This is a genomic window from Streptomyces sp. 3330 (genome assembly GCF_031456635.1).
Classification (GTDB): Bacteria; Actinomycetota; Actinomycetes; order Streptomycetales; family Streptomycetaceae; genus Streptomyces.
Genome location: NZ_JAVDVA010000004.1, coordinates 56314 through 113162, shown reverse-complemented (window position 1 = coordinate 113162; position 56849 = coordinate 56314). Strand labels below are relative to the sequence as shown.

Annotated in this window: 49 protein-coding genes and 1 pseudogene (2 of these 50 only partly in view); 18 read left to right on the top strand and 32 right to left on the bottom strand. The window is 73.0% G+C overall.

The features are described 5' to 3' along the window. The 3 genes in view from J2X68_RS08605 to J2X68_RS08595 are tightly spaced (at most 23 nt apart) and all read right to left on the bottom strand, a layout consistent with a single transcriptional unit that may run on beyond the window. A protein-coding gene (locus J2X68_RS08605; protein ID WP_310431860.1) for an FAD-dependent oxidoreductase crosses the window boundary here: on the bottom strand, positions 1–153 show its beginning. It extends 978 nt beyond the left edge of the window; 153 of the gene's 1131 nt are visible here — the first part of the coding sequence; the start codon lies at positions 151–153; its stop codon lies beyond the left edge, outside the window. Positions 154–176: 23 nt separating this feature from the next. Further along, the gene (locus J2X68_RS08600; RefSeq protein WP_310431859.1) at positions 177–1139 is read right to left on the bottom strand and encodes a cyclase family protein; all 963 of its coding nucleotides are present in this window, start codon (positions 1137–1139) and stop codon (positions 177–179) included. After that, entirely contained in the window at positions 1136–2140 is a 1005-nt protein-coding gene (locus J2X68_RS08595) for a fumarylacetoacetate hydrolase family protein (RefSeq protein WP_310431858.1), read from the bottom strand. Before J2X68_RS08595 ends, J2X68_RS08600 begins: the two co-directional genes overlap by 4 nt. Positions 2141–2269: 129 nt before the next feature. Between J2X68_RS08595 and J2X68_RS08590 the strand changes: the two genes are divergently transcribed. Both J2X68_RS08590 and J2X68_RS08585 read left to right on the top strand, forming a co-directional pair. Beyond that, positions 2270–3208: a LysR family transcriptional regulator gene (locus tag J2X68_RS08590; RefSeq protein WP_310431857.1), complete on the top strand. Its 939-nt coding sequence runs from the start codon at positions 2270–2272 to the stop codon at positions 3206–3208. Positions 3209–3485: 277 nt separating this feature from the next. Beyond that, the gene (locus J2X68_RS08585) at positions 3486–4778 is read left to right on the top strand and encodes an MFS transporter (RefSeq protein ID WP_310431856.1); all 1293 of its coding nucleotides are present in this window, start codon (positions 3486–3488) and stop codon (positions 4776–4778) included. Positions 4779–4821: 43 nt separating this feature from the next. Here J2X68_RS08585 and J2X68_RS08580 read toward each other — a convergent pair whose 3' ends face one another. Next, the gene (locus J2X68_RS08580; RefSeq protein ID WP_310432134.1) at positions 4822–5298 is read right to left on the bottom strand and encodes an Rrf2 family transcriptional regulator; all 477 of its coding nucleotides are present in this window, start codon (positions 5296–5298) and stop codon (positions 4822–4824) included. Positions 5299–5481: 183 nt separating this feature from the next. Between J2X68_RS08580 and J2X68_RS08575 the strand changes: the two genes are divergently transcribed. Continuing rightward, positions 5482–6213, top strand: coding sequence for an NAD(P)H-binding protein (locus J2X68_RS08575; protein WP_310431855.1), 732 nt, complete (start codon positions 5482–5484; stop codon positions 6211–6213). Between the two features lie 113 nt (positions 6214–6326). On the opposite strand, the gene J2X68_RS08570 is transcribed toward J2X68_RS08575, so the two are convergent. The 6 genes from J2X68_RS08570 to J2X68_RS08545 all read right to left on the bottom strand — a co-directional run bounded on the left by J2X68_RS08570 (position 6327) and on the right by J2X68_RS08545 (position 13601). After that, complete coding sequence (locus tag J2X68_RS08570; protein WP_310431854.1) at positions 6327–6995, bottom strand: potassium-transporting ATPase subunit C; 669 nt, start codon at positions 6993–6995, stop codon at positions 6327–6329. Positions 6996–7000: 5 nt separating this feature from the next. After that, positions 7001–9097, bottom strand: a complete 2097-nt coding sequence (gene kdpB, locus J2X68_RS08565) for a potassium-transporting ATPase subunit KdpB (RefSeq protein ID WP_310432133.1) — start codon at positions 9095–9097, stop codon at positions 7001–7003. 29 nt (positions 9098–9126) lie between these two features. After that, on the bottom strand, positions 9127–10791 hold the full coding sequence (gene kdpA / locus J2X68_RS08560) for a potassium-transporting ATPase subunit KdpA (protein ID WP_310431853.1): 1665 nt from the start codon (positions 10789–10791) through the stop codon (positions 9127–9129). A 6-nt stretch (positions 10792–10797) separates the two neighbouring features. After that, entirely contained in the window at positions 10798–10887 is a 90-nt protein-coding gene (gene kdpF / locus J2X68_RS08555; protein WP_037722934.1) for a K(+)-transporting ATPase subunit F, read from the bottom strand. Beyond that, a complete protein-coding gene (locus J2X68_RS08550) occupies positions 10884–11072 on the bottom strand; it encodes a hypothetical protein (protein ID WP_310431852.1) in 189 nt (62 codons plus the stop codon). Before J2X68_RS08550 ends, kdpF begins: the two co-directional genes overlap by 4 nt. A 63-nt stretch (positions 11073–11135) precedes the next feature. Then, positions 11136–13601 (bottom strand): SpoIIE family protein phosphatase, encoded by a 2466-nt coding sequence (locus tag J2X68_RS08545; RefSeq protein ID WP_310431851.1) that lies wholly within the window; start codon positions 13599–13601, stop codon positions 11136–11138. Positions 13602–13737: 136 nt separating this feature from the next. On the opposite strand from J2X68_RS08545, the gene J2X68_RS08540 reads away from it, so the two are divergent. Beyond that, positions 13738–15804 carry a SpoIIE family protein phosphatase gene (locus tag J2X68_RS08540; protein WP_310431850.1) on the top strand — a complete coding sequence of 689 codons (2067 nt, stop codon included), beginning with the start codon at positions 13738–13740 and terminating at the stop codon, positions 15802–15804. Here the strand turns inward: J2X68_RS08540 and J2X68_RS08535 are convergent. After that, entirely contained in the window at positions 15785–16405 is a 621-nt protein-coding gene (locus tag J2X68_RS08535) for a TetR/AcrR family transcriptional regulator (RefSeq protein ID WP_310431849.1), read from the bottom strand. The two genes, J2X68_RS08540 and J2X68_RS08535, sit on opposite strands and share 20 nt — an antisense overlap. A gap of 23 nt (positions 16406–16428) precedes the next feature. Beyond that, positions 16429–18489, bottom strand: coding sequence for a discoidin domain-containing protein (locus tag J2X68_RS08530; RefSeq protein WP_310431848.1), 2061 nt, complete (start codon positions 18487–18489; stop codon positions 16429–16431). Positions 18490–18794: 305 nt separating this feature from the next. On the opposite strand from J2X68_RS08530, the gene J2X68_RS08525 reads away from it, so the two are divergent. Next, positions 18795–20798 (top strand): FAD-dependent oxidoreductase, encoded by a 2004-nt coding sequence (locus J2X68_RS08525; RefSeq protein ID WP_310431847.1) that lies wholly within the window; start codon positions 18795–18797, stop codon positions 20796–20798. A 66-nt stretch (positions 20799–20864) separates the two neighbouring features. Beyond that, positions 20865–21806, top strand: coding sequence for a DUF1731 domain-containing protein (locus J2X68_RS08520; RefSeq protein ID WP_310431846.1), 942 nt, complete (start codon positions 20865–20867; stop codon positions 21804–21806). Positions 21807–21863: 57 nt separating this feature from the next. Here the strand turns inward: J2X68_RS08520 and J2X68_RS08515 are convergent, their stop codons facing one another. From J2X68_RS08515 to J2X68_RS08495, 5 genes are all read right to left on the bottom strand, one after another. Then, positions 21864–22577 (bottom strand): alpha/beta hydrolase, encoded by a 714-nt coding sequence (locus tag J2X68_RS08515; RefSeq protein ID WP_310431845.1) that lies wholly within the window; start codon positions 22575–22577, stop codon positions 21864–21866. Positions 22578–22596: 19 nt separating this feature from the next. Further along, on the bottom strand, positions 22597–23565 hold the full coding sequence (locus J2X68_RS08510) for an alpha/beta hydrolase (protein WP_310431844.1): 969 nt from the start codon (positions 23563–23565) through the stop codon (positions 22597–22599). Positions 23566–23776: 211 nt separating this feature from the next. Further along, positions 23777–24763, bottom strand: coding sequence for a helix-turn-helix domain-containing protein (locus J2X68_RS08505; protein WP_310431843.1), 987 nt, complete (start codon positions 24761–24763; stop codon positions 23777–23779). A 93-nt stretch (positions 24764–24856) separates the two neighbouring features. Then, positions 24857–27625: a BTAD domain-containing putative transcriptional regulator gene (locus tag J2X68_RS08500; protein ID WP_310431842.1), complete on the bottom strand. Its 2769-nt coding sequence runs from the start codon at positions 27623–27625 to the stop codon at positions 24857–24859. A 38-nt stretch (positions 27626–27663) separates the two neighbouring features. Beyond that, complete coding sequence (locus J2X68_RS08495; RefSeq protein ID WP_310431841.1) at positions 27664–30588, bottom strand: BTAD domain-containing putative transcriptional regulator; 2925 nt, start codon at positions 30586–30588, stop codon at positions 27664–27666. A gap of 231 nt (positions 30589–30819) precedes the next feature. On the opposite strand from J2X68_RS08495, the gene J2X68_RS08490 reads away from it, so the two are divergent. Next, entirely contained in the window at positions 30820–31707 is an 888-nt protein-coding gene (locus J2X68_RS08490; protein WP_310431840.1) for an alpha/beta hydrolase, read from the top strand. A gap of 94 nt (positions 31708–31801) precedes the next feature. On the opposite strand, the gene J2X68_RS08485 is transcribed toward J2X68_RS08490, so the two are convergent. Further along, positions 31802–32095: a DUF6355 family natural product biosynthesis protein gene (locus tag J2X68_RS08485; protein ID WP_310431839.1), complete on the bottom strand. Its 294-nt coding sequence runs from the start codon at positions 32093–32095 to the stop codon at positions 31802–31804. 337 nt (positions 32096–32432) lie between these two features. On the opposite strand from J2X68_RS08485, the gene J2X68_RS08480 reads away from it, so the two are divergent. From J2X68_RS08480 to J2X68_RS08465, 4 genes are all read left to right on the top strand, one after another. Next, entirely contained in the window at positions 32433–33005 is a 573-nt protein-coding gene (locus tag J2X68_RS08480; protein WP_310431838.1) for a hypothetical protein, read from the top strand. A 211-nt stretch (positions 33006–33216) separates the two neighbouring features. Continuing rightward, complete coding sequence (locus J2X68_RS08475; RefSeq protein WP_310431837.1) at positions 33217–34800, top strand: hypothetical protein; 1584 nt, start codon at positions 33217–33219, stop codon at positions 34798–34800. A gap of 145 nt (positions 34801–34945) precedes the next feature. After that, positions 34946–36319 carry a D-alanyl-D-alanine carboxypeptidase/D-alanyl-D-alanine-endopeptidase gene (gene dacB, locus J2X68_RS08470; RefSeq protein WP_310431836.1) on the top strand — a complete coding sequence of 458 codons (1374 nt, stop codon included), beginning with the start codon at positions 34946–34948 and terminating at the stop codon, positions 36317–36319. Between the two features lie 213 nt (positions 36320–36532). After that, positions 36533–37222: a response regulator transcription factor gene (locus J2X68_RS08465; protein ID WP_310431835.1), complete on the top strand. Its 690-nt coding sequence runs from the start codon at positions 36533–36535 to the stop codon at positions 37220–37222. Between the two features lie 61 nt (positions 37223–37283). On the opposite strand, the gene J2X68_RS08460 is transcribed toward J2X68_RS08465, so the two are convergent. Then, the gene (locus J2X68_RS08460; protein WP_310431834.1) at positions 37284–38264 is read right to left on the bottom strand and encodes a hypothetical protein; all 981 of its coding nucleotides are present in this window, start codon (positions 38262–38264) and stop codon (positions 37284–37286) included. A gap of 246 nt (positions 38265–38510) precedes the next feature. Between J2X68_RS08460 and J2X68_RS08455 the strand changes: the two genes are divergently transcribed. Continuing rightward, positions 38511–38798, top strand: coding sequence for a zinc-ribbon domain-containing protein (locus tag J2X68_RS08455; protein WP_310431833.1), 288 nt, complete (start codon positions 38511–38513; stop codon positions 38796–38798). A 15-nt stretch (positions 38799–38813) separates the two neighbouring features. On the opposite strand, the gene J2X68_RS08450 is transcribed toward J2X68_RS08455, so the two are convergent. Further along, the gene (locus J2X68_RS08450; protein ID WP_310431832.1) at positions 38814–39896 is read right to left on the bottom strand and encodes a substrate-binding domain-containing protein; all 1083 of its coding nucleotides are present in this window, start codon (positions 39894–39896) and stop codon (positions 38814–38816) included. Then, the gene (locus J2X68_RS08445) at positions 39893–42250 is read right to left on the bottom strand and encodes a SpoIIE family protein phosphatase (RefSeq protein WP_310431831.1); all 2358 of its coding nucleotides are present in this window, start codon (positions 42248–42250) and stop codon (positions 39893–39895) included. The genes J2X68_RS08450 and J2X68_RS08445 overlap by 4 nt, the downstream gene beginning before the upstream one ends. Positions 42251–42369: 119 nt before the next feature. Between J2X68_RS08445 and J2X68_RS08440 the strand changes: the two genes are divergently transcribed. Both J2X68_RS08440 and J2X68_RS08435 read left to right on the top strand, forming a co-directional pair. Continuing rightward, a complete protein-coding gene (locus J2X68_RS08440; RefSeq protein ID WP_310431830.1) occupies positions 42370–43458 on the top strand; it encodes a substrate-binding domain-containing protein in 1089 nt (362 codons plus the stop codon). Positions 43459–43746: 288 nt separating this feature from the next. After that, positions 43747–44892 carry an ABC transporter permease subunit gene (locus J2X68_RS08435; RefSeq protein WP_310432132.1) on the top strand — a complete coding sequence of 382 codons (1146 nt, stop codon included), beginning with the start codon at positions 43747–43749 and terminating at the stop codon, positions 44890–44892. Between the two features lie 57 nt (positions 44893–44949). On the opposite strand, the gene J2X68_RS08430 is transcribed toward J2X68_RS08435, so the two are convergent. Continuing rightward, positions 44950–46083 carry an NAD(P)/FAD-dependent oxidoreductase gene (locus J2X68_RS08430; protein WP_310431829.1) on the bottom strand — a complete coding sequence of 378 codons (1134 nt, stop codon included), beginning with the start codon at positions 46081–46083 and terminating at the stop codon, positions 44950–44952. 9 nt (positions 46084–46092) lie between these two features. On the opposite strand from J2X68_RS08430, the gene J2X68_RS08425 reads away from it, so the two are divergent. The 4 genes and pseudogenes from J2X68_RS08425 (at position 46093) to J2X68_RS08410 (ending at position 49274) form a co-directional block, all read left to right on the top strand. Further along, a complete protein-coding gene (locus J2X68_RS08425; RefSeq protein WP_310431828.1) occupies positions 46093–46353 on the top strand; it encodes a hypothetical protein in 261 nt (86 codons plus the stop codon). Positions 46354–46371: 18 nt separating this feature from the next. Beyond that, positions 46372–47028: pseudogene (locus J2X68_RS40265) on the top strand (ATPase); the annotation flags it as partial. Between the two features lie 28 nt (positions 47029–47056). Then, a complete protein-coding gene (locus J2X68_RS08415; protein WP_310431827.1) occupies positions 47057–48202 on the top strand; it encodes a right-handed parallel beta-helix repeat-containing protein in 1146 nt (381 codons plus the stop codon). A gap of 43 nt (positions 48203–48245) precedes the next feature. Then, entirely contained in the window at positions 48246–49274 is a 1029-nt protein-coding gene (locus J2X68_RS08410; protein WP_310431826.1) for a methyltransferase, read from the top strand. Between the two features lie 87 nt (positions 49275–49361). On the opposite strand, the gene J2X68_RS08405 is transcribed toward J2X68_RS08410, so the two are convergent. The 10 genes from J2X68_RS08405 to J2X68_RS08360 all read right to left on the bottom strand — a co-directional run. After that, on the bottom strand, positions 49362–49694 hold the full coding sequence (locus tag J2X68_RS08405) for a TcmI family type II polyketide cyclase (RefSeq protein WP_310431825.1): 333 nt from the start codon (positions 49692–49694) through the stop codon (positions 49362–49364). 20 nt (positions 49695–49714) lie between these two features. After that, on the bottom strand, positions 49715–50194 hold the full coding sequence (locus tag J2X68_RS08400) for an SRPBCC family protein (RefSeq protein WP_054240494.1): 480 nt from the start codon (positions 50192–50194) through the stop codon (positions 49715–49717). 1 nt (position 50195) lies between these two features. Further along, positions 50196–50450 (bottom strand): acyl carrier protein, encoded by a 255-nt coding sequence (locus J2X68_RS08395; RefSeq protein ID WP_310431824.1) that lies wholly within the window; start codon positions 50448–50450, stop codon positions 50196–50198. Positions 50451–50485: 35 nt separating this feature from the next. Continuing rightward, positions 50486–51736, bottom strand: coding sequence for a ketosynthase chain-length factor (locus J2X68_RS08390; protein ID WP_310431823.1), 1251 nt, complete (start codon positions 51734–51736; stop codon positions 50486–50488). Next, the gene (locus J2X68_RS08385) at positions 51733–53001 is read right to left on the bottom strand and encodes a beta-ketoacyl-[acyl-carrier-protein] synthase family protein (RefSeq protein WP_310431822.1); all 1269 of its coding nucleotides are present in this window, start codon (positions 52999–53001) and stop codon (positions 51733–51735) included. Before J2X68_RS08385 ends, J2X68_RS08390 begins: the two co-directional genes overlap by 4 nt. Next, the gene (locus J2X68_RS08380) at positions 52998–53417 is read right to left on the bottom strand and encodes a cupin domain-containing protein (protein ID WP_399039625.1); all 420 of its coding nucleotides are present in this window, start codon (positions 53415–53417) and stop codon (positions 52998–53000) included. Before J2X68_RS08380 ends, J2X68_RS08385 begins: the two co-directional genes overlap by 4 nt. A gap of 94 nt (positions 53418–53511) precedes the next feature. Then, complete coding sequence (locus J2X68_RS08375) at positions 53512–54666, bottom strand: SchA/CurD-like domain-containing protein (RefSeq protein WP_310431820.1); 1155 nt, start codon at positions 54664–54666, stop codon at positions 53512–53514. Between the two features lie 137 nt (positions 54667–54803). Then, entirely contained in the window at positions 54804–55544 is a 741-nt protein-coding gene (locus tag J2X68_RS08370; protein ID WP_310431819.1) for a class F sortase, read from the bottom strand. Between the two features lie 115 nt (positions 55545–55659). After that, positions 55660–56184 carry a hypothetical protein gene (locus tag J2X68_RS08365; protein WP_310431818.1) on the bottom strand — a complete coding sequence of 175 codons (525 nt, stop codon included), beginning with the start codon at positions 56182–56184 and terminating at the stop codon, positions 55660–55662. 134 nt (positions 56185–56318) lie between these two features. Beyond that, positions 56319–56849 carry the end of an FAD-dependent monooxygenase gene (locus J2X68_RS08360; protein WP_310431817.1) on the bottom strand. It continues 1188 nt past the right edge of the window, so the window shows 531 of its 1719 coding nt (coding positions 1189–1719); its start codon lies beyond the right edge, outside the window — the gene reads right to left on this strand; the stop codon is at positions 56319–56321.

Below are 56849 nucleotides of genomic sequence, written 5' to 3'. Positions count from 1 at the left end.
GCCCTGGAGGGTGATGCCGGAGCCGGTGGTGGCGTTCCAGTCGGGCTTGGCCTCGATCAGGTCCACGGCGACGCCGGCGCGGCGCAGCAGAACGGTCACGGCGTTGCCTGCGGCGCCGCCGCCGATGACGAGGACCGTGCGGGGTGGGGTCATGGGAAGCTCCCTTGTCACGCGGGCTACTTGACCGCGACCGGGTTGACGGGTGAGCCGACGGCTCCGGTGATGGGCAGGGGTGCGGCGGTGAGCCAGAACGCGTACCGGCCGTCCGCCGCGCAGTCGGCGGCGAGGGCGTCGAGGTCCCACATCTCCCCGATGAGCAGGCCCATGTTGGGGATGGCGACCTGGTGCAGGGGCTGGAAGGCCGCGTCGAACTCGTTCGGCCGCACCTCGAAGCCCCAGGTGTCGGTGGCGATCGCGGCGATCTCGGTGCGGTGCAGCCAGCCGGCCGTGGTGAAGGACAGGCCGGGCGAGTCGCCGCCCGCGTAGTCGCCCCAGCCCTCGCGCCGGGCCCGGGCCAGCCGGCCGGTCCGCACGACGACGATGTCCCCGCGGCCGACGGTCACGCCGTGCGCGTCGGCGGTCGCGGTCAGGTGCTCCTCGGTGACGGCGAACCCGTCGGGCAGCTCGCCTTCCGCACCGATGACCCGGCCCACGTCGAGGAGGACCCCGCGCCCGGCGACGTGCGGCGCCATGTGCTCGATGCCGGTGACGAGGTCGCCGTCCGAGGTGACGACCCGCTCGGCCGGGCGGCCGTTCCACGCCTTGCCGTGGTCGAAGATGTGGCCGAGCCCGTCCCACTGGGTGGAGCACTGGAGCGGCATCGCGATCACGTCGTCGGCGCCGCCGATGCCGTGCGGGAAACCCTGGTTGCCGAGGGCGGCGTCGGTGCCGGTGTCGAGCATGGTGTGCACGGGGTTGGTGCGCCGCCGCCAGCCCTTCTGCGGGCCGTTCATGTCGAAGGACTGCGCGAGCGAGAAGCTGACTCCCCGGCGGACCAGTGCGGCGCCTTCCCGGCGCTTCGCCTCGTCGAGGAAGTTCAGCGTGCCCAGGACGTCGTCCTCGCCCCAGCGGCCCCAGTTGGAACAGGACTTGGCGGCCTCGGCGATCGCGCCCTCGGGGTCGCGGCGGTCCGGGCTCACGAGGCCTCCCCCGCAATACAGCGGGTGCGCTGGGCGCCGAGCCCGGTGATCGAGCCGTCCATGACGTCGCCGTCGCGCAGCAGCCGTCCCCAGTGCATGCCGTTGCCGGCCGGGGAGCCCGTCAGCACCAGGTCGCCGGGCAGGAGCCGGGCGGTCAGCGAGGCGTACGACACCAGCCGGGCGATGCCGAAGAGCATGTCCTCGGTGGACTCGTCCTGCATGGTCTCGCCGTTCAGCTTCAGGGTGACCCGCAGATCGCCGGGGTCGGCGATCGACGCGGCCGGCACGATCCAGGGGCCGAGCGGGGTGAAGCCGGGCGCGTTCTTGCTGCGCAGCCAGTCCGTGCCGATGGCCTTCATGTCCCGGCGGAAGACGGTCGCGCGGTCGGTGAGGTCGTTGGCGATCGTGTACCCGGCGACGTGCGCCAGAGCCTCCGGCACGGACACCCGGTAGGCCGGCTTGCCGATGACGACCGCCAACTCCAGCTCCCAGTCCGGTTGTTCGGCCCAGGAGGGCAGGACGACATCGTCGTAGGGGCCGGTGATGGCGCTCGGCAGGCCGATGAACACGTACGGCAGGTCCTGCGCCGCCCGCCGGTCCATGACCTCGGCGATCTCCGCCCTGGCCGCCTCCGGTGTGCGCGGGTCGTCGGGGGCGCGGTGGGCGAGCTCCAGATCGATCACGTGCTGCCGGTAGTTGGCACCGGACTGGAAGACCTGGCGGGGCTCGACCGGGGCGTGCACCCGCAGTCCGTCGAGAGGCCGCCAGCCGTCGGCGAGACCGGCGCCGTGCGCCGCGAGGTCTTCCAGGCGGGGCAGGACCTCGTCCCAGCGCTCGAAGAGCAGGCGGGTCGTCAGGGCGGGGTCGCGGAAGGCGTCGCGCAGGTCCAGCACCCTGCCCTCGGGGACCACGAGGCCGGGGAAGGAGGCCTGGTCGGGGGCGGAGAAGGTGCCGAGGGCGAAGGGTCCGGAGAAGGACGCGGAAGGGGCTTCGGATTTCACTGAGATGTCCTCCTGATGACGATGCGACTAATCTGGCCCCACCTCCCGTAATCTGGGAAATCGATTCTTTGGATATCGATCATCCATCGCATGAATAAAGCCGCCCGGGCGGCTCGGTGTGGAGGCGTTGTGTACCTGTCCGGCCTCGATCTCAACCTCGTCCTGTCCCTGCGGGCGCTGCTGGAGGAACGCAACGTCACCCGGGCCGGGCAGCGGATCGGGCTCAGCCAGCCCGCCATGAGCGCGGCCCTGGCCCGGCTGCGCCGTCATTTCGACGACGAGCTGCTCTCCCGGGTCGGCGGCCAGTACGAGCTCACGGCTCTCGGGCGCGCCCTGCTCGACCGCACCGCCACCGCCTGCGACCTGCTGGAAAGGGTGTTCAGCAGCAGGGCCGAGTTCGTGCCGGGCAGCGAGGAGCACGAGTTCACCCTGCTCTCCTCCGACTACGCCGTCACCGTGTTCGGCGCCGCTCTCGCCCGGACCGTGCACGCCGAGGCCCCGGGGGTACGGCTGAGCTTCCAGCGGCCGCCGACCGACGTCACGGAGGAGTCGGCGACCCTGCTCAGCACGGCCGACGGGCTGCTGATGCCGCACGGCGTCATCAGCGGCTTCCCCACCGTCGAGCTGTTCACCGACGGCTGGGCCTTCCTCGTCGCCGAGTCCAACGACGAGGTCGGCGACCGGCTGACCATGGACGACCTGGCACGGCTGCCCTGGGTCACCTACCAGCGCACCTACGACGCCCCCGCCGCCCGGCAGCTGAGCATGCTCGGCATCGAACCGCGCGTGGAGGTCTCCGCCGACAGCTTCCAGGTGCTGCCGTTCCTGGTGGCCGGGACCCGCCGGATCGCCCTGGTGCAGCAGCGCCTGGCCGAGCAGCTGCGCGGGGTGGCCGCCGTGCGCGTCATGGCGGCGCCGTACGAGGTGGTCCCGCTCCAGGAGGCCCTGTGGTGGCATCCGGTCCACACCCACGACGCGGCCCACATGTGGCTGCGCGAGACGGCCGCCCGGGTGGGAGCGGAGCTGAGCGCGCCCGTATCGGGCACCCGGGCCGCATCCAGGGCGTGAATGATCCACATCCCCGATCCCGATCGTCCGGGGGGTAGGCAGGTCCCGGGCGGTACCCCCATAGTCGTCTCAACCCGGCGCCGGAGCCGTCCCGCTCACCACCGCCGGACGGCGCGGACCCCGTGAGCCGGGGCTTCGCGACGCGACGGCGATCACCGGTGCCACCGCACTCCGCTCCGCCGAGCGCTCCGGATCCGCGGCTCGCTCGGGGCGGCCGCCCCGAGACGGCCGCGCCGCACCCCCGTCCCCCTCCCGACACGCCAGGTGGAGTTCCCGCATGCCCGCACCCGTGCCCCCGCTCCCGTCCCCGCCGCTCGCCGCCGCCGCGGCCGCGCCGTCCGAGCAGCCCGTGTCCGGAGCCGGCCACCGGCTCCGCATCACCCTGCTGATGGCCGGCAGCTGTCTGCCCATCCTGGGCGCCGTGCTCATCGCCCCCGTGCTGCCGCGGATGCGGGACCACTTCGCCGGCACACCCGGCGCCGAGGCGCTGGTCCCGATGGCCCTGACGATCCCGGCACTCTCCCTGGCACTGCTGGCGCCCTTCGCCGGCGTCGCCGTCGACCGGCTCGGCCGCAAACGTCTCCTCGTGATCGCCACCGTGCTCTACGCCGTCGTCGGCACCGCCCCGCTGTGGCTCGACTCCCTGGGCGCCATCGTCGCGAGCCGCGCCCTCGTCGGCGTCGTCGAAGCCGCCATCATGACCTGCTGCACCACACTGATCGGCGACTACTACTCCGGCCGGCAGCGGGACCGCTACCTGGCCCTGCAGACGATGTGCGCCTCGATCTCCGCGACGGCCTTCTTCGTCCTCGGCGGCGCGGCGGGGTCGGCCGGCTGGCGCACGCCGTTCTGGGCCTACGCCGTCAGCCTGCTCCTCGCCCCCGCCATGGCGGCCTTCCTGCCCCGGCCCTCCGGCACCACCACCGTCCCCTCCCCCGGCGTGCCCGCCGACCCGACCGCCGCCCCCTCCCCCGGCGCCCTCCCGGAGCCCGCCGGGCGGTCGTTCCCCTGGCGGCCGCTGGCCGGGACGTGCGCGCTGAGCGTCTTCGGCGCCGTCCTGTTCTACGCGGTCCAGGTGGAGATGGCCTTCCTCCTCGACGACATGGGCGTGACCGACCCCGGCGTGATCGGGCTCGCCATCGCCGCCTCCAGCATCGCGACCGTGATCGGCGCGGTCGTCTTCACCCGGCTCGGCCGCGCCCCGGAGGCCTGGCTGCCCGCCGTCTTCGCCCTGTGCGCGCTCGGCTTCGCCGTGATCTGGCTCGCTCCCGGCCCCGTCGTGCTGACCGTCGGCGCCATGATCAACTGCTTCGGCGGCGGCATCATGCTGCCGAGCCTGCTGACCCTCGCCCTGTCCAGGCTCGACTACGCCGACCGCGGCCGCGGCACCGGACTGTGGACGGGCTCCTTCTTCATCGGCCAGTTCGTCTGCCCCCTCGTGGTCCTGGCGCTGACCTCGGCCGTCGGCAGCCTGGCGGGAGCACTGGGCGTACTCGCCCTCGCCGGAACCGCCGGGGCGATCGGACTGGGCCTGGCCGGCCGCCGGCGGGCGCCCCTCACCGCGCGGTGACGCTCCCGTACGTCCGGCAGGCGGGTCGCCGGCCGCTCCGGTCTCAGGAGTCGGCCGGGATCAGCCAGGCGCCGATACCGGCGAGGGCGCCGCTGCCGTAGTCGGACTCGACGTCGCCGGCCAGGTCGGCGATGGTGACGGACCCGAGGGACGCGCGCCACGCGGACTCGGCGGAGGCCATGGCGCGGGAGATCGCGCACGGCGCGGTGCAGGCCTCGGGCGGACTCGCCATCGGGCCGCGTCGGCGGATCTCCGTGCAGACGAACGCCGGGCCCGGCCCGTCGATCGCCTCGACGACGTCGAGCACCGTGATCAACGCGGGCGACCGGGTCAGGACGTAGCCGCCCGACTTCCCCTGGACCGCCTGCACGAGCCCCGCACGCGACAGGGCCTGGAGCTGCTTGGCGAGATAGCTGGGCGGGACGTCGTGCAGCTGCGCGAGGCGCGCCGCGGGGACCGGCTCCGCCACCGAGGTCAGCACGACGCAGCAGTGCAGAGCCCACTCCACGCCACCGGACATCTTCACGCCCTCACCCTACCTGCGCGCCATTGACGCGGACATCTGATGTCCGAGTATGATCCCGGATAGAAGGTGTCCGAGTTAATGCGCGGGCACGGCGACGCCATGACGGCGGTGGTTACATGAGCCGCATACGTCACAGGCTTCGCATAACGGCCACGGTCATCGAGGGAAGGGCAGAACATGAAGTTCGCAGTCATCGGCGGCACCGGGCTGATCGGGTCGCAGGTCGTGGAGAACCTCAACGGCGCCGGACACACGGCCGTCCCGCACTCCCCGTCCACGGGAGTGGACCTCATCACCGGCCAGGGCGTCGAGGCGGCGCTCGCGGGCGCGGACGTCGTCCTGAACCTGTCGAACTCGCCGACCTTCGACGAGGCCTCGCTCGCCTTCTTCCGGACCTCGATGGACAACCTCCTCGCCGCCAGCGAGAAGGCCGGGGTCGGCCACTTCGTCATCCTCTCCATCGTCGGCGTGGACCGGGTTCCCGCACTGGACTACTACCGGGCCAAAGTGCTCCAGGAGGACATCCTCAAGGCCGGGGCCGTCCCCTACTCCATCGTGCGCGCCACGCAGTTCATGGAGTTCATGGACGCGGTGCTGTCCTGGACCGCCGACGGCGACACCGTCCGCCTGCCCGCCACCCCCGTCCAGCCGATCGCCGCCGCGGACGTGGCCCGGTTCGTCGCCGAGACGGCCGCGGGCACACCGCTGAACGGCGTCCTCGACATCGCGGGCCCCGACCGCTACCCCCTCGACGAACTCGGCCGGCTCACCCTCGCCGCCAAGGGTGACCCGCGGACCGTGGTCACCGACGGAAGCGCCGGCATGTTCGCCGCGGTCGACGGCGACGTCCTCACCGCCCCGGCCGGCGCCCGCATCGCCCCTACCCGCTACACCGACTGGCTCTCCTGACCCGCCCGCGAGGCGACGGCGCCTCGCGGCGGGCCGCCCCTCGCGACGGCCGGAGCCGGCGGACCCGGTCCACACCTGGATCCGCCGGCTCCCCCGCGCCGCGCGCGGCGCCGTCAGCCTTCGGCCACGAGGTCCTTCAGCGCGATGTTCAGCTCCAGGACGTTGACCCGGGGCTCGCCGATGAAGCCGAGGGTGCGGCCGTCGGTGTGCTCGTCGACCAGCCTCCGGACCCGGTCGACGGACAGGCCGTTGCGCTCGGCGACGCGGTGCGCCTGGAGGTCCGCGTACTGCGGGGAGATGTCCGGGTCGAGGCCGGATCCGGAGGAGGTGACCGCGTCGGCGGGCACGTCCGAGGGGCTGACCTTGTAGCCGGCCGTCGAGTTGTCCTTGACGACGGCCGCCTTCGCGGCGGTCACCCAGGCGATCAGTTCCCTGTCGTCCGCGGACCGGTTGGTGGCGCCGGACAGCAGGAGCCTGTACCGGGTGTTGACGCTGTTGGCGCCGAGACCGTTCCGCGGGCGGCCCTGGAACCACTTCAGGTCCGGCTCCGGGGTCTCCTGGCCCTTCTTCAGCGGCAGGTCGTAGGCCTGGCCGATGAGCGAGGAGCCGACGACCCTGCTGTCCGCCTCGATCTCGGAGCCGTTCGCCTTGTCGCCGAACAGCCCCTGGGCGACGCCGGTGACGGCCAGCGGATAGAGGACACCGGTCACCAGGGTCAGCACGAGCAGGGCGCGCAGGCCCGCGCCGAGCAGCCGGGCGGTGTTGGTGAGGGAGTTGTTCATGGCGTTCAGCCGATCCCGGGGATGAGGGAGATGAGCAGGTCGATGAGCTTGATGCCGACGAAGGGCGCGACCAGGCCGCCGAGGCCGTAGACCGTCAGGTTGCGGCGGAGCAGCTTGTCCGCGCTCACCGGCCGGTACCGCACGCCCCGCAGGGACAGCGGCACCAGCGCGATGATGATCAGCGCGTTGAAGACGACGGCGGACAGGATCGCGGAGTCCGGGGAGCTCAGACCCATGATGTTGAGCCGGTCCAGACCCGGGTAGACCGCCGCGAACAGCGCCGGGATGATCGCGAAGTACTTCGCGACGTCGTTGGCGATCGAGAACGTCGTCAACGCACCCCGGGTGATGAGGAGTTGCTTGCCGATCTCGACGATCTCGATGAGCTTGGTCGGGTTCGAGTCGAGGTCGACCATGTTGCCGGCCTCCTTCGCGGCCGACGTGCCGGTGTTCATCGCCACCCCGACATCCGCCTGGGCCAGCGCGGGTGCGTCGTTGGTGCCGTCACCGGTCATCGCGACGAGCTTGCCGCCCGCCTGCTCCCGCTTGATGAGCGCCATCTTGTCCTCGGGAGTGGCCTCGGCGAGGAAGTCGTCGACACCGGCCTCCTCGGCGATCGCCTTCGCCGTCAGCGGGTTGTCACCCGTGATCATGACGGTCCTGATGCCCATCCGGCGCAGCTCGTCGAACCGCTCACGCATCCCGTCCTTGACGACGTCCTTGAGATGGACGACGCCCAGCACCCGTGCTCCGTGGGCGTCCTCGGCAGCCACCAGCAGCGGGGTCCCGCCCTCCGCGGAGATCCGGTCGGTGAGCGCGCCCACGTCCTCCGGCACCTCGCCGCCCCGCTCCCGGACCCAGGCGGCGATAGAACCGGCCGCGCCCTTGCGGATCCTGCGCCCGCGGACGTCCACGCCCGACATCCGGGTCCGGGCGGTGAAGGCGATCCACTCGGCGCCGGCCACCTCGCCCTGGTGGCGCTCCCTCAGCCCGTACCGCTCCTTCGCCAGGACGACCACGGAGCGGCCCTCCGGCGTCTCGTCGGCCAGGGACGACAGCTGGGCCGCGTCGGCGAGTTCGGCCGCGGTGGCGCCGCGCACCGGCACGAACTCCGACGCCTGACGGTTGCCGAGCGTGATGGTGCCGGTCTTGTCGAGCAGCAGGGTGGAGACGTCTCCCGCGGCCTCGACCGCACGCCCCGACATGGCCAGCACATTGCGCTGCACCAGCCGGTCCATGCCCGCGATACCGATCGCCGACAGCAGCGCGCCGATCGTGGTGGGGATGAGGCAGACCAGCAGCGCCACCAGCACGACCATCGTCAGACGGGTGCCCGCGTAGTCCGCGAAGGGCGGCAGCGTGGCCACCGCCAGCAGGAAGGCGATCGTGAGCGAGGCCAGCAGGATGTTCAGCGCGATCTCGTTCGGCGTCTTCTGCCGCGCCGCGCCCTCGACCAGGCCGATCATGCGGTCGATGAAGGTCTCGCCCGGCTTCGTCGTGATCCTGACGACGATCCGGTCGGACAGGACCTTCGTGCCGCCGGTGACGGCGCTGCGGTCCCCGCCCGACTCGCGGATGACGGGCGCCGACTCGCCGGTGATCGCCGACTCGTCGACGCTCGCGACGCCCTCGACGACGTCACCGTCACCCGGGACGACGTCACCGGTCTCGCACACGACGAGGTCGCCGATCCGCAACGCGGCGCCCGGGACCCGTTCCTCGGTGTCCCCGGCGAGCCGTCGGGCCACGGTGCCGGTCTTGGCCCTGCGCAGGGTGTCGGCCTGCGCCTTGCCGCGGCCCTCGGCCACCGCTTCCGCCAGGTTGGCGAAGAGCACGGTCAGCCACAGCCAGGCGCTGACGGTCCAGCCGAACCAGTCGCCCGGGTCCTTGACGGAGAAGACGGTGGTGAGCAGCGAGCCGATCCACACGACGAACATCACGGGCGACTTGACCATCACCCGCGGGTCGAGCTTGCGGAAGGCGTCCGGCAGCGACCTGATCAGCTGCCCGGGGTCGAACAGGCCCGCGCCGACCCGGCCCCGGCCCTGGTGACCGGTCGGCACGTCCTGGTGCGGCGCCCTCGTCGGGGCTGCTGTGGACATCGCGTCCTCTTGCTTCGTCGCGTGGATCGTCATGACGCCAGCCCTTCGGCGAGCGGTCCCAGCGCGAGCGCCGGGAAGTAGGTCAGGCCGGTGATGATCAGGATCGCTCCCACCAACAGGCCGGTGAACAAAGGCTTTTCGGTGCGCAGGGTGCCCGCCGTCCGCGGGACCGGCCGCTGCTCGGCGAGCGAGCCGGCGAGCGCCAGCACGAACACCATCGGCAGGAAGCGGCCGAGGAGCATCGCCAGGCCCAGGGTGCTGTTGAACCACTGGGTGTCCGCGTTCAGACCGGCGAAGGCCGAGCCGTTGTTGTTGGACGCCGAGGTGTAGGCGTAGAGGATCTCGGAGAAGCCGTGCGCGCCGGAGTTGGTCATGGAGTGGCCCGGGGTGGGCAGGGCCATCGCCGCGGCGGTCAGGACGAGCACCAGCGCCGGGGTGACGAGGAGGTAGCAGGCCGCCAGCTTGATCTCGCGGGTGCCGATCTTCTTGCCCAGGTACTCGGGGGTCCGGCCGACCATGAGGCCGGCGATGAACACCGCGATGACCGCCATGATCAGCATCCCGTAGAGGCCGGAGCCGGTGCCGCCGGGCGCGATCTCGCCCAGCATCATGCCGAGCAGGGTGATGCCGCCGCCGAGGCCGGTGAAGGAGGAGTGGAAGGAGTCCACAGCGCCGGTCGAGGTCAGCGTCGTCGACACCGCGAAGACGGACGAGGAGCCGACCCCGAAGCGGACCTCCTTGCCCTCCAGAGCGCCCCCGGCGATCTGGAGCGCCGGACCGTGATGGGCGAACTCGGTCCACATCATCAGGGCGACGAAGCCGACCCAGATGACGCCCATGGTCGCGAGGATCGCGTAGCCCTGCCTGACGGAGCCGACCATGATGCCGAAGGTGCGGGTCAGCGCGAGCGGGATCACCAGCAGCAGGAAGATCTCGAAGAGGTTCGTGAACGGGGTCGGGTTCTCGAAGGGGTGGGCGGAGTTGGCGTTGAAGTAGCCGCCGCCGTTGGTGCCCAGCTCCTTGATGGCCTCCTGGGAGGCGACCGCACCGCCGTTCCACTGCTGCGAGCCGCCGAAGAACTGGCCGACCTCGTGGATGCCGGAGAAGTTCTGGATGGCGCCGCACGCGACCAGGACGACCGCGGCGACGGCGGCGAGCGGCAGCAGGATCCGGACGGTCCCGCGCACGAGGTCGGACCAGAAGTTGCCCAGCTCACCGGTGCGGGAGCGGGCGAACCCCTGTACGAGAGCCATGGCGACGGCGATGCCGACCGCCGCGGAGACGAAGTTCTGCACCGCGAGACCGGCCGTCTGCACGACGTGGCCCATGGCCTGCTCGCCGTAGTAGGACTGCCAGTTGGTGTTCGTGACGAAGGACGCGGCGGTGTTGAACGCCTGGTCCGGGTCGATCGACCGGAAGCCCAGCGAGCCGGGCAGACGGCCCTGGAGCCGCTGGAGCAGATACAGGAAGAGGACGCCGACGGCCGAGAAGGCCAGCACGCCCCGCAGATAGGCGGGCCAGCGCATCCCGGTGTCCGGGTCGGCGCCGATGCCCTTGTAGATCCACTTCTCGACGCGCCAGTGCCGGTCGCAGGAGTAGACCCTGGCCATGTGGTTGCCGAGGGGGACGTAGGCGAGCGCCAGCGCCGCTATGAGGGCCAGCAGTTGGAGTACGCCGGCGAGGACGGGACCCATGGCCGCTCAGAACCTCTCCGGGAAGATCAGGGCGAGGACCAGATAGCCCAGCAGGGAGACGGCCACGACGAGGCCGACGATGTTCTCGGCGGTCACAGCTCGCTCACCCCCTTGGCGACGAGGGCCACCAGCGCGAAGACCGCGAGCGTGATGACGACGAAGGCCAGATCGGCCATCGCGAACTCCTTGGAGAGGTTCGGAAGAGGTACGGACAGATCGAGGGAACACCGTCCGTGGCCGGAAACGACCGTCGTTGACGCGTCCCTAACGAGGGCGCCCACGCCTTTGACGCGGCTCTTACGGCCGTCGGCCGGAGCGCGGGGTCCGCAGGGGGGCGGACCGGGTCAGGGGAGTTCCTGCTCGGCCCAGATGATCTTGCCGTCGGCCGTGTACCGGGCGCCCCACCGGTGGGCGAGCTGCGCCACCAGGAAGAGGCCGCGGCCTCCCTCGTCCGTGATCCGGGCATGCCGCAGCCGTGGGGCCGTGCTGCTGGCGTCGGAGACCTCGCAGGTCAGGCGCGCGTCGAGAAGCAGCCTCAGCCGTATGGGCGGTGTGGCGTAGCGCACGGCGTTGGTGACCAGCTCGCTCACGATGAGCTCGGACGTCATGGCCAGGTCGCCCAGCCCCCAGGCCTCCACCTGCCGGGTGGCCCGGGCCCGGATGTCGGCGACGGCGGCCGGGTCCACGGGCACGTCCCAGGAGACGACGTGGTCGGCCCTGAGGGCGTGCGTGCGCGCCAGGAGCAGGGCGATGTCGTCGGGCTGGGGCACCGGCACGAGCTGTCGCACCGCCGAGGTGCACAGGGACGCCAGGTCGGCGTCGGACCGGGCCAGCAACTCGCCGAGCCGGAACATGCCCTGCTCGATGTCCCGGTCGGCCCCCTCCACGAGGCCGTTGGTGTAGAGGCCGATCAGGCTGTTCTCGGCGAGCTCGATCTCGGTGGCTTCGAACGCCATCCCGCCGAGCCCCAGCGGAGGCCCGGGCGGCGGCTCGGGGAACGACACCCGCCCGTCGGGGGCGACCACGACGGGCGGCGGGTGCCCGGCCCGGGCCATGGTGCACCGTCGGGTGACCGGGTCGTAGACGGCGTACAGGCAGGTCGCCCCCAGGAAGGCGGTGGCGCTCTGCTGGGCGGCGGCCGTGTCGTCGGCCCGCTCCACGCTGAGCCGGAGCACGAGGTCGTCGAGGTGGGCCAGCAGCTCGTCGGGGGGCATGTCCATGTCGGCGAGGGTCTGCACGGCGGTGCGCAGCCGTCCCATGGTCGCGGCGGCGGCGATGCCGTGCCCCACGACGTCGCCGACGACGAGACCCACCCGGGCCCCGGACAGGGGGATCACGTCGAACCAGTCGCCGCCCACCCCGTCCGTCGGGTCCGCGGGCAGGTAGGAGGAGGCCAGTTCGAGGGCCGTTCCGCCCGCCAGGGCGTGCGGCAGCAGACTGCGTTGCAGGGTGACCGCCGCCGTGTGTTCCCGGGTGTAGCGGCGGGCGTTGTCGACGCAGAGCGCCGCCCGCGCCACCAGTTCCCGGGCCACCAGGACGTCGTCGGACCGGAACGGGACGGGGTTGAGGGACCGGACGAAGGTGGTGAGGCCCAGGGCGGTGTTCCGGGCCCGCATCGGCACGGAGATGAGCGAGTGCAGGCCGAACTCGCGGATGCTCGCCGCCCGCTCGGGCTGTTCGGTGGTCCACAGATCGTCGGAGGGGTCGAGCACGGGGATGAGGATCGGCTCGCCGTCGATGAGCAGTCCGGCGTCGTGCGGCGGGGGCAGGAAGTCCACCCGGTCCCCGATGCGTGCCACGGCCTCCGGGCAGCCCTCGCGCACCGAGCACATCCCGGCGCGGCGCATGACCGGCCGTACGGGCGCCGGTCCCGCGTCGGTCAGCCAGGTGCCGTGTCCCTCGGTGCTGAGCACCGGTTCCAGCAGATCGACGATGACGAAGTCCGCGAAGCCGGGCACGGCGAAGTCGGCGAGCTCCTGGGCCGTGCGCATGACGTCCAGGGTGGTGCCGACGCGGGTCCCGGCCTCGTTGACCAGCGACAGCAGCCGGCGGGCGTTCCACCGCTCGGTGACGTCCTGGACCATGTAGCAGACGCCGGTGGCGGAGCCGTCGTCGCCCACCAGCGGAAAGAACGACGTGGAGTAGGCGTGCCGGCGGTGCGGGTCGGCCCAGCTCCAGCCCAGGTACTCGTAGTCGGTGACCGGGACCCCGGTCTCCAGCACCTTGCTCATCAGCCCTTCGAGGGCGACCGCCTGGAGTCCGGGCAGCAGGTCGCTCAGCCGGCGTCCCAGGCGCTGTTCGCGGGGCACCCCGCCGAAGCGTTCCAGCGTGTCGTTCAGCCACACATAGCGCAGCTGGAGGTCCATCACGGCCATTCCGACCGGGGACCGGGTCAGGAAGCCGTCGAGGACGGACTGGCCCACCGTCCACTGCTGGGTCCGCTTGCGCGCCGAGAGCAGGAAGCACTCGTCGTCGCCGATCCGAAAGGAGGCGGACACCCGCAGGTCGACGTCGAGGAGACGGCCGTCGCGGTGCCGTACGGAGATGACACCGCTCCATCCCATCCCGGCCCGGCAGCGCGCCGCGACGCCGGCGACCCGCGCCGGGTCCCGGTCCATCGCCACCAGCTCGGCGGCCGAGCGGCCGACGACCTCCGCCGCGGGCCGGCCGAGCAGCGCCTCCGCACCGCGCGTCCAGCCGGCCACGGCGCCGTCCGCGGACACGATCGCCGCCGCGTCGGTGGACGCGTCGAGGAGGTCGCGCGGTCCCGCGGGCGTCGGGGCGTCGAAAGCTTCTCGCGCAGAATCCATGGGTTCCGTCCTTTACACGACCATGGTCCTGCTTGTCCGCCCGATGCGCACGGCGCCGCCGGCCGGCTCCGCGGTCCCCCGGTTTTCGGACTCGCCGAACCGGGGGCAGCATGGAGGTACAGGAGGAGGCTCCGCGATGACAGCCGAACCCATGCGGTCGGGCGGTGACGGGTACGGCCCCGACACGTCCGCGCCCACCGGTCTGCTGGACGTGCTGAGCGTGTCCGCGATGGTCGTCGACATCGACGGCCGCATCGTGTTCTGGACCCCCCAGGCGGAGGATCTCTTCGGCTACACCGCGCAGGAGGCCCTCGGCAAGTACGCCGCGCGGCTGCTGATCCACCCCGAGCACCTCCAGTCCGTGGTGCGGCTGTTCGCGGACGTGCTGGAGACCGGCCGGAGCTGGGCCGGCGCCTTCCCCGTCCGGCACAAGGACGGCAGCAGCCGCCTGATGGAGTTCCGCAACATGCGGCTGCAGGACGACCTCGGGGACGTCTACGCGCTGGGCATCGCCGCCGACCACAATCTGCTCCAGCGCGTCGAGACCGATCTGGCGCTGTGCGAGCGGCTGATCAACCAGTCGCCGATCGGTCTGGCCCTGCTGGACCCGGATCTGTGCTACCTGCTGGTCAACCCGGCGCTCGAACGCATCGACGGCATCCCCGCCGAGGACCATGTCGGCCGCCGGCTCAGGGAGGCGATGCTCCTTCCCGACATCGACACCATCGAGTCCGCCCTGCGGCAGGTGCTCACGACCGGCACACCGCTGCTCGACCAGTACCACGTGGGCCGCCCGCCGACCGACCCCGACCACGAACACGCCTGGTCCCTGTCCTTCTACCGCCTGGAGGACCCGGGCGGGCGGGTGCTGGGCGCGGCCGCATCGGTCGTCGACGTCACCGAACGGCACCGCGCCGCCGCGGAGGCCGACCGGGCCCGGCGGCGCCTCGCGCTCATCGCCGAGGCCTCCACCCGGGTCGGCACCTCGCTGGAGGTGGACCGGACCGCACGCGAGCTGGCCGACATCGCCGTCCCCCAGCTCGCCGACGTGGTCGCCGTGGACATCCTGGACGCCGCCCTGGCCTGCCGCCGCTCACGGCGGCCGGACAACGGTCCGGAGCTCTTCCGCGCCCTCGCGCTGAAGGCGGCCCACCCCACGGTGGCGCTGCGCGCCGCCGACTCGCCGGGCGACGTCGCGGCCTACGAGGGCGACCGCCTGGTCACCCTGTGCGTGCACACCGGCCGACCGGTGCTGGTGCGGCACGTCGGCGAGCAGGACATCCCCCGGATCGCCCGGGACGCCGAGGCCGGCGCGCTGCTGGCCCGGGCCGGGGTCCACTCGTATCTCGCGGTGCCCCTGATCGCCCACGGCGAGGTGCTCGGCGCCCTCGACCTCAAACGCACCCGCAACCCGCTGCCGTTCGACGAGGACGACGTCATCCTGGCCGGTGAACTGGCCGGCCGCGCCGCCGTGGCCATCGACAACGCGCGCTGGTTCCAGAGCGTGCGCAACACCGCCCTCACCCTCCAGCGCAGTCTGCTGCCCGACCACCCGCCGCATCACACCGGTCTGGAACTGGCCTCCCGCTACCAGCCCGCCCAGGCGACCAGCGAGGTCGGCGGCGACTGGTACGACGTCATCCCGCTGACCGACGACAAGACCGCGCTCGTCGTCGGGGACGTGATGGGCAACGGCATCGACGCCGCCGCCACCATGGGCCGGCTGCGCACCGCGACCTGCGCCTACGCGGACCTCGACCTGGAGCCCGGTGACGTGCTGAGGCACCTGGACAAGATCACCTGCGATCTGGAGCACTACATCGTGACCTGCCTGTACGCGGTGTACGACCCGCGCACCGGGCAGTGCCGCATCGCCAACGCGGGCCACATGCCGCCCGCGCTGGCCGGTCCGGGACACGATCCGAAGCTGCTGGAGCTGCCCGCCGGAGCCCCGCTCGGCGTCGGCGGCGTCCCGTTCGAGACCACCACGGTCGAACTCCCCCCGGGCGATCTGCTCGTCCTGTACACGGACGGCCTCGTGGAGACCCGCCTGCACTCCATCGACGACCGGCTGGCCGTCCTGCTCGGCTTCCTGGACGAGCCCGGCCGTCCCCTCGAGGAGATCTGCGACCTGCTGCTCTACGGCCTGCGCCACCCCGACGACCACGACGACGTCGCCCTGCTCATCGCCCGGACCCTGTAGCGGGCGCGTCGGCCATGACCAGGCCCGCGATGTGGGCGGTGACCGTGTCGAGGATGTCGGTCCACGCCGTGTCGTCCCCGAGCACGAGGTAGTTGAGGGTCAGGCCGTCGGTCATGGCGGCCAGATAGCGGGCCAGGACGGGGACCGGGACGCGCAGCCGGAGATCCCTGCCGCCGCGGAGCTGCTCGATGAGCTCGGTGTAGGCGGCGCCGTACAACTCGTACTGCCGACGGGCCAGTTGTCCCAGTCCCGGCTCGCGCAGGGCGTACTGGGTGAGCTCGTAGGTCAGCATGTGCTCGTCGGGGTGGGCGCGGACGTGGTCCCAGTACGCCTGGAAGCCGGCCCGGACGGTCTCCTCGAGGGTGGCCCGCGGCCGCAGCGCGTCCTTCACGACGCTCACCGAGTGGTCGGTGAGCGTCGTGATGACGGACTCGACGAGGGCCTGCTTGGAGTCGAAGCAGTAGTGGAAGACGCTCAGGGACACCCCGGCCTCGGCGGCGATGGACCGGGTGGTCGTCCTGGGGACGCCGTCCCGGGCCATCGCTCTGATCGCCGCCTCGGTCAGCTGCCGACGCCGTTGCGCCGACGGCATACGTGCCATGTGCATCCCCCCGTGACAGCCCGCTAGGCGCTGTGGACGCCCACCTCGTACAGCGAGTATCCCCAATCGGTGCCCCGGTCCAGGCCGTGCACCCGGACGTAGCGTGCGGGGGCGCCGGTGAACCCGGCCGTGTCCAGACCGCCGTCGCCCGAGGTGGTCGACCAGACGGTCTTCCAGGTGGCGCCGTCGGTGGAGAGTTCGACGCGGTACGACTTCCCGTACGCGCGCTCCCAGTCGAGGGTGACGCGGGAGACCAGGTGGGTGGAGCCCAGGTCGACCTGCCACCACTGGTCGTCGCTCCAGTCGCTGGCCCAGCGGGTGGCGCCGTCGCCGTCCACGGCCCGGCCGGGCCGGTAGCTGGTGAACGGGTTGTACTCGGACGAACTCGCGGTGGAGGCAAGGCCCTTGGCGAGATTCACCGAGGCCTGGTGGCGCTCGGTGGAGCCCCAGGTGCCGAGGTAGGACTCGGCGCCCCGGAAGAGGTCGTCCACCACGTCCTGTCCGGCGACGAGCCGGATGTCCTCGATCCAGTCGGGGACCAGGCCCACGTCGGCGCCGCCGTCGGTGTTGTAGTCGAAAGTGCGGGTGCCGACCGTCTGCCGGTCGATGACGGAGCCGCCGTCGACGCTCCTGAAGGGGTAGGTGACCTTGTGCGCGGCATCGGCCCCGCGCGGGGCGGGGTGGTCGCCGACGCCGTTGAAGTCGGTGCCGAAGCCGTAGCCGACGCCGTACTCGTCCCGCAGCGCGTCGGTGCGCTCGGCCTCCGCGCCGAACGCCTCGGAGCCGTGCATGTACTGGGCCACGAAGCCGCCGAGAGCGTAGACCCGCTCGGTCCAGTCGATGTCCATCCAGCTGTGCGAGGACAGCACACCGGGGTAGCTCGCGGCCTCGAAGATGTCGAGCGCCCGGCCGACCGCCTTGACGCTCATGTGGTCGATCTCGAGCATCATCTTGCGCTTCATCATGCCGCGCACCGCGTACTCGCCCAGTGCGGTGAGCCCGCGGGTGTTGCACCGGGCGTCCGCGTCGTAGGAGGGGACCTCCGTGCCCGCCGGCAGGTCGGCCTCCGCCGCGGAGGCCGCGGTGCCGATGGGGTTGTCGTGCTGCGGTCCCGTGCACTTCTCGGTCTGCCAGAAGGTGCCGGTGGACAGGAACTGGCCGACGTTGATGGCCGTGCCGAGGCCGCCCTCGTCGAAGCGGACGCCGCACAGCGCGTTGTCGAACTTGTGGCACAGGAACATGCTGCGCACGCCCAGCGCGTACAGCTCGTCCAGCCCCTTGTCGACGTCGGCCTGGCTGCACTGCGCGATGTCGAGGATCTGCTTGCAGCCGAACGGCTCGGAGGTCTCGACGCCGAGGACCACCGCCAGCTTGCCCTGTGCGACGACCTCGCGCGCCTGCGCGCTGTCCAGGACGATCCGGAACCAGCCCTTGCCGGCGCCGCCGTACATCTTGTCGATGTAGGCCTGGAGGTCGTACGTCAGCTTCGCCTGGAGGCGGATCGACGTCATCTCGTCGCAGCCGCGGTCCTTGAACGGGTAGACGGAGCAGATGACGCCGTTGGTGACCAGGTCGTTGACCAGCACCCGCTGCCCGCCGCGCCAGGCCCGCTCCACCCAGGCGTAGTAGTTCGCCTGATGGGTCATCGAGTCGTAGGCCGGCCAGTCGGCGAAGGTCGGCCAGCCGGCCGGGTCGTGCTTTCCGTCGCCGCCGTGGGTGATGTAGTCGAAGAGCGCGAGCGTGCCGTCGGGGTAGTGCTCGGGACAGTCCTTGAGAGCGTCGGCGACCCCGGCCTCGGAGAACACCTTGCCGCAGATGAGGCGGCCGCCGAAGGCCTCGTCGGAGAACAGGTGGTTGTGCGCGTCGACGAATCCGCGCACCTCGCCGGCCGCGTCGGTGCCGGTGAACGGCTCGCCGGTCACGTTGACCTGCGAGTCCGGGGCAGGCCTGGCCGTCGGCGTCCACCAGTCCGCGCCGGCCGCCGAGCTCGGCGTGGGGCCGAGGACCGTGGCGAGCACGAGGAGGAGCAGCGAGACGACGGTGACATCCCGGCGTCTGCGGTACGGGCGTCCTGTCAGGGTCACAGCCCACGTCCCTCGGTCGGGGGGAAGGCGCGGTCGGCAAGGGCTTCGGAGACGGCCCCTGAGATTGTCATGACCTGCGCAAGATAGTGGGACGAGGATCGCGACAGATACCTACCGAGTCAAGGGTCCGGGACGCTTGACCTGATAGCCGACGCCACGGCGCGCGGCGCAAACTTCCCCCGCCCGCCTTTCCGTTGCGCCCGGAAGCATCGCGGGAGCACTCCTCCGCCGGTGCGCTCACACGTTCAGGTGGCGATCCGTCCGAGCGCGCCTCCGCAGCCGCGTCCAGCCCCTATCCAGGGCACATGGACAATTCTTCCGCTTCTGTAGACCCCGTCCGGGTCTCCCGCCGACGGTTCACCGCCGCCGCGGCCGCCGCGACGACCGCCGCCGCGCTGCCGGGCGCCGCACCGGCCGCGGCCCTCGCGCGGCAGCCCGCCTGCCCGCCCCGGTCCACCGCCGACTGGGCGACCTGTCTCACGGTCGCCCGGGCGCTGCTGGTGGTGGACGAGCACGACCGGCCGCTGGTGCCCGGGTACGAGAAGGTCCTCACCGGCGGGCTGCCCCGCGCCAGGACCGGGACGGGCAAGAAGGTCCTCGTGATCGGCGCCGGGCCCGCCGGGCTGGTGGCCGCCTGGCTGCTGAAGCGGGCCGGGCACCGGGTCACGCTCGTGGAGGCCAACGGCAACCGGGTCGGCGGCCGCGTCAAGACGTTCCGCACGGGGGGACACGAGCACGCGGCACAGGCCTTCGCGGACGCCCGGCAGTACGCGGAGGCGGGCGCCATGCGCATCCCGGGCAGCCATCCGCTGGTGATGAGCCTGATCCGTCAACTGGGCGTCGAGAAGCGCCGGTTCCACCTCGTGGACGTCGACGCCGACGGCAAGCCCGTCAACAACGCCTGGCTGCACGTCAACGGCGTCCGGATGCGCCGCTCCGCGTACGCGCGGTCGCCGCGCAAGATCAACCGGTCCTTCGGGGTGCCCCGGAAGTACTGGGACACCCCGTCCGCGACCATCCTGCGCGAGGCCCTGGACCCGGTGCGCGACGAGTTCAGCACCCGGGGCGCCGACGGCAGGCGGGTGGACAAGCCGCTGCCCGAGCGGGTGCGGGGCTGGGCACGGGTCGTGCAGCGGTTCGGGGACTGGTCGATGTACCGGTTCCTGACCGAGGAGGCGGGCCTCGACGAGCGCACCGTCGACCTGGTCGGCACGCTGGAGAACCTCACCTCCCGGCTGCCGCTGTCCTTCATCCACAGTTTCATCAGCGCCTCGCTGATCAGCCCGGACACCGAGTTCTGGGAGCTGGTCGGCGGCACCGCGACGCTCCCGGACGCCCTGCTGAAGGAGGTCTCCGACGTCGTCCGGCTGGACCGGCGCGCAACGCACATCGAGTACTGGGCGCCGGACCGGCAGGGCGCCGACGACACCTCGCACGTGCGGGCCGACGGGCCGCACGTGTGGATCGACACCGTCTCCGAGGGGCGCGGCGGCCAGGTGGTGCGCGAGCAGTTCACCGCGGACCTCGCGATCGTCACGGTGCCGTTCTCCGGGCTGCGCCAGGTGCAGATCAGCCCGCTGATGTCGTACCGCAAGCGGCGTTCCGTCGCGGAGCTGCACTACGACAGCGCGACCAAGGTGCTGCTGGAGTTCAGCCGCCGGTGGTGGGAGTTCACCGAGGCGGACTGGAAGCGCGAGCTCGACGCCTTACGGCCGGGGCTGTACGAGGACTACCGCTCGGGCAGGGCGCCGACCGACGGGAGTCTGCTCGGCGGGCATCCGTCGGTGCCGCCGGGGCACATCACGGCGGGCCAGCGGGTGCACTACGCCGCCGACCGGTGGGCGGGCCGCGAGGAGCCCGAGGCGGCGCACATCGTCGGCGGCGGCTCGGTCTCCGACAACTCCAACCGGTTCATGATCAACCCGTCCCACCCGGTCGACGGGAGCCCGGGCGGGGTGGTCCTGGCCTCCTACAGCTGGGCCGACGACGCGTCCCGCTGGGACTCCCTCGACGACGACGCGCGCTACCCGCACGCCCTGCGCGGGCTCCAGCAGGTCTACGGCCGGCGCGTCGAGGTCTTCTACACGGGCGTCGGCCGCACCCAGAGCTGGCTGCGCGATCCGTACGCCTACGGGGAGGCCTCCGTCCTGCTCCCCGGTCAGCACACGGAACTGCTGAGCGCCATCCGCTCCGCCGAGGGCCCGTTGCTCTTCGCGGGCGACCACACCTCGGTCAAGCCGTCGTGGATCGAGGGTGCGCTGGAGTCGGGGGTCCGGGCCGCGCTGGAGGCGCACGGGGCGCAGGGATGACCCGGAGGGTTTTGAACGCGTTCAAATAGGGAGTAGGGTCCCCTTCGAGACAAGGGGGCCTTACGCGTGAAGATCGTGCTACCCGGCGGGACCGGGCAGGTGGGGACCGTGCTGCGCCGCGCGCTCACCGCGGCCGGACACGAGGTCGTGGTGCTGAGCAGAAGGCCTTCGGGCCCGGGGGAGATCCTGTGGGACGGCCGCACCCCCGGCCCCTGGGCCGAGGTGATCGACGGCAGCGACGTGGTGGTCAACCTGGCCGGACGCAGCGTCAGTTGCCGCTACACACCGGACAACCTGCGGGCGATGATGGACTCGCGGGTGGAATCGGCCCGGGTGGTGGGCCGGGCGATCGGCGCCGCCGCGCGGCCTCCGCGGGTCTGGCTCCAGATGAGCACCGCCACCGTCTACGCCCACCGCTTCGACGCCCCTCACGACGAGGCCACCGGCGTGATCGGCGGGGCCGAGCCTGACGTTCCCGGATACTGGGGCTACAGCGTGGACATCGCGACCGCATGGGAGCGGGAGCAGGAGAGGGCCGACACGCCGCACACCCGCAAGGTCGCCCTGCGGGCCGCGATGGTGATGAGCCCGGACCGGGGCGGGGTGTTCGACGTCCTGTCGCGGCTCGCCCGGCTCGGCCTCGGCGGCCCGGTCGCGGGCGGACGCCAGTACGTGTCGTGGATCCACGACCACGACTTCGTCCGGGCGGTCGAGTTCCTCGTCGGACGCGACGACCTCGCCGGACCGGTGAACCTGGCCGCCCCGGTCCCCCTCCCCCACCGCGCGTTCATGCGTGCGCTGCGCGGCGCGTGGCGGGTCCCGGTGGGGCTGCCCGCCACGAAGTGGATGGCGGAACTCGGCGCCTTCGCGCTGCGCTCGGACACCGAACTGCTGCTCAAGAGCCGGCGCGTGGTCCCCGGCCGGCTGCTCGACGCGGGCTTCGCCTTCGGTCACCCCGAGTGGCCGGGCGCCGCCGACGACCTCGTACGACGGGCACGAGGCCGCTGACGGGCCGCGCGGACGCGCACAGGGGTTTCACGTCCGCGCGGCTGTCTCCGGGGAGCGTCAGCCGGTCGCGCGGACCGCGTCGAGGATCAGGTCCGCGACCGCCTTGGGCTGGGACACCGCGACGGCGTGCGAGGCGCCGTCGAGCTCGACGACCGTCGCCCCGGCCCGCTCGGCGCCGAAACGCTCGACCTCGGGGTTGATGGCCTCGTCCGCACCGGCGACCAGCGCCCAGGACGGCTTGGTCTGCCAGGCGGCCGCGGTGGCGGTCTCCTCGAACGCGGCGGCGGCCAGCGGGCGCTGGGACGCGGCCAGGATCTTGGTGACGTCCGCGGGCAGGTCGGCGGCGAACACCGAGGGGAAGGCGTCCTCGGCGATGGTGACCTCGACGGCCGGGTCGCCGCCCGGCACCGGGTACGTCCACTGCTTGAGGTTGCTGACCAGCGTGGAGAGCGGGAAGCGGCCCTGGAGCTCGCCGAGGCTCTCGCCCTCCGCCAGCGCGTAGGCGGCGACGTAGACGAGGCCGACGACGTTCTCCGCGGTGCCGGCCACGGTGATGAGGGCGCCGCCGTAGGAGTGACCCACGAGGATCACGGGGCCGTCGATCTGAGCGGCGAAGGAGGCGATGTACGCGGCGTCGGAGGCGAGGCCGCGCAGCGGGTTCGGCGGGGCGATCACGGGGACGCCGTGGCCCTGCAGTTCGGCGATGACGCCGGACCAGCTGGCCGCGTCCGCGAACGCTCCGTGGACCAGGACGACAGTGGGGGTGGTCATGTGAGAGGTCTCCTGAAGGTCAGACGTGCAGTGCGTCGCGCAGGGTGCCGACAGCGAGCGTGATGGCGGCCTCGGCCGCGTACGTCGGGCGCAGCGCGTTCAGCATCACGAAGTCGTGGATGATGCCCTGGAAGCGCACCGCGGTGACCGGGACGCCGGCCGCGCGCAGCTTGTTCGCGTAGGCCTCGCCCTCGTCGCGCAGCACGTCGGCCTCGCCGGTGATGACCAGGGCCGGGGGCAGGTCCTGGAGCTGCTCGGTGGTGGCGCGCAGCGGGGACGCGGTGATCTGGGCGCGCTCGGTCTCGTCGGTCGTGTACTGGTCCCAGAACCACTGCATGCCGTCGCGGCGCAGGAAGTAGCCCTCCGCGAACTGGTGGTAGGAGCCGGTGTCGAAGCTCGCGTCGGTGACCGGGTAGAAGAGCACCTGGTGGACCAGCGGGACGCCGCCGCGCTCCTTGGCCATCAGGGTGAGGGCGGCGGTCATGTTGCCGCCGACGGAGTCACCGGCGACGGCCAGCCGTCCGCCGTCCAGGCCCTTGGTCGCGCCCTCCTCGACGATCCACCGGGCGACCGCGAAGTTCTGCTCGATGGCGACCGGGTAGCGGGCCTCGGGCGAGAGGTCGTACTCGGGGAAGACGACCGCGGCCTCGGCGCCGACGGCGAGCTCGCGCACCAGCCGGTCGTGGGTGTGGGCGTTGCCGAAGACCCAGCCCGCGCCGTGGATGTAGAGGACGACCGGCAGGGTGCCCTCGGCGCCGGCCGGCTTCACGATCCGGGCGCGGACGCTGCCCGTGGGACCGCCGGAGACCGTGATCCACTCCTCGTCGACCGCGGGCTTGTGGATCTCACCGGACTGGACCTCGTCGACGGCCTTGCGTCCCTCGGCCGGCGGCAGGTCGAAGAGGTACGGCGGGTTGGCGGTCGCCTCGGCGAACGCCGCGGCCTCGGGTTCGAGTACCGGCGTGACCGGCTCGACGACGTCGGACATGGCATCTCCTGCTGTATTCGATGTGCGTTGTCTTGCTCCGCCACGCTAAATCGGCCGAGCGGGCGGAATTTGTCCGCCCGTGCACCGGCGCTGTGCTCTCAGCGCACAGAATCCACTCGGACGGCGGACACCGAATTCCCCCGGCCGTGAAAGGGAATTCGGGAAGACGATTCCGCTCCGCCGGGTGAACAGCAGGCGGTGCCGGCCGCGTTCAGCGGTGAGCGCCGAGCACGCCGCGCCCCGCGGTGTCCCGCCATTCGCGCGGGGACATGCCGTAGGCCGACCGGAAGACCCGGCTGAAGTGCGTGGCGCTCAGGAATCCCCACCGGGCGGCCACGGCCGCGATGGTCCGGCCGCCGCGGCCGTGCCGCATCAGGTCGCGGCGGCACTCCTCGAGACGGCGGCGCAGGATCCACCGGCCCACGCTGGTGCCCTCGTCCTTGAAAAGCTTGTGCAGATAGCGCACGGAGATGTGATGGGCGCGCGCGATGACCTCCGGGGACAGGTCCGGGTCGGTCAGGTGCAGTTCGACGTACTCCAGGACGCGGCCCAGCACCGGGGAGGGCGCGCCGGACGCCCCGGGGGCGGGCGTTCCGCGGGTGCCGGGCGCGTCCGGCGCCGAGGGTGTTCCGGGTACGGCCGCGCCCAACTGCTCGGCGGCGAGGGTCGCCAGCAGGTTCACCGCGTTCCAGGCGAGCATCTCGCCGACCGGAGGGCGGGCCTCGGCCGTGGCACGGGCCAGGTCGGACAGCAGCGGCGAGAGCAGGGCGCCGAGCCGGGAGGCGCGGGCGACCGGGGTCCGCGCGATCCGCCGTACGTCGGAGTCCCCCAGACCGAGCAGACCGGCCGGGACGAGGAACGTCGTCGCCCGGAACGGCTCGCGGAAGTCCAGCGCGGGCGCGCGGTGGACGTCGTAGAAACAGACGTCCCCGGGCGCCAGCCGCAGACCCCGGGCATCGAGGGGCTCGGCCGCGTCGAGGGCGGGGGCGGAGCCGGGCCGGGCTCCGCCGCTGAGGCCGACGAAGAGGTACTCGCCGCCGTCACGGGCGCACAGCCGGTGCGCGGGGTGCGCGGACGCCTCGCCCGGCAGCCGGTCGGGAGTCTCCTGCCCGGCCGTGATCTCGACACCCGGGGTCCGGCCCGCGGGCGGGGCGAGGGTAGGGGTGCTGTCGCAGGTACTGGTGCTGGTAGTGGGCATCTTCCGCCGTAGCCTCCGGGGACCGTCCATCACGTCGTCCGGACGGTAATGCGGCGGATGTGCAAAAAGAGTGACAACGAAGTGACAGCGCTTTCACGAGCCGCGCGGCCTGCCCTCTCCGGCACGGTCCGAGGCGCCGGCGTCGGTGGCGGCGCGTTCCGCGGCGAAGGCCCGCAGCAGGTCGTGGAGGGCGTAGCGGCCCGGCGCGGGTTCGGTGAGGAGGTGGGCGTCTGCGAGTGCGCCGAGCAGCGTCCGGGCGCGGCGGACGGGCAGCCCGGCGAGCGCGGCGGCCCCGGCCGCGGTGATGTCGGGTTCCTCGTGCCGGGGCAGGAGCCGGAACAGCCGCGCGGTGTCCGGCGCCAGGAGCCGGTAGGACCCGAGGAAGGCCTCGCGGGTGGCGGCGAGGGCGTCGAGGCTGCCGTGGGCCTCGCGCAGTCCGGCGGCCAGCGCGGCGAGCGGGAAGCCCCGTCGGCTGACGGCACGGGCGGCGACGGCGGCCAGCGCCAGGGGCAACCGGCCGCACCGGGCGACGATCTCCTCGGCGGCCCGGGGCTCGGCGGCCGTCCGTTCGGCGCCGATCCGCGCGGCCAGCAACGCGTACGCGTCCTCGGCGGACGGCGGTGCGAGGCGCAGCGCGCTTGCTCCCGAGGCGACCAGTCCGGGCAGGGCGTGGCGGCTGGTGACCAGCGCCAGACAGCCCGGCCCGGTGGGCAGCAGCGGGCTCAGCTGTCCGGTGCCGACGGCGTCGTCGAGCACCACGAGGACGCGTCGGCCCGCGAGGAGGGTGCGGTACATGCCGGTCAGGGCGTCCAGCCCGTCCGGCAGGCGGGGCCCCGCCACGCCGAGCGCGCCGAGCATCCCGCGCAGCGCGTCGGCCGGCTCCACGGCGGGCCGGGCGGGATCGGAGCCGCGCAGGGCCACGTACAACTGCCCGTCCGGGAAGCGGTCGGCGGCCCGGTGCGCCCAGTGCAGCGCGAGGGTGCTCTTGCCGATCCCGGGCATCCCGCCGACCAGCACGATGCCCGTCGTCGACTCGGCCACCCGCTCCAGCCATCGCGACTCGACGACCCGCCCCACGAAGGAGGGCAGCGCCGACGGCAATTGAGCGGGCCGTACGAACCCCACGACGTCCCGGCCGGCGGGGGCGCCGCCCGTACGGCCGGGACCCCCCACCATGGCGGCGCTGCCGGGCCCGGCGGCGGCCCGGTGGCCGGTGGTGTCAGGGCCGGCGTCCACGGGAACGGGGACAGCGACGGAAGACGGGGATGGAGCCGGAGCCGAGCCGTCGGTGAGGCGGGGCACGGGGAACCCCGGGGCAGCGGCACCGGACTCGTCGGTCTCGGCGGAGGCGGGCCCCGGGGCGAAGGCGTCTGCCGGCGCGAGCCGGAGAACGGCGCCTTGCGCGGCGACGGCCTCCGCCGGGGTCCGCACGGGAACGGCGTCCCCGGAAGGGACGGCACCGACCGGCGGCGCCCCGCGAGCGGCGCGTCCCGAAGCCGCAGTCCCGACGCCCGAGCCGTCCGGGCCGGGGATCCCCGTCCCGGGAATCTCGATACCGGGGGCCTCGGCGCCGGGAGTTGCGGTGCGGAGGATCGCGGCACCCGGCGCGCCGGATGCGGGCGCTGCACTGCCGGGCCCTCCCGTGCCGGGCGCTCCCGTGCGGGGCGCTCCGCTGCCGGGCCCTCCGCCGCCGGACTCTCCCCTGCCGGGCCCTCCGCCGCCGGGCCCTCCCGTGCCGGGCCCTCCGCCGCCGGACTCTCCCCTACCGGACTCTCCCCTGCCGGACTCTCCCCTGCCGGACTCTCCGCCGCCGGACGCTCCCCTGCCGGACTCTCCCGTGCGGGGCGCACCGCTGCCGGGCTTTCTGACGGCAGGCCCTCCGAAGGCCAGGCTGCCGGGAACGTCGGAGCCAGGAGCGACGAGCGGTGCCGGACCGGGGGGATCGGCCGGAGCCGGCGCGGGTGCCGGGTCCCGGGCCGGAACCGGGGCCCCGGCCGGGAGCGTGGGGGCCGGGGCGGCAGCTGCTGACGTGGTGGTCCTCGTGGTGTCCACCGGTCGGTCGAGGTGGACGACCGGACCGCTTCTGAGCCGACGTCCCACGTCCTGGCGCAGTACCCGCGTGTGGGCCGCCGCCAGTTCGGGGCCCGGCGTGAGGCCCAGCTCGCGGGCGAGGCGTCGGCGCACCTCCTCGTACGCGCCGAGCGCCTCCGCCTGGAGTCCGCACGCGGCCAGCACCAGCACCAGCCTGGCGTGCAGCGACTCGTCCAGGGGATCGTGCGCGGTGGCCTTGCGCAGGGCGGGCAGCGCCTGCTCGGCGTGGCCGCTCAGCAGCGCCGCGTCGGCGGCGAGCCGGGCGGTCTCCAGGAGTTCCCGTTGCACGGCCGTGAACTGGACGTGTTCGCGCGCGGACGCCGGGATCCCCATGACCAGCGGGCCGCGCCACTCCCCCAGCGCCAGGAGGAGATGCCGGGCCGCCGTCTCGGGTCGTCCGGTGGCCGCCGCCCGCTTGCCCTGCCGGGTCAGCTCACGGAAGCGCAGCAGGTCGACCTCCTCGGTCGCCGCCTCCAGGAGGTAGCCGCCGGTGCGGCGCAGCAGACGCCGGCCCGTGGCGCGGGGCGGCAGCCCGGGTTCGAGCAGCCGCCGCAACGCGCCGACGTAGCGCCGCACCACGTTCAGCGCGCTGGCGGGCGGCCGCTCGGCCCACAGCACGTCGACGATCCCGCTCGTGGGCACGGGCCGGCCGGCATGCGCCAGGAGCAGGGCGAGCAGGGCGCGTTGCTGGGGGAAGCCGGGGTCGAGCTCGCGCTCCTCCCGCCACACGCGTACCGGCCCCAGCACCTCGAAGCGCATCACGTCATGCATGGCCGTCGTCCGGCCGCGTGGTCGAGGGGGCGCGGGGGTCAGACGGCACCGGCGTGTCCGTCCCGTGCGTTCAGCAGGGCCTCGACGCGGTCGGCGTCGGGGTGGTTCAGGCCCCGCAGGAGGACCAGGGCCTGCCGCCACGCGGTACGGGCGCCGTCGTGGTCGCCGGTGGCGAGGTGGGTGTCGCCGACCCGGACGAGGATGTCGGCCTCGACGTAGGGCACGCCCAGGTCGCGCAGCAGCGCGAGGGCGTTGCGGTAGCCGAGGAGGGCGTGCGGGTGGCGGCCGAGGTGGTGGTGGGCGTAGGCGATGCTGTCCCAGGTGGCGGCCTGCCCGTAGCGGTCCCCGAGGTGCTGGAGCATGGTGAGGGCCTCGAAGCAGTGCGTCAGGGCCTGCCGGTACTCGCCGAGCTGAGCGTGGTACCAGCCGACCGAGTTCAGCACGCTGGCCTGCGCGGCGCGGTCGCCGAGCGCCCGGAAGAGGTCGAGGGCGAACTGGTTGTGACGCAGGGCGCCGGGCAGGTCGCCCCGCTGGTCGCACTCCCAGCCGAGACTGCGGTGGGTGTGGGCGCGGCCCGTGTCGTCGCCCAGCGCCGTGAAGAGCTCCAGGGCCCGCTCCAGCCGGGGTACGGAACGGGAGTGCAGCCCGAGCCTGCCCTCCACCCGGGCCAGCCCGCGCAGGCCCCGGGCCTCCAGCGCGGGATCGGCGAGCCGCCGGGCGGCGTCGAGCGCGGTGCGCTGCGCGGCGAGAGCGTCGTGCCAGTGGCCGCGCCGGTCGAAGAACGGCTCCAGGGACCAGGCCAGGTGGCAGGCGTGACGTTCCTGCACGGGCTGTCCGGACGCGGCGGCCGTCTCGACCACCGCGAGCAGGACCGCGTGTTCGGCGGTGAGCCAGGCCAGGGCGCGGTCGTCGTCGGCGAGGGGTTCGGGACGGACGCCCGCGGGCACGGGCGGCGGGGGCAGCGGGTCGGCGTTGGGGGCCAGCAGCCGGTCCGCGGCGTGGGCGGTGTGCAGGTAGTGGTGGTGCAGCCGGTCCAGGGCCGTCGCGCGGTCGGCCTCGGTGTCCCGCTCGTGGACGAGTTCGCCGGCGTGGGCGCGGAGCAGGTCGTGGAAGGCGTAGCGGCCGGGGCTGTGTTCGGTGACGAGGTGCAGACCGGTCAGCTCGGCCAGCAGCGGCCGGGCCCGGCGCACGGTCAGGCCGGCCAGGGCGGCCGCGGCCGGCAGGGAGAGATCGGGGCCGGGGTGCAGAGCGAGCAACCGGAACAGCCGGGCGGCCTCCGCCGACACCGCGCGCGAGGACCAGGAGAAGACCGTGCCGACGTCCACGGAGGCGTCGGAGCGGGCGAAGGCGTCGAGGCTGCCGTGGGCCTCGCGCAGTTCGGCGGCGACGGCGGCGAGCGGGAAGTCGGGGTGCCCCGCGGCGCGGGCGGCGACGCAGGCGAGGGCGAGGGGCAGTCCGGCGCACAGCTCGCTGATGTCGTCGGCCGCCCTGGGCTCGGCCGCGACCCGCTGCGCGCCCAGTCGGCGGACCAGGAAGGCACGCGCCTGGACGGCGTCGAACGGACGCAGGACCAGGGAGTGGGCGCCGTGGGCGGCGACGAGCCCGGGCAGTTCGTCGCGGCTGGTGACGATGGCGAGACAGCCGGGCGAGCCGGGCAGCAGCGGCCGCACCTGCTCGGTGTCCCGCGCGTTGTCCAGCACCACGAGGACCCGCCGGCCGGCCAGCACACTGCGGTAGAGGGCGGACTGCGCGTCCACCCCGTGCGGAACGCGTTCCGGCGGCACACCGAGCGCGCCGAGGAATCCCCGGACCGCCTCCCCCGGGTCCAGGACGGCGCCGGACGGGTCGAAGCCGCGCAGATTGACGTAGAGCTGCCCGTCGGGGAACCGGTCGGCGACCCGGTGGGCCCAGTGCACGGCCAGCGTGGTCTTGCCGACGCCGGCCATACCGCCGATGGCACTGATCACCACGGTCCCGGGCCCCGCGCCGTCCACCCCGGACAGCGCGAACGCCTCCTCCAGCTCGACATTCCGTCCGGTGAACGCCGCGATGTCGTGCGGCAGTTGGGCGGGCGGCGGGAGAGCGGGCGACGGCGGGTCCGGCACCGGTGCGTGCGGGTGGGCGGGCGCCGCAGCAGCGTCCGCGCCCGCACCGGCGGATGCCCGGCCCGGCTCAGCGGACCCTCCCGGCACCGGCTCCGGCACTCCGTGCAGGACCGTGTCGCGCGCGTCGCGCAGTTCCGCTCCGGGGTCGATGCCCAGTTCCTCGGCCAGCCGCGCCCGCACGGCCTCGTACGCGGCCAGCGCCTCCGAGCGGTGTCCGGCCGCGGCCAGCGCGAGGAGCAGTCCGGCCTGGAGGGGTTCGTCCAGCGGGTACCGCGCGGCGGCCCGGCGCAGCTCGGACAGCACCGCGTCCGGCCTCCCGGCGCGCAGCGCGGCGTCCGCCGCCTGCCGGACGGCGGCCGGCAGCTCACGGTCCACCGCATCGAACGCCGGATGCGCACGGGCCCGTTCCGGAAGACCGGCGGCGACCGGTCCGCGCCACAGCGACAGCGCCTCGGTGAGGAGTTCGAGCGCCTCTGCGGGCGAGCGGTCCGCGACCCGGCGGCCTTCCTCGCGCAGCGCGCGGAATCTCAGCAGGTCCGAGGAGTCACCGTCGGTCACCAGCCGGTATCCACCGGCGTCCCGCACCAGCCGGCGTCCTTCCGCGCGGGCGGCGAGACCGGGTTCCAACAGGCGGCGCAGCGAACCCACATGACGCCGGACGACATTGACCGCGCTGCGCGGCGGAGCCGCTCCCCACAGGACGTCGACGATCTCGCCCACGGCGACCGGCCGCCCCGCCGCCACCAGGAGCAGAGCCAGGAAGGCACGCTCCTGCGGCCCGCCGAGCTCCAGTTCCGCGTCCCCCCGGAACACCCGGACGGCGCCCAGGACGGCGAACCGCAGCGGCTCCAGCGGCACGCCATCCCCCCTCCGGTCTTCCTCCCCGGCTTCGACTGTACGACAGGAGAGGAGTTACCCAGAGTTACGCGTGGCGCGTTCCGGCTGTTCAGAGGCGGCGACCCCCGAAAACCTAGTTGAGCTAGCGCAGAACCTAGGGATACTAGGCATCGGGATCGAGGCGTCACAGCCCTCCCCCGCACGAACGACCGACCACCGATACCGACGACCGACGACCGACTGGAGCAAGCCATGAACCAGCCCCGGACCGGCACCCTGGCAGTGCCCGGCGCCACCCTCCACTACGAGACGCGCGGCAGCGGACCGGTCCTGCTGCTCATCCCCGGCGGCGCCGGGGACGCCGGGCTGTACGCGGGCATGGCGCCGGAGCTGGCCGCCCACCACACGGTCGTCTCGTACGACCCGCGCGGCCTGTCCCGCAGCCCTCTCGACGGCCCCGCGGACATCCCACGCGCCGACGAACAGGTGTCGGTCTGGAGCGACGACGCCCGCCGCTTGCTCGATCTGCTCTCCCCGGACGAGGAGGCGTCCGTCCTGGGCTGCAGCTCCGGGGCCGTCGTCGCGGTGGACCTGCTCGCCCGGCACCCGGGGCGGCTGCGCCGGGTGGTCGCGCACGAACCGCCGCTGCTGGAGCTGCTGGAGGACCCCGCCCCGCATCGAGCGCTCTTCGCCGAGGTGCGCGAGACCTTCCGCGCCGAGGGCGCCGAAGCCGCCATGGCCCGGCTCGGCGAGGGACTGGCCGACGGATCGGACCGTCCGGCGCCCGCGCGGCCCACGGAACTGCCGTCCGAGATCAGGGAGATGGCCGTCCGGATGCACACCAACCTGCCCGTCTTCCTGGGCCGCGTCCTCGGCCCGTTCTCCTCGGCCGTGCCCGACCTCGCCGCGCTGCGGCCCGTGGCGCACCGACTGGTGCCGGCCGCCGGGCGCGACTCCCGCCGCCAACTCCCGCTGTACGGACCGGCCGCGCGCCTCGCGGAGCTTCTGGGATCCGAGCTCGTCGAATTCCCGGGCGGCCACCTGGGAGCCGTCGAGTCCCCGAAGGAGTTCGCCGGCCGGCTGCTGGCCGTCCTCGACCGCCCGGACCGTGTGACGGGCCCGGGCGACCGGAGCGGGTGACCCGGACGGGCCCGCACCGAGCCTGCGGACAGACGCCCGGGGTCCGGGACGACTGCGCCCCGGACCCCGGGAGAATCGAGTGAGTGACCGCCCGTCAGCAGGTGCGGCCCGTGTAGTGCGCGCCCTGGATCTTGGCGGCGGAGCCCAGCCACGAGGTGCCGGGGCCGACGCACCGCTCGTAGTCGGCCGCCCAGGCCACTTCCACCTTGATGACCACGCGTGAGCCGTCCGACGTGCAGTGCTGGTAGAAGGCGTCGGAACCGGTCTCGTAGAAGCCGCACGGGTTCGCGGCCGCGGGGCCTGCGGTGGCGGCCGTCAGCGCGCCCAGAGAGGTGAGGACGAGAGCGACGGAACCGAGGGTGCTGAGCACCGAACGACGAACACGCACAGCGTGACTCCTTGCCGGAAATGAGGATGAGCAGAGGGAAAAGCCCAGGTCCGGCGAGGGACCGAAGGCCTGCACCAGGATCGTGGCGGGCTCTCCGGGATGATCGGACGACGGGGCCCGTTCACCCCGCGAATCGTTTCGCCGCTACGCCGTCGGAGTGATCACCGCCGGAAGGTGGAGTAGGCGGGGCGGGGTCCCCGGGATGGCGGACGGTTTCACCCGGGTGAGCGCCTTGAGTGGTGGAGCGGCGCCGGCTGACTGACGGTGGATCACGTCAGGCCGGGTCGTGTCAGCTGACGAAGTGTCGGCTGCCCGGCCGAGACGGAAGGACCATCAGATGCGTTCTGCTCGCATGATCCTGGCCACCGCGGCGGCCTCGGCCGCCCTCGCCATCGGCGCCCCCGGCGCCTACGCCGGTGACACGGACCACGACGACTCCTCGTACAGCAAGGAGGACAGCTCCTCGTACGGCAAGGAGCACGGCAAGGAGGACGACTCCTCGTACAGCAAGGAAGAAGAGGACTCCTCGTACGGCAAGGAGCACGGCAAGGACGAGCACGGCAAGGAGGAGCACGGCAAGCCCAGCGGCGGCATGCACACCGGCGGCGGCGCCCTCGCCTCGGTGAACGAAGGCGGCGACCGCGCGAAGGACCCGAAGTACGACCCCGAGACGTACAAGGACAAGGACGAGAACGGCGGCGAGCACGGCAAGGACTCCTGGAACGGCGGGAAGGAAGAGGAGTCCGGCGGCTGGAGCAAGGAGCACGACAAGCCCAGCGGCGGCATGCACACCGGCGGCGGCGGCCTCGCCACCCCCTCGACGACCGCGGCCGGACTCGGCGTCCTGGCCGTCGCCGGCACCGGCATCTACGCCCTGCGCCGCAAGAAGACGGTGGGAGGTGTGGCCTGACCCATGCCTGACGCGATAGCGAAGCCGCGGCCGCCACACATGCCCCCCTGTGGCGGCCCGGCCCGCTTTCCGCCACCCCTGCCGTCGTCGGCCGATCCGCACCGGGCCGGGAACGTACGCGGGGACGTCTACGCCCCTGTCGGCTCGTCCGCTTCGCCCGTACACTGACAAATCGTAGACGTGCGGACGCAGTTGACCGGGGGGAGCCGCCATGTCGGGGGACCAGTACGGCAGATACAACGACACCGACCACAACACCTTCTTCTACGTTCCGCCCATGCCGTCGGCCCCGCCGCCGGCCCCGGCGGACGGTGTCCGGGCCGTCGCGGTCGCCGTGCTCAACCTCAGCGGACTGGGCCTGGGTTACGCGCTGGTGCGCCGCTGGGCCCTGACGGCGCTGTGCTGGATCGCCACCGCCGTCCTGCTGTTCGTGGCACTGCCGGCCGACCCGGACGGCGTCCCGGGCTTCGCCCTCGTGCTGTACGTCCTGTTCCTCGTCGCGGTGGCGGCGGACGGCGCCCGCATAGGCCTGCGCAACCGGCTGTCGGGGCTCCGCCAGGCGCCGCTCGCGCTCGTCCTCGGTCTGGTCCTGCTGGCGGTGCCGGCCGGGGGTGTCGTGCTGTACGACAGCGCACGGGACGAAGCGACCCAGCAGATGCTGCTCGACCGGCTCGACGAGGCCGACGAGCTGGTGCAGGCCGCCGCCGACAAGCCGTTCGACTCGGCCCGGGCCGACTACCGCGAGGCGCTCGGCGTCTACGCGGACCTCAGGTCCGACCACCCCGGTTCGCGGGCCGCCGAGCGGGTGCCCGCGCGGATGAAGACGTACTACACGACGGTCGGAGCCGCGTACGCGCAGGGCGACTACTGCGAGGCGGTGGAGCCGCTGAAGTACCTGCGCACGGTCCCGAAGAGCCTGCCCGGGACGGACCTCGGGGCACTGAAGACCTGGCCCGACGACCGGCTGGCCACCTCGCTGTACGAGTGCGCGTCGGCGGCGCTCACCGCGGGCGAGGCCAACTGGTCGACGCAGTACGGGGACCTGCTGGCCACCTTCCCCGAGTCGGAGCAGGCCGCGAAGGTCGAACCCGCCGTGGCCGCCGCCGTCGTCCGCACGGAGAAGGACCTGCACGGGGCCGAGCCCTGCTCCGCGGTCCAGCGGCTGCGCACGCTCGGCACGCAGATCGACGGCCTGCAGTCCGGGCAGGCGGACATCGGCGCCGCCCTCGACAAGGACAGCCGACGCGCCACGACCAGCGCCGACACCGGCACGTACACCTGTGGCGTGGACCAGTACCGGGACGGCGACTTCGAGTCGGCGCAGACGACCATGACGGAGTACGCCTCCGCCCACAAGACCGCGAAGAACGCGGGGCTGGCGAAGAAGATCGCCATAGCGGCGGAGATCGCCCAGACCCTGCCGGCCGCGGGCAAGAAGCTGCCGACGACCCGGACCGGGGGCAGCATCTCGGTCACCGTGCAGAACGACAGCCCCGACGCCGTCACGGTGCTCTTCACGGGCCCGGTCACCGGCAGCTTCACCCTCAAGGCCTGCGGGAGCTGCAAGGCGTACTCCTTCGGGAGCACCATCAACCCGTCGTTCGAACCGTGCAGCGACAGCGGCAAGAACTACCCGCAGCGCACCATCAGCCTGCCGGTCGGCACCACGTATTTCCTGCACAAGCCGAACGGCGACAGCCTCGCCACGCCCGCCTCGGACACGGCCAAGCTCGAGTCGGGCTATGTCTACACGGAGTGCGCCTACACGACGCAGAGCCTGGGGTCCGGCCTCTGAATTCGACGTGAAAAGACGGAGTATTTCGACCCGCTGAAGGAATGTCAGTCGGGCACCGTGTTTTCTGTGGGGCGTATGTGACGGGTGGTAAGGTGCGCCGGAATTCTCTCGCGCAGGGGCCCACACGAAAGCCTTGAGATACTCCATGAACGACGTAACGGCGGGAACACCCGTGCATTCCTTTGTGCCGGGCGGCCGACGCCGGCACCGCAAGGCCAAGCAGAGCGGTACCGGCGTCCGGCGGGCGATCGTGCTCGCACTGGCCCTGCCCGTCACCTCGGCGGCCCTGGCCGGGCCGCCGGCGTTCGCCGCCGAGAAGGGCGCCGGCACGACGGCGAAGGGCACCGCGGCGGGCCGGACACTCGACGCGGACGACCGGCAGATGGTCGCCAACCTGGAGAGCCGGGTCCTCGACCAGCGCCTGGGGTCCGAGGTCAGCGGGGTGGTGCTCGACTCGGCGTCGGACAGCACCCTGTGGGACCACAACGGGGCGACGGCGCTGATGCCGGCGTCCAACACCAAGCTCGCCACGGCGACCGCCGCGCTGACCGTGCTCGGCCCGAACCACACGTTCACCACGCAGGTCGTCCACCGCGACGGCACCCTCACCCTGGTCGGCGGCGGCGACCGTACGCTGACCGGCGCCGACCTGGCCGAGCTGGCGAAATCCGCGGTCGCGGGTCTCAAGGCGGCGGGGCTGACGTCGGTGAAGGTCGCCGTGGACGACAGCCTGTTCGGCGAACCGACCATGGCCGAAGGCTGGAACACCGGCTACTACCCCGACTCCGTCGCGCCGGTGCGCGCCCTGGTCGTCGACGGGCACGCGGTCCAGGACACCTCGATCGACGCCGGGCAGGCCTTCGCCCGGCAGCTCACGGCGGCCGGGGTCACCGTCGACGGCGCCGTCACCCGCGCCGAGGCGAGCCGAGACGACGTTCCGGTGGCACGGCACCGGTCGGCGCCGCTGTCGGAGATCGTCCACAAGATGATCAAGGTCAGCGACAACGACATCGCCGAGACCCTGCTGCGGATGACCGCACTCGGGGCGGGCCGCCCGGCCACTTTCGAGGGCGGCACGGAAGTCGTGCGCCAGGTACTGGACGTCCGGTACGGCGTTTCCCTCGGCCACTTCGAGATCCACGACGGAAGCGGCCTTTCCCGGGCCAACCGCATTCCGGCCGCCACGCTCGCGGAAATCCTCGAACTGCTGACGGAATCCCGTCACTCCCCCACCCTGGGTTCCCTTCTCGCAGGACTGCCCGTGTCCGGCGAGGCCGGCAGCACGCTCGGTCCGGAATGGGGCCGCTTCGACGACGTGAACTCCCGGTGCGCGGTCGGCAAGGTGCGCGCGAAGACCGGCACTCTCACCGGAGCCATCGCCCTGAGCGGTCTGACCCGGGCCAAGGACGGCGGGTGGAAGGTCTTCTCCTTCATCGAGAACGACTCCACGGCCGACCCGAGCGCCGTCAAGGACGCCATGGACGGCCTGGCGGCCACCGTGAACGGCTGCTGGGCGTAGCCGACGGCGTCCCGTCACCCACGGAGAGGGCCGGCTCCTCGGGGCCGGGCCTCTCCGCGCCATGAACTGAGCCGCCTCCGCGCGTGAGTGTGACCCACACCACAAGGAAACGCTGTCGTTTCGATGGGCCCGCGGGCTAGTCTGGATGCCAAGTGAACGAAACAGTTTCGTTCATGAGAGGCGTACGCCCCCACTCGCATGGAGAACACAGCCATGGCCTCCGTACTCGTCGTCGACGACCAGTCCCTCCGACGTGCCGGCCTGCGCATGCTGCTGGCAGCCGAACCCGACCTGACCGTCGTGGGCGACACGGCGAGCGGGACCGAGGCGGTGCGGATGAGCGCCGCGCTCCGTCCCGACGTCGTCCTGCTCGGCGGTCACCGCCCCGGGACGAACGGCATCGACACCATCCGCCGCATCGCGCACCCGCCGCGCCTCGCCGCGATCCCCGGACCGGGCGGACCGCCGCCGCGGATCCTGGTGCTGACCTCGACCGGTCAGGAGGGGGACGCCTACGCCGCCCTGCGCGCGGGCGCCGGGGGCTTCCTCCCGAAGGACGCCACACTCCGCGAACTGACCGCGGCGATCCGGGTGGTGGCCGCCGGGGACTCCGTCATCACCCCCGGGCTGACCCGGGCGCTCATCGACACCGTCCGCCACGAGGGCGCCCCGCGCCCGGGCGGGCGGCCGGTCGGGCCCGGCACCCTCACCGAGCGGGAACGCGACGTCCTCGTCGCCGTCGCCTCCGGCTGGTCCAACGCGGAGATCGCCGCCCGGCTGTCCATCGCCCCGACCACCGTGAAGTCCCACGTCAGCCACATCCTCGCCAAGATCGGAGCCCGTGCCCGGGTCCAGGCGGTCGCCTTCGCCTACGAGTACGGCCTGGTGCACCCGGCGGCCTGACGGGCACCGCCCCTCCCCCCGCGGCCCTGCACCGGCCTTCCGGTGCGGGGCCGCGGAACGGCTAGCCGCGGTCGCGCTGGTTCACGCGGGCCAGGAGCAGGTTCGGGTCGGCCCGGGTGAAGTAGGCCGCGCTGGGGACGTAGACGGTCCGGCCGCGCACGGCCACCGCGGTCGGGTTGGACAGCCCGTCCTTCCGGGCGAGGACGACCCGGTGGGTGCCGTCCGGGCGCACCTGGACCAGTTCGCTGCCGCCGGTCATGGCGGCGAGAGCCGTGTCGCGGTGCCGGTCCACGAACGCGAAGTCGTCGATCGCGAACAGGCCGGTCGCCCGGGTCTGGATCGCGCCGGCGCAGCCGCTCTCGCGCACCGGGATGCGCAGCAGCGTTCCGGCGTTGGTGTTGGACACCCACACGGCGTCGCGGTGGATCCGCAGGCCGTTGACGCCGACGCGGGCGGCGGGCGGCGCGCTGCGCGGTTCCAGCGCGGCTCCCGTGGCCCAGGCCGTGGGCTCGCCGCCCGAGCGCGGCACGCGCCAGACGGTGCCCAGTACCGAGTCCGCGACATAGAACACGCCCCGGCGCTCGTCGAGGGCCAGGCCGTTGGGGAAACCTTTCGGCGGCAACTGCGCGATCTGCCGGGGCTTGCCGCCGCCGGACGGGATGCGCCAGATGCCGGTCGCGCGGGTGCTGGTGGCGTAGGTGACGTACAGGGTGCCGTCCTGCGCGCGGGCGATGCCGAGGACGACGGCCCTGCCGACGACGGGTGTCTGCGGGTTCGCCACGGCGGGCAGGGTCGCGAGGAGCCGTGTGCGGCCCTGCCGGGTGACGTTGGCGACCCGCCGGGCGGTGGAGAACGTCAGGTCGGCGGAACCGTCGGGTTCGAGCGCGATGTTCTCCGGCGACTGGCCCTCGGCGAGGTCGAAGTGGGCGACGACGCGCGGAGCGGAGACAGCCGGCTCGTCTCCGGTCGCGGGAGCCGCGGCGATCAGGCCGAGGGCGAGGGCGGCGGCGGTGACGCCCGCCGAACGGGGGACTCGGGGCATGGAACCTACCTTGCGGGGAAGCCGGAAGCGCCGCCGTGCGGCGGACCAGACGACCATGGCGGCGGGCCGGCGGCGGGAGCCGCAGTCACGGCCGGGGGATCGCCCGCCCGGCCCAGGGCATCGACCCGCCTGCCGCTCACCCGGGTGATCCGGCGATGCAGCAGACTGTGCGGTGCGGACAGCGGTCCCGACGGCCGTCCCGGCGGCGGCCCACCCGGCGGACACTCACCCAGAAGGAAGCACAGCGTGATCATCTTCGGCACCAAGGGATACCTCTACCAGCTGGCGATACTGACGCTCGTGTGCGGCCGTTGCGGCAACCCCGCCGCGCACACGCTGCGCAAGCAGGTCACGAAGTTCACGCTGTTCTTCGTGCCGCTGTTCCCGATCTCGACGAAGTACGCGACGCAGTGCACCTTCTGCGGCGCCGAGCAGAAGCTGGCCAAGGAGCAGGCGGAGCAGCTGACGGCGCAGGCCGCGGGCGGCCACGGCCAGCCGTACGGGCAGCCGCACCAGCAGCCGTACCAGCACTGACGGCCGTCCGGCGGCTCACCGGGTGAGTCCCGCCTTCGCGCAGGCCGCCAGGAGTTCACGGGTGCAGATCTGGCCCGTGGTGTAGAGGCCGCCCTCGACCAGGGTCCGTTCGATGTCGCGGGCCCGCACCGGGCGCGGCTGGAGCAGCACCGCAGGGATACGCGGGGTGGTGGGGCTGTCGACGGTCGTGGTGGCGCTGTCCCGGGGATCCTCGCCCCGGCCGACGGCGACCGCCATGGCGGCGACCGCGGCGGCCTCCTTCTTGAACGGCTTGTACACCGTCATGTACTGCTCGCCCTTGACGACGCGGCGCACGGCGTCGAGGTCGGCGTCCTGGCCGGTGACCGGCGGCAGTTCGCCGACGCCGGCCCGCTTGAGCGCGGCGACGACGCCCGCGGCGATGCTGTCGTTGGCCGCGAGGACTCCGTCGATCCGGTCCGGGCCGAGGGCCGCGATGGCGGCGGACATGTTGGCGTGGGCGTTCTGGGTGCTCCAGCCCTCCGTGTTGTAGGACCGGGCGATCCGCACGCGGCCGGTGAGGACGTCCAGCGCGCCCTTCCGGTAGGCCTCGGCGTTCGGGCTGGTCGGGTCGCCGTTCATCAGGACGACGACGTCGTCCCCGGCGCTCCGCCCCAGGGCCTCGAGGAGCGCCTCGCCCTGGAGTCTGCCGACCTGGAGGCCGTCGAAACCGACGTAACCGGTGATCGGTCCCTCGGCGAGGCGGTCGTAGGCGACCACCGGGACGCCCGCCCGGTCCGCCTCCTGGATGGAGGAGCGCATCGCCCGGGTGTCGGCGGCGTCCAGGATCAGGACCCTGGCCCCCTTGGTGATCATGGAGAGCATCTGCTGGCGCTGCCGGGTGACGTCGTTCTCGGCGTTGGCGTACTCCGTCCGGCAGCCGGGGCAGAGTTTCCTCACCTGCGCCTCGATCAGCGGCCGGTCCGCGTGCTCCCAGCGCGGGACCATGCGGCTCGGCAGCAGCAGGCCGACGGTGAAGCCCTCGCCGGCCGCCTTCTCGTCTCCCCCGCAGGCGGCCAGGGGCATCGCCAGGAGCGCCGCGGCGAGCACCGCGACGACGGCCTTGCGGCGCGTCCTCACGGCGCTCGCCCCGGCACGGCGATCTCGCTCCACACCTGCTTGCCGCCGGCCACCGGGACCGACCCGAAGGCGTCCGACATCGCCTCGACCAGCAGCAGGCCCCGGCCGCCGGTCGCCTCCCAGTCGACGATGACCGGTTTGGCGGGGGCGCGCGGGGAGGAGTCGCTCACGGACACGCGCACCCGGTCCCCGCGCAGGACCAGGTCGAGACGGACCGGCCCCTGGGTGTGCACCAGGGCGTTGGTGACGAGTTCGGAGACGACCAGCAGCACCGCGTCGGCCGCCTCCGGGACCTTCCAGCGGCGCAGGGTGCGCGCGGTGAAGCGGCGGGCGTGCATGACCGCGTCGGGCAGCCGCCACACCATCCACCCGGCCCGGATCGGCCGGGTCTCCATGCCGTCGTAGCGCAGCAGCAGCAGCGCCACGTCGTCCTCGCGGCGGCCGCCGTCGCCGAGGAGTTCGTCGGCCATCTTCCCCGGGTGGGCGGGGTCGGCCGCGGCGAGCGCGACGCGCGTGCGGCGCATGCCCTCGTCCAGGGGCAGGTCGGCGGCCTCGACCAGACCGTCGGTGACCAGGGCGAGGATCGTGCCGGGGGCCAGTTCGACGGCCGTCATGGGGAAGTCCGCCTCCGCCAGGACGCCGAGCGGGGGCCCGCCCGCCACCTCGACCTCTTCGGTGGCGCCGTCGGGAAGGCGCAGCAAGGGGGCGAGGTGCCCGGCCCGGACGAAGAGGACGTTGCCCTCCTCCAGGTCGAGTTCGGCGTAGCAGCAGGTGGCGAACAGGTCGGTCTCCATGCCGACGAGCAGCCGGTTGGCGTGCGAGACGACCACGTCGGGCGGGTGTCCCTCGATGGCGTAGGCCCGGACGGCCGTGCGCATCTGGCCCATGATCGTCGCGGCTCCCGCGCTGTGCCCCTGGACGTCTCCGATGACCAGGGCCACCCGGTCCTCGGAGAGGGCGATGACGTCGTACCAGTCGCCGCCCACCTGCAGCCCGCGCCGGGCGGGCAGATAGCGGGCGACGGCGGTCGCGCCGGGCAGTTCGGGCAGCCGCCGGGGCAGCAGGCTGCGCTGGAGCATCGTCGCGAGCTCCTGCTCGGCGTCGTGCGCGTGGGCCCGCTTGAGGGCCTGGCCGACCAGGGAGGCGGTGGCGGTGAGCAGGGACCGTTCCTCGGGCACGAACTCGTGCGGCCGGTCCCAGCCGACCAGGCACACCCCGGCGACCTGGCCCTTGGCCGGCAGCGGCAGGACGGCCAGTCCGCCGGCGCCGATCCCGGCCAGCCCGGCTTCGAGCGCGGTGCCGGCGGGCCAGAGGTCCATCCGCCCGTCGCGCAGGGCCGCCTGGAGGGTGGGCAGGGCGCGCAGCGGCGCGTCGGGCCACTCCGTGCGCCACTCGGTGCGCCACACGTCCGGCCAGGCGGACGGCTGGGGCGGGTCGAGGGCGGTGACCATGACCCGGTCGTCCTGGAGCGCGGCGAGGGCCACGTGGTCGGCGCCCAGCGGCTCGCGCAGGGCGGCGACGACCACCCGGCCGACGTCACGGACCGTCGCCGCGTCGTCGAGGGCGGCCGTCAGCCACTGGATGCGGGAGACGTCGTCGCTGCCGCGGCGCAGCACCGGGGTCGCCGTCACCACGCCCAGGACCTGTTGCGGCCCGTCGCCGGCGCCCGGTTCCGCCCGGCAGCTCAGGCTCAGCCAGCGCATCTCGCCGGTGGGGCCGCGGACCCGGAACTCCAGGTCCCGGCGGCCGAAGGCGTCGGTGGTCGGCTCGAGGACCGACATCAGGGCGTGCATGTCCTCCGGGAGGGCGTGCGCGAGCAGGGTGTCGACCTTGCCGTCGAAGTCGTCCGGTGTGATGCCGACCAGGTCGAGCAGGGTGTCGTCGGCCTCGATCAGGCCGGTGTCCGGGGAGAGGACGAAGGAGCCGACGCGCAGGCTCCGCAGCGCGGGCGCCAGCAGCGGCGTCGGGGTGGGCGGGTCCGCGCCCGGCCGCAGGAGCGCGGCGACGGCGTCGGCGTACCGCTCCAGGAAGCGGCGCTGCTCGGCCTCGAAGCCGTCCGCGGCCCCCAGGACGAGGAGGCAGCCCAGCCGGCTGCCCCGTACCCCGAGGGGCAGCGCGCCGAGCGGGGTCTCGGCGGTCAGCCACAGGGGGTGGTCGGTGCGGAAGGCGCGGGCCGCGGGCGAGTCACCGGACAGGGGCAGGCGCTCCGGCGGCGCCGGTCCGGACGAGACGCTTCCGGACGTGTCCACCAGCCGAAGCTCGCGTGTGCCGGCCCCCGGCGCGTAGACCGCTGCCAGTGTCGCTCCGGCGAAGGTCAGGGCCCGGTCGAGGCATGTCCGCAACGTACCTCCCATCCTGCCGCAGGTGCCGACAGGTTGAGATCAGGGCACCCACCCACCAGAATCGCATATACGGATCAACCGAACATATCCGCAGCTGTCCACCCTATTGTCGTCTACGGCGGGTATCACTCATGAAGGCCTGCATCAGGGACACGGCCGCCGCGGTGACCGCCGTCTGCGCCGCCGTCGTCCTCGCGGCCTGCGGGGCGAGCACCGGCGACGAGCCCACCGCGGGGGACGGGCCGCGCATCGGCCTGCTGCTGCCGGACGTCACCACACCCCGCTGGGAGACGCAGGACCGGCCGCTGCTGGAGAAGAGGATCCGGGAACTGTGCTCCACCTGCGCCGTCGAGCACGCCAACGCCAAGGGCGATGTGGCCCTCCAGCAGGAACAGATGGACTCGATGATCACCAAGGGGGTCGACGCCATCGTGCTCGTGGCCGTGGACGCCCGGTCGCTCGGTCCCGTGGTCACCAAGGCCCAGAAGGCGGACGTCCCCGTCGTCGCCTACGACCGGCTCTCCGAGGGCCCCATCTCGGGTTACGTCTCCTTCGACGGGAAGGAGGTCGGCAGGCTGCAGGGCCGGGCCCTGCTGGAGGCGATGGGCGACAAGGTGCCCGGCGCCCAGATCGTCATGATGAACGGCGATCCCAGTGACCCGAACACGAAGTCGTTCGAGGAGGGCGCCCGGTCCGTGCTGGCCGGGAAGGTCAAGATCGGCAAGGCGTACGACACCCTCCAATGGCGCAGGGAGGCCGCGCACATGAACATGTCCGGGGCCATCGCGGCCCTCGGCGTCGAGTCCATCGACGGGGTCTACGCGGCCAACGACGGGCTCGCCGCCGGGAGCATCTCCGCCCTCAAGGCGAACAAGGTCGACCCGCTGCCCCCGGTCACCGGGCAGGACGCGGAGCTCTCGGCCCTGCGGCGCATCGTCGGTGGCGACCAGTACATGACCGTCTTCAAACCGTTCGGACCCGAGGCCGCCGCCGGTGGCGCGATGGCGGTCGCCGCGGCCCGCGGGCAGAGTCTGGGGCAGGTCGCCACGCAGCAGGTGCCGACGCGGGGCGGCGAAGCGGTCGCCGCCGTGCTGCTCACCCCGGTGTCGGTGACCGCCGACAACATCGAGGACACGGTGGTCAAGGACGGCCTGCACACCGTCGGGCAGATCTGCACGCCCCGGCTCCGGGCCGCCTGCGACCGGGCCGGCCTGACCTGACCGACCCGACCGACCCGACCGACCCGACCGACCTGACCGCATCGAGCGGACACCGCACGCGTCGACCCGACGCCGCCGGACCCGACGCCCTGGGAAGGAGATGGTTTCCGTGCCGGAGATCCGCTCCGGGCGGGCCGCCGCCCTTCTCGGGGGCGACCCGTCCGAGCCTGCCGCGCGCGCCGGGAGAGACCTGCCCGGCCGCCCGGGCGTGCGGGAGGCGAGGTGGTGACCCGGGCCCGGGCCGTCGCCCGTGCCGTGCGCAGCGGGCCGGCGGTCGTCCGGCGCAGGATGAGCGCCGGCGAGCTGGGTTCGCTGCCCGTCGTCCTCGTCCTCGCCGTCGTCTGGATCACCTTCCAGTCCCTCAACGAGAACTTCCTCTCGCCCCGCAACCTGTCCAACCTCAGCGTGGACATCGTGGGCACCGGGATGATCGCGGTCGGCATCGTCTTCGTGCTGCTGCTCGGCGAGCTCGATCTGTCCGTCGGCTCGATCAGCGGGCTGGCGGCGGCCGTCTTCGCCGTGCTGAACGTGAACAACGGGGTGCCGGAGTGGCTCGCGCTCGTCGTCGCGGTGCTGGCGGGCACCGCGGCGGGAACCGTCCAGGGCTACTCCATCGCCAGAACCCGGGTGCCGGCCTTCGTGATCACACTCGCCGGACTGCTCACCTGGAACGGCCTGATGCTGTCCGTCCTCGGGGACAGCGGAACCGTCAACCTCGACGAGAACGGACTGGTCGCCAAGCTGACCAGCTACTACTTCACCGACGACGCCGTCGCCTACGGCCTGGCGGCGGTCGCCGCGGCCGCGGTCTTCCTCGTCTCCGACCGCGACCGGCGCCGCCGCCGGGCCAACGGCATGCCGCACCGCTCGCTGCGCGCCATCGTGCTGCGCACCGCAGCGGTCGCGGTGGTCGCCTTCGGCGTCGCGTACCTGCTCAACCGCTTCCAGGGGCTGCCGCTCGCGCTGCTGATCTTCCTCGTGGTGGTGGCCGGTCTCGACGTGCTGCTCCGCCGCACCCGCTACGGACGGCAGGTCTACGCGCTCGGCGGCAGCGTCGAGGCGGCCCGCCGCGCCAGCCTCCACGTGACGTGGGTGCAGACCGCGGTGCTCGCCGCCTCGGGCACCATGGCCGCCGTCGGGGGCCTGTTCCTGGCCTCACGCATCACCTCGGTGAGCCAGAGCTCGGGGTCGGGTGTGCTGCTGGTCAACGCCATCGCGGCGGCCGTCATCGGCGGCACCAGCCTGTTCGGCGGGCGGGGCACGACCTGGTCGGCCGTGCTCGGCATGCTGGTCATCCAGTCGATCGCCTCCGGCATGGCGATCACGGACACTCCCCCGGCCGTGCAGTTCGTCATCACGGGCGGGGTGCTCTTCGCCGCGGTGGTCATCGACTCGTTGTCGCGGCACTCCCAGGTGACACGCGGACAGGCGTGAGGGGACGTCCGCGGAACGGCCCCGGTGAGTCCCGGTGGCCGTTCCACGGACCACGGGTCACGGGGTCCGGTCGTCCCCGCCGAACGCGGTGAGCAGACCATGGGGCGCGTCCGCGCCGAACATCAGCTCGTGCAGCCGGGTGCCGTCGGCGGCGGCTCGGGCGCCGCGGGGGAACATGTCCCGCTCGTACGCGGTGAGCGCGGCCTCCATGTCCCCGGGGTACGCGGCGAGGACCCTGCCGAGTTCGGCGCCGTCGTACATGGCCAGGTTGGCGCCCTCGCCGTTCGGGACCGAGAGGTGGGCGGCGTCGCCGAGCAGGGTCACCCCCGGGACCCGGTCCCACCGGTGCCCGACCGGCAGCGTGAAGAGGGGGCGCAGGACGGGTCCGGTGTCGGCGTCGGTGATCAGCGCGGTGAGCTCCGGCGCCCAGCCGTCGAACTCCTCCGCGATCCGCGCGCGGGCCCCGGCGGCGTCGGTGAGGTCGACGGCGGCGAACCGGTCCTGCGGCACGGTGAGCGCCACATAGGTGTGCAGGGTGTCGCCCTCCTCCCGGTGCGCCTGGATCGCCTTGCCCGGGGCGAGCGCGAGCAGCGACCCGCCGCCGACCGCCTTCGCGGCGGCGGGGTGCCGGGTGCCGCCGTCGAACAGGTAGGTCTCGACGTACGTCGTACCGGTGTACTCGGGCACGGCGGCGGAGAGCAGCGGCCGGACGCGTGACCACGCGCCGTCCGCGCCGACCAGCAGGTTCGTGGTGACGGTGGCGCCGTCGGCGAAGGACACCTCATGGCGGCCGTCGCCGAGGCCCCGGGCGCCGACGGCCTTGCGGCCCCACCGCACGGTGCCCGCCGGGAGCGAGTCGAGCAGCAGCCGCCGCAGCTCGCCGCGCTGCACCTCCGGGCGTCCGCCCGTGCCGTCGTCGGCTTCCTCGAACAGGACCGTCCCGTCCCGGTCGAGGATCCGCAGCGCCTGGCGGCCCTCCAGCACGAGAGCGCGGAACTCGTCGTACAGGCCCGCCGCCCGGAGAGCGGGCTGGCCGTCGTGGTCGTGGATGTCGAGCATCCCGCCCTGGGCGCGGGCCGTCGGCGAGGCCTCCGCCTCGTAGACCGCGGCCGTGATGCCGTGGACGTGCAGGACACGGGCCAGGACGAGTCCGCCGAGGCCGGCGCCGATGATCGTGACGTCAGTGGTCATGGTGATTCCTTGCGTCGCCCGCCTGCCGGATGGGCACCCGGCAGGTCCTCTCGAAAGGTCCCGGACCGGGCCGACAAGCCGCCGACATCCGGCCGACGGCCCCGACAGGCCACCGACACCACCGCCGCGCCCCGGTGGCGTGCGGGGGCCGTCGAGGAGTTGCCCGGCGGCGACCGTGCGGCCCTGGACCGGGCGCTGCCCGTCCTGGACCGGCTGGTCGCCGCACCGGAGACCGCGGACGGCGCCGGGGGCGACCCGACCGCGCCGTGAGCCGGTGCGGTTCCGGCGCCCGCGGGCCGGATCACGGTCGAGATCCACGACGAGGGCATCGGCCTGGCGGCGGACGACTTCGCGGTGATCAACCGCAATCTGGCCGACCCGCCGACCGTCGACATCTCCCAGCACATGGGGCTGTTCGTGGTCGGCCGGCTCGCCGAACGGCACGGCATCCGCGTGCAGTTGCGCCCCGCCGGGGAGAAACCGGGCACGACGTCCCTCGTCATGCTGCCCGGCACGGTCACCCTGCCCCTGCCGGGCGCCCTGCCCGACTCCGACACCCTGACGCCGGCCCTGCTCAAGAACGTCCCGCGGCCCGCGTACGCGGGCGCCACGGTCTCTCCCGGCGGCCAGGACCCGGGTGACGCCTTCACGGACTACGAGACGCGGCAGGACGAGCCGACCGGGACGCGGTCCCCCGAGGAGCCGCCCGCGGACAGGCCCTCCGCCGACGAGCCCTCCGCGGACGGGCGGTCCGGCGACGGGAAGTCCGCCGACGGGCCGCAACCGACGGCCGGCGCCCGATCGCGGCGGCCGTCCCGGCGGGCGCCCCGGAGCAGCCACCCGCCCGCGCCGCGACTGACGGCGCCCTCCCCCGGCGCCTGGCCGCGTGCGGGCGGCGGGCGCCCGGCGGGGACACGCCGCCGGATGGCCGATCCCGCCGGTTAAGGGGTCATAAGGTCATACCGTGCGCAATATGAAGAAATGCCATATCGCGTACTTGGCGTGCACCGCGGCGCTGATCGGGACGGGGCTCGGCGCCGCTCCGCCCGTCGCCGCCCACCGGATCCATGTGGTCCACCCGGGGGAATCCATCCAGAAGGCGGTGGACGCGGCCCGGCCGGGCGACACCGTTCTGCTGACCTACGGCACCTACCGCGAGAGCGTCGACGTGAGCACGCCCGGGCTCACCCTCCGCGGTGTGGGCCGCGGCACGGTGCTCGAACCGGAAGCGGGCGCGAGCGCCGTCGGCACCGCCTCCGGCACCGGTTCGGACGCCGCGAAGACCGGCGGGACCGGGAAGGCGGGCAAGACCGGCACGGCCGGGAAGGCCGCGACCAGCTGTGCCGCGTCCGGCAACGGCATCTGCGTCGTGGGCACGAAGGACCACCACGTGGACGGGGTCACCGTCGCCTCCCTCACGGTGAGCGGCTTCGCCAAGACCGGCCTCTACGCCACGCAGGCCGACGGGCTGACCGTGCGGCGCGTCACCGCGGTGAAGAACGGCGTGTGGGGCATCGCCACGGAGCACTCGGTCCACGGCGTGTTCCGCAACAACACCGCGCGCGACAACGGCGACGCGGGCCTGTTCCTGGCCAACACGGTCAAGGAGGAGCTCGGGGCCACGGACACCGAGGGGACCGTGGTCGAGCACAACCGGCTGGAGGGCAACCGGATCGGCGTCACCGTCCGGCGACTGCGCAACCTCACCCTCGCGGGCAACCACCTCACGGGCAACTGCGCGGGCGTGTTCGTCGTCGGCGACGAGAACAAGCCGAAGGCCGGCTTCGTGACGGTGCGCGACAACCGCATCGAGCGCAACAACAAGTCCTGCCCGAAGACGGCGCGGCTGGACGCCCTCCAGGGCTCCGGCATCGTCCTGACGGGCGCCGAGGACAGCCTGGTCACCCACAACGTGATCAAGGACAACGTCGGCAAGTCGCCGCTGTCCGGCGGCATCGTGCTGTTCAAGAGTTTCGTGGGCACGACCAGCGAGCGGAACCGGATCAGCGACAACCTGCTGCGGGGCAACTCCCCGGACCTCGTCAACACGGACACCGGCAAGGGCAACACCTTCGAAGGCAACTCCTGCCGCACGTCGAAGCCCGCCGGCCTGTGCTGAACCCCATGACCCCCCCGACTCCAAGAAGGAAGGAAGGCGGCACATGACGACCGCTCAGTCTGCCCCTCCGCCATCGATGCGGCTGCGGGAACTCGCGTTCGGGGCGGCCTGCGCCGCCGCCCTCCGCGCGGCCGCCCGGCTCGGCGTCGCGGACGCCCTCGGCGACAGCCCCATGGCCGTGGACGACCTCGCGGCCGCGGTGAAGACCGAGGCCCGCCCGCTGCGACGGCTCCTGCGGGCCCTGTCCTGCTACGGCGTGTTCGCCGAGGGGCCGGACGGGACGTTCGCGCACACCGACGTCTCCCGGCTGCTGCGCGAGGACGATCCCAACAGCCTGCGCGCCATCACGCTGTGGTGCACCGAACCGTGGACCTGGGACGCCTGGCCGATGCTGGACGAGGCGGTGCGCACCGGCCACAACGTGGTGGAGGACCTGTACGGCAAGGAGTTCTTCCCCTACCTGAACGAGGACGCCCCGGAGTCGGCCGACGTCTTCAACCGCGCCATGACGACCTCCAGCGTGCAGTCGGCACGGGACGTCGCCGAGTTCCTCGACCTGACGGGGAGCTCGTCGGTGGCCGACATCGGCGGCGGCCAGGGGCACGTGGTGGCGAGCCTGCTGGACAAGTACCCCTCGATGCAGGGGGCGCTGCTCGACCTCCCCCGGGTGGTGGAGAACGCGGTCCCGCGCCTGCTCGCGGGCGGCGACCTCGCCGGCCGTGCCCGCGTGGTGCCGGGAGACGTCCGCACGGCCGTCCCGGTGAAGGCCGACGTCTACGTCATCAAGAACATCCTGGAGTGGGACGACGAGAGCACGGCCCGCACGCTGCGCAACGTCCGTGAGGCGGGCGGCCCGGGGACCCGGGTCGTGGTCATCGAGAACCTCGTCGACGACTCGCCCTCGATGCGGTTCAGCACCGCGATGGACCTGCTGCTGCTCCTCAACGTCGGCGGGGCGAAGCACACCACCCGGAGCATGGTGGACCGGCTGACCGAGGCGGGGCTCGTCATCGACGACATCAGCCCGGTCAACCCCTACCTGCACGCGTTCGACTGCCACGTCCCCGGCTGAGCCGACCGCGTCCTTGTACCCCCGCAGACCACCGGTCGCCGGGCCCGCAGCGTCGCGGGCCCGGCGACCGGTGATGGTCGGCGGGGGTCAGCCGGCCTGCTCGCGCTCCCAGAGGTAGAAGCGCTGCGCCATGGCGTCCTTCGGGGAACGCCAGGTCTCGGGGTCGTACGCGGTGACGTACGCGGCCAGCCGCTCGCTGACGCCCTGGAACTCGGGATGCCCGGTGATCCTGGCGATGGCGGGGCCGGGGTCGCGCTCCGCCTCGATCAGGTGCATGTACACGTCGCCGAACTGGAACAGGCTGCGCCGGGTCACGCCGACGAGCCGCGGCAGCTCGCCCCGGTCGGACTCCTCGAACACCTTGGCGATGTCGGGGGCCGACCCCGGCGCCATCCGGGCGACGATCAGAGCTTGGTGCATGGTGCTGTTCTCCGTCCGGCTCAGTCGGTCAGACCGGGGGTGGCACCGCGCTCGGCGGCGGTCTTCTCGATGCGGTCCCGGATCAGGCCCAGCTGGACCTTGGAGTTCCGGTTGATGTTGTCGGTCATCCACTCGTCGTCGACCGGCGCTTCCGGCTTCATCGCGAAGTCCTGCGTCCAGACCATCCGCGTACCCGCCGGCACCTCCTCGTAGCGCCAGTGGATGTCCATGTGGGCGAACGGCCCGGTCTCGACCCGGCGGGCCTTGACGGTGAGCGTGTCGCGGTCCGGCTCGCGCTCCGAGACCCAGCTCCACACGGTGCCGTTCTCGTCCGGGTGCATCGTCAGCCGGAAGGTCGTTCTGCGGCCCTCCCGGGAGAGGATCTCCACGGAGGCGTACTCGCTGAACAGCCGCGGCCAGTTCTCCAGGTCGTTGGTCACCTCCCAGACCAGGTCCAGAGGCGCCGCGATGGTGATCTCGTTCTGCGTGTGTCCGGTCATCTCACGCTCCTGTCATGAGGGCACTGTTGACGAGGTCGAGGAACTGCCGAGGCGTCTTGGAGCGCTCGGCGTCGGGAGGCATCGGCGTGCCGTACCGGTTCTCCAGCTCGCCCACGATCCCCAGCAGGCCGAGCGAGTCGACGCCCAGGCTGTCGAAGCCGGCTTCGTCGCGGCGGAGTTGCTCCGGGGCGACGGTCACGCCGGCGGACTTCTTCATGAGTTCGGCCAGCTCTTCCACAGTGATGCGGTCAGTCATGCCATTCCCTTCCTCTGCTGCTCCGCGGCGCCTCGCTACGAGGCGTCGGTGGCGCCGTGCCGCAGCACCAGCGCCGAGTTCGACCCCATGAGTCCCCGGCTCAGGACCAGCGCCGTGCGTACCTCGGCGGTACGGGCCCGGCCGGTCACGAGGTCGAGGTCATGGCAGATGTCGAAGACGTTGGGGGTGGGCGGGATGACGCCGTGCTCCATCGCGAGCACCGCCGCCGCGGCGTCCATGAGCGGCGCCGCGCAGTAGCCCCGGCCGATCCCTGTCTTCGGCGCCGTGACGGGCACGCGGGTGCCGTGCGCCCCGAGGGCGTCGGCGATCGCCAGGGCCTCGGCGCGGTCCGCCTCCGGCACGCCGAGGGCGTCGGCGAAGACCACGTCGATCTCCTCGGGTGCGCAGTCGGCCTCCCGCAGGGCTTGCCGCACGGCCTCGGCGAGCCCCTCCCGGGACTCCTCCCAGCGGGAGGCCCCGGTGAAGGTCGCCGCGTGTCCGGCCAGGTAGGCCCGCACCCGCGCGCCCCGTGCCACGGCCGTCTCCGCCGCCTCCACGACGAGCATGGCGCCGCCCTCGGCGGGCACGAACCCGCAGGCCGCGGAGGTGAAGGGGCGGTAGGCGCGGGCCGGGTCGTCGACCGTGCTGAGTTCGTCGTAGCCGAGTTGGCAGACCACCGAGTAGGGCGCGATCGGCGCCTCGGTGGCCCCGGCCACGATCACGTCGGTGCCGCGGCGCACCGCCCGCGCCGCGTGGGCGAGGGCGTCCAGGCCACCGGCCTCGTCGGCGGCGACCACCGAGCAGGGGCCCTTGAAGCCGCGGCGGATGGAGATCTGGCCGGTGCTCGCGGCGTAGAACCAGGCGATGGACTGGTACGGGCCGACGTATCGGCTGCCCTTGCCCCACAGCTGCTGGAGCTCGCGCTGTCCGAACTCGCCGCCGCCGGAACCGGCCGCGGTGACGACGCCCACGGAGAAGGGCGCGGCGTCGGTCTCCGGCCGGCCGAACCGGGCGTCCTCCAGCGCGAAGTCGGCCGCGGCCATCGCGAAGTGCGTGAACCGGTCGGTCTGGACCAGGAAGCGCTCCTCGACCACGGCCGCCGGGTCGAAGTCGCGGACCTGGCCCGCGACCCTGAGGGGCAGGTCCTCGCAGCCCTCGCGGGTGACCTGGTCCAGGACGCTGATGCCCTCCCGGGTGGACTTCCAGAACGTCTCGGTACTGGCTCCGTTGGGCGCGACCACACCGATTCCCGTGACGGCCGCGCGCCGTTGCAGGGGTTCGCTCATCGTGTCTTCTCCCTCGGCCGGTTCATGACCACCGCGGACTGGAAGCCGCCGAACCCGCTGCCCACCGACAGGACGCTGGCGAGCTTGCGCTCACGGGCCACGCGCGGGACGTAGTCCAGGTCGCACTCGGGGTCGGGCGTCTCGTAGTTCGCGGTCGGCGGTACGACCTGGTTCGCCAGGGCCAGCACACAGGCGACGAGTTCGATCGCCCCGATCGCGCCGAGCGAGTGGCCCACCATCGACTTGATGGAGCTCATGGGCGTGTCGTAGGCGTGCGTGCCCAGGACGCGCTTCACCGCGGCGGTCTCGTGCCGGTCGTTCTGCTTGGTTCCCGAGCCGTGCGCGTTGACGTAGTCGATCGCGGTGGCGTCGAGCCGGGCGTGGTCGAGGGCGTCCTCGATGGCCCGGGCCATCTCCAGGCCCTCGCTGGTCAGGCCGGTCATGTGGTAGGCGTTGCCGAACGTGGCGTACCCGCCGAGCTCGCAGTAGACGTGCGCGCCGCGGGCCCGGGCGTGTTCGAGCTCCTCCAGGACGAGCACGGCGCCGCCCTCGCCCATGACGAACCCGTCGCGGTCGGCGTCGAAGGGGCGCGAGGCGTGGGCCGGGTCGTCGTTGTTCGAGGAGGTGGCCTTGATCGCGTCGAAGCACGCCATGGTGATCGGCGAGATCGGCGAGTCCGAGGCGCCGGCTATGCAGATGTCGGCCCGGCCCTCCTCCACCGTGTGGAAGGCGTACCCGACGGCGTCGAGTCCGGAGGTGCAGCCCGTGGAGACGGTCTGCACCGGACCGCGCGCCCCGAACCGCTCCGCGACCGTCGAGGCGAGCGTGCTGGGCGTGAACGCGCGGTGCAGGTGCGGGGCCGCCTCCCGGTGGTCCACGTCCCAGCGCCGGCCGCCGTGGCTGACCGCCACGTAGTCGTTCTCCAGCCGGGTGGTGCCGCCGACCGCGGTGCCCAGGGAGACGCCGACCCGCCAGGGGTTCTCCGCGGCGAGGTCGAGTCCCGCGTCGCGCACCGCCTCGTCCCCGGCGACCAGGGCGAACTGGATGTAGCGGTCGCACCGCTCGACGTCCCGCGCGTCCAGACCGTGGGCCGCCGGGTCGAAGTCGCACTCGGCGGCGATCCGGGACCGCAGACCCGCCGGGTCGAAGAACGTGATGGCCCGCGTCGCCGTGCGCCCGTCCGCCAGGAGCTTCCAGAAGGCCGGTACGCCTATGCCGCCGGGGGCGACGATGCCTATGCCGGTGACCGCCACTCGTCTCGTCATGAGCGCACCTGGCGTCGCTCGGCCGACTCCGCCCCGACCACCGCGGGCTCGGCTTCGGTTCCCTCGGTGTCGACGTGGCCGAGCGGCGGGCTCGGGGCCAGCGGACCGAGGTGGAAGACCATACGGGCCTCGACCTTGCCGACGTTGCGGAAGCGGTGACGCACGTTGAGGGGGATCAGGAGCCCCTGCTCGGGCTGGAGCGGGTGCGGCTCACCGTCCAGGTCCACTTCCAGCTGTCCGCACACCACGTACACGAACTCCTCGGAGTACGGGTGGTAGTGCTCACCGATGCGGTCGCCGGGCTGGATGAGGGCCACCCCCATGAAACCGCTGGTGGAGTTCACCGTGGCCGGGGTGAGCATGGCGCGCAGGTCGCCGCCTCGCCGGGTGTTGGGCTCGACCTCGCTGAGGTCCACGATTCTGTGACGAGAAGTGATCACGACGTTCCTCCGATGGGGTACTGCACCGCGTGGCGGGGGCGGGGCACCGCCCCCGCCACGTGATGACGAATCAGGCGTCGGGCGACCGGCGGTCGGTGACGAGATCCATGCGCGCCAGTTCGAGGAAGCGCGCGAGTCGGCCGTCCTTCGACGCGGACGCGCCGGCGGCGGCGTCCTCGAGCGTCGTCAGCTCGGCCACCTGTCCGGCGTCGGACAGACCGAGGGCCTGTACGGGGTCGGCGGCCTCGATGCCGCCACGCACGTCGATCAGCCGTACGACGACGTCGTCGCGCTGGAAGATCGTGCTGCGCAGGACCGGGCTGCGCGGGTCGTCCGCCGCCGCCTCGTCCTGCCGGGCGAGCAGCTCGGCCAGCTTCATGCCGCGGTCCGGCCGGGCCGGGTAGTACAGCGCGTACCGCTCGGCCTGCGGGTTCTGCCGCTCCTCCGCCGTCACGTGGTGGACGGCGGGCAGCGCGGCCCGGGTGAAGAAGACCCGGGCGGACTCGGGGTCGTTGAGGTCCCGGTCATGCTCCAGATAGGGGTTGATGGCCTCCTCGACGGCCCGCACCTCGGGCTGCCGGGAGACGTGGCGCAGCGCGGAGAGCAGGTCGCCCCGCACCTCGATGGCCCGCACCACCCGGTTGCCGTGCATGAACAGCGAGGTGCGGCACAGCCGGGTGGTGTCGTCGACGTGCGGCTCGGGTGAGGCGTAGTCGGCGAGGATCTTGGCGACGATCTCCTCGCTGCCCGGCTTCACGGTGAAGGTGAGCGCGTGGCGGATGACGCCGTCGCCGATCCTGGGCGCCGTCTGGAGCCGGCGCGCGGCCTGGTCGGCGGCCGCCGCCGGGCCGCCGGTCTCGCGGACGACGTGGAAGCGCAGCGAGCGGGTGTCGCGCACGCAGCTGTGCAGCGGCTCCACCATCTCCACGTGCTCCTCGCTGTTGACCCAGGCGAGGAACGGCGGGGCGCTCTCCCACTCGCTGGTGATCAGCCACTGGGAGGGGTTCTCGATGGACTGGCACAGCTGGTCGCTGACGTGCCCGGGGACGGACGCGACCTGGTTGCAGAGCTGCTCGTACGCCTCGAGGAACTGCTGCTGGGCCCCGTCGTAGACGTCGACCAGAAGGACGACGCGGAGCCGGGAACCGTCGAACACGGACTGCGAGACACGTTGTGACGCCTGGCGCGCCCGCGAACCTGCAACACGTTCGGACGTGGTGGTCATCCTGCGCACATCTCCTTCGCGGAGGGGGTGAGTGAACGTCGGCCGCGGTGATGCGACGTCAGCGTTCCTCGATCCTGTGCCCGTCCCCGCAAGCGCGCGACTCGGATGAACTACGTGGGTGACTGGGCGGTCGGCCGTCAGACGAGATGGGCGAAGACGACCAGGTTGTCGGTGTAGTCCTTCGCCCGGCGGTCGTAGGCCCCCGCGCAGGTGATGAGCCGCACCTGCGCGTCGGAGGTGTCGCTGTACACCCGTTCGCTGGGAAAGTCGGCCTTGTCGAAGGTCTCCACGCTGTCGACCCGGAACGACGCCTTGCTGCCGTCGGCCCGCAGGACCTGGAATCCGTCGCCCTTGGCCAGCGCGCTGAGCCCCGCGAAGACGGCCGGGGAGGTCTTGGTGTCGACGTGTCCGGCGATGATCGAGGTGCCCGTCTCCCCCGGTGAGGCGCCGTCGGCGTGCCAGCCGACGAGATTGACGTCGTCGGCGGGGGGCGGCTCCAGCTGACCGGTGGCGCCGATGGCCAGGTCGACGAAGGGGGCGTCGACCCCGATCTTGGGGATGAACAGCCGCACGGGCCGCGAGCGCGGCAGGTGCTTGCCCGTCGCGTCGCCGTCCGCCGCTCCGGCGGGCGGGGTCGGCCCGGCCGGCGCACTGGCCGCGGGGACCGATCCGGCGGCGGGCGGGGCGTGCGGCGGGCTGCCGGCGCCGGTGGACGCGTCGTTGCCGCCGCCGAACAGGTTCAGCGCCAGGAGCACCGCGACCGCGGCGCAGACCATCATCACGCCGGCGCGGGACGTTCCCTCCTCGGTGGGCGCCTGCTCGTCGCCGGCGGGTTCGGCGGGGTCGGAGGGAGAAGGGGAGGAAGGGGGGACTGCCATCGGGGACCACCTCATTCGGGCGCGGCAGCGGGGCGGACAGAGCACGGGGGCGAGCCGGGCCGCCACGCGGGGCTACCGGTGGCGGCCGCGGCTTCGCTATCGCGTCCGGCATGGGTCAGACCGCGCTTCCGGCGGCCCTCCTGCGGCGCAGGGCGTAGAGGCCGGTGCCGGCCACGGCGAGGACGCCGAGTCCGGCCGCGGTCGCCGGCGGGGTGGCGAGGGCGCCGCCGCCGGTGTGCATGCCGCCGCTGGGCTTGCCGTGCTCCTTGCTCCAGCCGCCGGACTCCTCTTCCTTCCCGCCGTTCCAGGAGTCCTTGCCGTGCTCGTCACCGGTGGAGCCGCTGCCCCAGGTGTCCTTGTCCTTGTACGTCTCGGGGTCGTACCTGGGGTCGACGGCCGCGCCGCTGTCGTTCTTCAGCGAGGCCAGGGCGCCGCCGCCGGTGTGCATGCCGCCGCTGGGCTTGCCGTGCTCCTCCTTGCCGTGCTCGTCCTTGCCGTGCTCCTTGCCGTACGAGGAGTCCTCCTCCTTGCTGTACGAGGAGTCGTCGTGGTCCGTGTCACCGGCGTAGGCGCCGGGGGCGCCGATGGCGAGGGCGGCCGAAGCCGCCGCCGTGGCCAGGATCATGCGAGCAGAACGCATCTGATGGTCCTTCCGTCACGGCCGGGCAGCCGACACTTCGTCAGCTGAGGTGACCCGGACGGGACGTGATCCACCGTCAGCCGCCCGTCGCCGCGGCACCACTCGGGGCGTTCACACGGGTGACGCCCGCCGGGTCAGGCGAGCCCCAGCCCGGTCCTCAGGGCCCGGCGCAGCGCGGCCTCCGGGTCCGCCTCCGGACCCGCAGAGCGCCACAGGACGAACCCGTCGGGCCGCACGAGCACGGCGCCCCCGCGTGCCGTGCCGTGGCGCTCCGCCCAGTCGGCGTCGCCCTCCGGCACCAGGTCCGCGTCGGCTCCCGTGCCCACCCGGTACGACCTGAGCGGGAGGACCAGTTCCTCGGCGACGCGGGTCGCGGCCTCGTGCCAGCCGCTCGCCTCGGCGGCGTCGCTGAGCAGGACCAGCGTCCGCTCGTACAGGTCGAGGGTCGACAGCCGTTCGTTCCCGCGACGCACCCACAGGTGGGGCGCCCTGCTGCCGGGTCCGCCGGTCAGGTCGAGGCCCTCCGGCACGACCGGGACCGCGGGGTCGGCGCCGACCACGACGCCCTGCGGGTAGCGGTAGCCGAGGGCCACGTTGAGGATGCCTCGCTGAGGACCGCCGCCGCCCGCGCCGGGCGGCGCGGCGAACCCGGGGTGGCTGTGCTC

Coding starts and splice junctions, on each gene's coding strand:
- J2X68_RS08585 (WP_310431856.1), top strand. CDS start 3,486: ATGCCCGCACCCGTGCCCCCGCTCCCGTCCCCGCCGCTCGCCGCCGCC.
- J2X68_RS08580 (WP_310432134.1), bottom strand. CDS start 5,298: ATGTCCGGTGGCGTGGAGTGGGCTCTGCACTGCTGCGTCGTGCTGACC.
- J2X68_RS08575 (WP_310431855.1), top strand. CDS start 5,482: ATGAAGTTCGCAGTCATCGGCGGCACCGGGCTGATCGGGTCGCAGGTC.
- J2X68_RS08570 (WP_310431854.1), bottom strand. CDS start 6,995: ATGAACAACTCCCTCACCAACACCGCCCGGCTGCTCGGCGCGGGCCTG.
- kdpB (WP_310432133.1), bottom strand. CDS start 9,097: ATGTCCACAGCAGCCCCGACGAGGGCGCCGCACCAGGACGTGCCGACC.
- kdpA (WP_310431853.1), bottom strand. CDS start 10,791: ATGGGTCCCGTCCTCGCCGGCGTACTCCAACTGCTGGCCCTCATAGCG.
- J2X68_RS08545 (WP_310431851.1), bottom strand. CDS start 13,601: ATGGATTCTGCGCGAGAAGCTTTCGACGCCCCGACGCCCGCGGGACCG.
- J2X68_RS08540 (WP_310431850.1), top strand. CDS start 13,738: ATGACAGCCGAACCCATGCGGTCGGGCGGTGACGGGTACGGCCCCGAC.
- J2X68_RS08535 (WP_310431849.1), bottom strand. CDS start 16,405: ATGGCACGTATGCCGTCGGCGCAACGGCGTCGGCAGCTGACCGAGGCG.
- J2X68_RS08525 (WP_310431847.1), top strand. CDS start 18,795: ATGGACAATTCTTCCGCTTCTGTAGACCCCGTCCGGGTCTCCCGCCGA.
- J2X68_RS08515 (WP_310431845.1), bottom strand. CDS start 22,577: ATGACCACCCCCACTGTCGTCCTGGTCCACGGAGCGTTCGCGGACGCG.
- J2X68_RS08510 (WP_310431844.1), bottom strand. CDS start 23,565: ATGTCCGACGTCGTCGAGCCGGTCACGCCGGTACTCGAACCCGAGGCC.
- J2X68_RS08505 (WP_310431843.1), bottom strand. CDS start 24,763: ATGCCCACTACCAGCACCAGTACCTGCGACAGCACCCCTACCCTCGCC.
- J2X68_RS08500 (WP_310431842.1), bottom strand. CDS start 27,625: ATGCATGACGTGATGCGCTTCGAGGTGCTGGGGCCGGTACGCGTGTGG.
- J2X68_RS08490 (WP_310431840.1), top strand. CDS start 30,820: ATGAACCAGCCCCGGACCGGCACCCTGGCAGTGCCCGGCGCCACCCTC.
- J2X68_RS08480 (WP_310431838.1), top strand. CDS start 32,433: ATGCGTTCTGCTCGCATGATCCTGGCCACCGCGGCGGCCTCGGCCGCC.
- J2X68_RS08475 (WP_310431837.1), top strand. CDS start 33,217: ATGTCGGGGGACCAGTACGGCAGATACAACGACACCGACCACAACACC.
- dacB (WP_310431836.1), top strand. CDS start 34,946: ATGAACGACGTAACGGCGGGAACACCCGTGCATTCCTTTGTGCCGGGC.
- J2X68_RS08465 (WP_310431835.1), top strand. CDS start 36,533: ATGGCCTCCGTACTCGTCGTCGACGACCAGTCCCTCCGACGTGCCGGC.
- J2X68_RS08460 (WP_310431834.1), bottom strand. CDS start 38,264: ATGCCCCGAGTCCCCCGTTCGGCGGGCGTCACCGCCGCCGCCCTCGCC.
- J2X68_RS08445 (WP_310431831.1), bottom strand. CDS start 42,250: ATGGGAGGTACGTTGCGGACATGCCTCGACCGGGCCCTGACCTTCGCC.
- J2X68_RS08440 (WP_310431830.1), top strand. CDS start 42,370: ATGAAGGCCTGCATCAGGGACACGGCCGCCGCGGTGACCGCCGTCTGC.
- J2X68_RS08435 (WP_310432132.1), top strand. CDS start 43,747: ATGAGCGCCGGCGAGCTGGGTTCGCTGCCCGTCGTCCTCGTCCTCGCC.
- J2X68_RS08430 (WP_310431829.1), bottom strand. CDS start 46,083: ATGACCACTGACGTCACGATCATCGGCGCCGGCCTCGGCGGACTCGTC.
- J2X68_RS08415 (WP_310431827.1), top strand. CDS start 47,057: ATGAAGAAATGCCATATCGCGTACTTGGCGTGCACCGCGGCGCTGATC.
- J2X68_RS08410 (WP_310431826.1), top strand. CDS start 48,246: ATGACGACCGCTCAGTCTGCCCCTCCGCCATCGATGCGGCTGCGGGAA.
- J2X68_RS08405 (WP_310431825.1), bottom strand. CDS start 49,694: ATGCACCAAGCTCTGATCGTCGCCCGGATGGCGCCGGGGTCGGCCCCC.
- J2X68_RS08400 (WP_054240494.1), bottom strand. CDS start 50,194: ATGACCGGACACACGCAGAACGAGATCACCATCGCGGCGCCTCTGGAC.
- J2X68_RS08395 (WP_310431824.1), bottom strand. CDS start 50,450: ATGACTGACCGCATCACTGTGGAAGAGCTGGCCGAACTCATGAAGAAG.
- J2X68_RS08390 (WP_310431823.1), bottom strand. CDS start 51,736: ATGAGCGAACCCCTGCAACGGCGCGCGGCCGTCACGGGAATCGGTGTG.
- J2X68_RS08385 (WP_310431822.1), bottom strand. CDS start 53,001: ATGACGAGACGAGTGGCGGTCACCGGCATAGGCATCGTCGCCCCCGGC.
- J2X68_RS08375 (WP_310431820.1), bottom strand. CDS start 54,666: ATGACCACCACGTCCGAACGTGTTGCAGGTTCGCGGGCGCGCCAGGCG.
- J2X68_RS08370 (WP_310431819.1), bottom strand. CDS start 55,544: ATGGCAGTCCCCCCTTCCTCCCCTTCTCCCTCCGACCCCGCCGAACCC.
- J2X68_RS08365 (WP_310431818.1), bottom strand. CDS start 56,184: ATGCGTTCTGCTCGCATGATCCTGGCCACGGCGGCGGCTTCGGCCGCC.